Source organism: Agromyces agglutinans (genome assembly GCF_009647605.1).
Classification (GTDB): Bacteria; Actinomycetota; Actinomycetes; order Actinomycetales; family Microbacteriaceae; genus Agromyces; species Agromyces agglutinans.
Window position 1 is genome coordinate 337029 of the sequence record NZ_WJIF01000002.1, and the last position, 56389, is coordinate 393417.

The 56389-nt window shown below is 72.5% G+C and carries 53 protein-coding genes (1 of these 53 running past the window's edge); 32 read left to right on the top strand and 21 right to left on the bottom strand.

Annotated elements, in window-relative coordinates:
- Together GE115_RS04790 and GE115_RS04795 are read right to left on the bottom strand one after the other, a co-directional pair.
- Nucleotides 1-303, bottom strand: the 5' portion of a protein-coding gene (locus tag GE115_RS04790) for a putative F420-0 ABC transporter permease subunit (protein WP_153683637.1). The gene continues 777 nt to the left of window position 1, outside the view; 303 of the gene's 1080 nt are visible here — the first part of the coding sequence; its start codon is at nucleotides 301-303; its stop codon lies off the left edge, out of view.
- 1 nt (nucleotide 304) lies between these two features.
- A complete protein-coding gene (locus GE115_RS04795) occupies nucleotides 305-1312 on the bottom strand; it encodes a putative F420-0 ABC transporter substrate-binding protein (RefSeq protein WP_153683638.1) in 1008 nt (335 codons plus the stop codon).
- Nucleotides 1313-1498: 186 nt separating this feature from the next.
- On the opposite strand from GE115_RS04795, the gene GE115_RS04800 reads away from it, so the two are divergent.
- Nucleotides 1499-1639, top strand: coding sequence for a hypothetical protein (locus GE115_RS04800; RefSeq protein WP_153683639.1), 141 nt, complete (start codon nucleotides 1499-1501; stop codon nucleotides 1637-1639).
- Here the strand turns inward: GE115_RS04800 and cofD are convergent.
- The 3 genes from cofD to GE115_RS04815 form a co-directional block, all read right to left on the bottom strand.
- Nucleotides 1620-2654: a 2-phospho-L-lactate transferase gene (gene cofD / locus GE115_RS04805; protein ID WP_312854901.1), complete on the bottom strand. Its 1035-nt coding sequence runs from the start codon at nucleotides 2652-2654 to the stop codon at nucleotides 1620-1622. The genes GE115_RS04800 and cofD overlap by 20 nt on opposite strands.
- A gap of 62 nt (nucleotides 2655-2716) precedes the next feature.
- Complete coding sequence (locus GE115_RS04810; protein WP_153683640.1) at nucleotides 2717-4804, bottom strand: MprF family protein; 2088 nt, start codon at nucleotides 4802-4804, stop codon at nucleotides 2717-2719.
- Nucleotides 4805-4863: 59 nt separating this feature from the next.
- Entirely contained in the window at nucleotides 4864-6294 is a 1431-nt protein-coding gene (locus GE115_RS04815; protein ID WP_312854902.1) for an aminotransferase-like domain-containing protein, read from the bottom strand.
- 217 nt (nucleotides 6295-6511) lie between these two features.
- On the opposite strand from GE115_RS04815, the gene GE115_RS04820 reads away from it, so the two are divergent.
- The 9 genes from GE115_RS04820 (at nucleotide 6512) to GE115_RS04855 (ending at nucleotide 16525) form a co-directional block, all read left to right on the top strand.
- Complete coding sequence (locus tag GE115_RS04820) at nucleotides 6512-7360, top strand: nitrilase-related carbon-nitrogen hydrolase (RefSeq protein WP_153683642.1); 849 nt, start codon at nucleotides 6512-6514, stop codon at nucleotides 7358-7360.
- Nucleotides 7361-7369: 9 nt separating this feature from the next.
- Nucleotides 7370-8806 (top strand): dihydropyrimidinase, encoded by a 1437-nt coding sequence (gene hydA / locus GE115_RS04825; RefSeq protein WP_153683643.1) that lies wholly within the window; start codon nucleotides 7370-7372, stop codon nucleotides 8804-8806.
- A gap of 61 nt (nucleotides 8807-8867) precedes the next feature.
- Nucleotides 8868-9884 (top strand): TIGR03842 family LLM class F420-dependent oxidoreductase, encoded by a 1017-nt coding sequence (locus GE115_RS04830; RefSeq protein ID WP_153683644.1) that lies wholly within the window; start codon nucleotides 8868-8870, stop codon nucleotides 9882-9884.
- Nucleotides 9881-10753, top strand: a complete 873-nt coding sequence (locus tag GE115_RS18750) for an ABC transporter permease (RefSeq protein ID WP_246190545.1) — start codon at nucleotides 9881-9883, stop codon at nucleotides 10751-10753. Before GE115_RS04830 ends, GE115_RS18750 begins: the two co-directional genes overlap by 4 nt.
- Nucleotides 10750-11631 (top strand): ABC transporter ATP-binding protein, encoded by an 882-nt coding sequence (locus GE115_RS18755; protein WP_312854903.1) that lies wholly within the window; start codon nucleotides 10750-10752, stop codon nucleotides 11629-11631. Before GE115_RS18750 ends, GE115_RS18755 begins: the two co-directional genes overlap by 4 nt.
- Nucleotides 11631-12482 carry an ABC transporter permease gene (locus tag GE115_RS04840; protein ID WP_153683646.1) on the top strand — a complete coding sequence of 284 codons (852 nt, stop codon included), beginning with the start codon at nucleotides 11631-11633 and terminating at the stop codon, nucleotides 12480-12482. The genes GE115_RS18755 and GE115_RS04840 overlap by 1 nt, the downstream gene beginning before the upstream one ends.
- Nucleotides 12479-13630, top strand: coding sequence for an ABC transporter substrate-binding protein (locus GE115_RS04845; protein WP_153683647.1), 1152 nt, complete (start codon nucleotides 12479-12481; stop codon nucleotides 13628-13630). Before GE115_RS04840 ends, GE115_RS04845 begins: the two co-directional genes overlap by 4 nt.
- A 73-nt stretch (nucleotides 13631-13703) precedes the next feature.
- A complete protein-coding gene (locus GE115_RS04850) occupies nucleotides 13704-15029 on the top strand; it encodes an aspartate aminotransferase family protein (protein ID WP_153683648.1) in 1326 nt (441 codons plus the stop codon).
- A gap of 2 nt (nucleotides 15030-15031) precedes the next feature.
- Nucleotides 15032-16525: a CoA-acylating methylmalonate-semialdehyde dehydrogenase gene (locus GE115_RS04855; protein WP_153683649.1), complete on the top strand. Its 1494-nt coding sequence runs from the start codon at nucleotides 15032-15034 to the stop codon at nucleotides 16523-16525.
- 133 nt (nucleotides 16526-16658) lie between these two features.
- Here the strand turns inward: GE115_RS04855 and GE115_RS04860 are convergent, their stop codons facing one another.
- Nucleotides 16659-17444 (bottom strand): enoyl-CoA hydratase/isomerase family protein, encoded by a 786-nt coding sequence (locus tag GE115_RS04860; RefSeq protein ID WP_153683650.1) that lies wholly within the window; start codon nucleotides 17442-17444, stop codon nucleotides 16659-16661.
- A gap of 28 nt (nucleotides 17445-17472) precedes the next feature.
- Complete coding sequence (locus GE115_RS04865) at nucleotides 17473-18393, bottom strand: LysR family transcriptional regulator (protein ID WP_153683651.1); 921 nt, start codon at nucleotides 18391-18393, stop codon at nucleotides 17473-17475.
- A 134-nt stretch (nucleotides 18394-18527) separates the two neighbouring features.
- Here GE115_RS04865 and GE115_RS19070 point away from each other — a divergent pair, with 134 nt between their 5' ends.
- The 13 genes from GE115_RS19070 to GE115_RS04925 all read left to right on the top strand — a co-directional run bounded on the left by GE115_RS19070 (nucleotide 18528) and on the right by GE115_RS04925 (nucleotide 32428).
- On the top strand, nucleotides 18528-18659 hold the full coding sequence (locus GE115_RS19070; protein WP_281350794.1) for a hypothetical protein: 132 nt from the start codon (nucleotides 18528-18530) through the stop codon (nucleotides 18657-18659).
- A gap of 276 nt (nucleotides 18660-18935) precedes the next feature.
- The gene (locus tag GE115_RS04870; protein WP_172979706.1) at nucleotides 18936-20357 is read left to right on the top strand and encodes a threonine/serine exporter family protein; all 1422 of its coding nucleotides are present in this window, start codon (nucleotides 18936-18938) and stop codon (nucleotides 20355-20357) included.
- A gap of 45 nt (nucleotides 20358-20402) precedes the next feature.
- Complete coding sequence (gene pyrE / locus GE115_RS04875) at nucleotides 20403-20978, top strand: orotate phosphoribosyltransferase (protein ID WP_312854904.1); 576 nt, start codon at nucleotides 20403-20405, stop codon at nucleotides 20976-20978.
- Entirely contained in the window at nucleotides 20978-23989 is a 3012-nt protein-coding gene (locus tag GE115_RS04880; protein WP_153683653.1) for a hypothetical protein, read from the top strand. Before pyrE ends, GE115_RS04880 begins: the two co-directional genes overlap by 1 nt.
- Nucleotides 23986-24966 carry a ribokinase gene (locus tag GE115_RS04885; RefSeq protein WP_153683654.1) on the top strand — a complete coding sequence of 327 codons (981 nt, stop codon included), beginning with the start codon at nucleotides 23986-23988 and terminating at the stop codon, nucleotides 24964-24966. Before GE115_RS04880 ends, GE115_RS04885 begins: the two co-directional genes overlap by 4 nt.
- Nucleotides 24963-25895: a nucleoside hydrolase gene (locus tag GE115_RS04890; protein WP_153683655.1), complete on the top strand. Its 933-nt coding sequence runs from the start codon at nucleotides 24963-24965 to the stop codon at nucleotides 25893-25895. Before GE115_RS04885 ends, GE115_RS04890 begins: the two co-directional genes overlap by 4 nt.
- A gap of 64 nt (nucleotides 25896-25959) precedes the next feature.
- Nucleotides 25960-26145 (top strand): hypothetical protein, encoded by a 186-nt coding sequence (locus tag GE115_RS04895; protein ID WP_153683656.1) that lies wholly within the window; start codon nucleotides 25960-25962, stop codon nucleotides 26143-26145.
- Nucleotides 26146-26358: 213 nt separating this feature from the next.
- Nucleotides 26359-27342 (top strand): MetQ/NlpA family ABC transporter substrate-binding protein, encoded by a 984-nt coding sequence (locus GE115_RS04900; protein WP_153683657.1) that lies wholly within the window; start codon nucleotides 26359-26361, stop codon nucleotides 27340-27342.
- A gap of 68 nt (nucleotides 27343-27410) precedes the next feature.
- Nucleotides 27411-28538: a methionine ABC transporter ATP-binding protein gene (locus GE115_RS04905; protein ID WP_153683658.1), complete on the top strand. Its 1128-nt coding sequence runs from the start codon at nucleotides 27411-27413 to the stop codon at nucleotides 28536-28538.
- Complete coding sequence (locus GE115_RS04910) at nucleotides 28531-29202, top strand: methionine ABC transporter permease (protein WP_246190546.1); 672 nt, start codon at nucleotides 28531-28533, stop codon at nucleotides 29200-29202. The genes GE115_RS04905 and GE115_RS04910 overlap by 8 nt, the downstream gene beginning before the upstream one ends.
- Before the next feature lie 5 nt (nucleotides 29203-29207).
- Complete coding sequence (locus GE115_RS04915; RefSeq protein ID WP_312854905.1) at nucleotides 29208-30434, top strand: acyl-CoA dehydrogenase family protein; 1227 nt, start codon at nucleotides 29208-29210, stop codon at nucleotides 30432-30434.
- Nucleotides 30431-31663: an acyl-CoA dehydrogenase family protein gene (locus GE115_RS04920; protein ID WP_153683661.1), complete on the top strand. Its 1233-nt coding sequence runs from the start codon at nucleotides 30431-30433 to the stop codon at nucleotides 31661-31663. Before GE115_RS04915 ends, GE115_RS04920 begins: the two co-directional genes overlap by 4 nt.
- A gap of 57 nt (nucleotides 31664-31720) precedes the next feature.
- On the top strand, nucleotides 31721-32428 hold the full coding sequence (locus tag GE115_RS04925; RefSeq protein ID WP_376765692.1) for an NUDIX hydrolase: 708 nt from the start codon (nucleotides 31721-31723) through the stop codon (nucleotides 32426-32428).
- A gap of 119 nt (nucleotides 32429-32547) precedes the next feature.
- Here GE115_RS04925 and GE115_RS04930 read toward each other — a convergent pair whose 3' ends face one another.
- The gene (locus tag GE115_RS04930; protein WP_153683662.1) at nucleotides 32548-33345 is read right to left on the bottom strand and encodes an HAD-IIA family hydrolase; all 798 of its coding nucleotides are present in this window, start codon (nucleotides 33343-33345) and stop codon (nucleotides 32548-32550) included.
- A 64-nt stretch (nucleotides 33346-33409) separates the two neighbouring features.
- A complete protein-coding gene (locus GE115_RS04935; protein WP_153683663.1) occupies nucleotides 33410-34066 on the bottom strand; it encodes a metal-dependent transcriptional regulator in 657 nt (218 codons plus the stop codon).
- Between the two features lie 107 nt (nucleotides 34067-34173).
- Between GE115_RS04935 and GE115_RS04940 the strand changes: the two genes are divergently transcribed.
- Nucleotides 34174-35565, top strand: a complete 1392-nt coding sequence (locus GE115_RS04940; protein WP_153683664.1) for an MFS transporter — start codon at nucleotides 34174-34176, stop codon at nucleotides 35563-35565.
- A gap of 41 nt (nucleotides 35566-35606) precedes the next feature.
- Here the strand turns inward: GE115_RS04940 and GE115_RS04945 are convergent, their stop codons facing one another.
- Together GE115_RS04945 and GE115_RS04950 are read right to left on the bottom strand one after the other, a co-directional pair.
- A complete protein-coding gene (locus tag GE115_RS04945; protein WP_216648754.1) occupies nucleotides 35607-36194 on the bottom strand; it encodes a TetR/AcrR family transcriptional regulator in 588 nt (195 codons plus the stop codon).
- Between the two features lie 96 nt (nucleotides 36195-36290).
- Nucleotides 36291-37775 (bottom strand): Nramp family divalent metal transporter, encoded by a 1485-nt coding sequence (locus tag GE115_RS04950; RefSeq protein ID WP_153683665.1) that lies wholly within the window; start codon nucleotides 37773-37775, stop codon nucleotides 36291-36293.
- A 148-nt stretch (nucleotides 37776-37923) separates the two neighbouring features.
- Here GE115_RS04950 and GE115_RS04955 point away from each other — a divergent pair, with 148 nt between their 5' ends.
- On the top strand, nucleotides 37924-38616 hold the full coding sequence (locus GE115_RS04955) for a TrmH family RNA methyltransferase (protein WP_312854906.1): 693 nt from the start codon (nucleotides 37924-37926) through the stop codon (nucleotides 38614-38616).
- Nucleotides 38617-38619: 3 nt separating this feature from the next.
- On the opposite strand, the gene GE115_RS04960 is transcribed toward GE115_RS04955, so the two are convergent.
- The 4 genes from GE115_RS04960 to GE115_RS04975 form a co-directional block, all read right to left on the bottom strand.
- Complete coding sequence (locus GE115_RS04960; RefSeq protein WP_153683666.1) at nucleotides 38620-39453, bottom strand: hypothetical protein; 834 nt, start codon at nucleotides 39451-39453, stop codon at nucleotides 38620-38622.
- On the bottom strand, nucleotides 39435-40307 hold the full coding sequence (locus tag GE115_RS04965) for an NAD-dependent epimerase/dehydratase family protein (RefSeq protein WP_153683667.1): 873 nt from the start codon (nucleotides 40305-40307) through the stop codon (nucleotides 39435-39437). The genes GE115_RS04960 and GE115_RS04965 overlap by 19 nt, the downstream gene beginning before the upstream one ends.
- Nucleotides 40304-41380, bottom strand: coding sequence for a substrate-binding domain-containing protein (locus GE115_RS04970; protein WP_172979708.1), 1077 nt, complete (start codon nucleotides 41378-41380; stop codon nucleotides 40304-40306). Before GE115_RS04970 ends, GE115_RS04965 begins: the two co-directional genes overlap by 4 nt.
- Before the next feature lie 134 nt (nucleotides 41381-41514).
- Nucleotides 41515-42570, bottom strand: coding sequence for a hydroxyacid dehydrogenase (locus GE115_RS04975; protein WP_153683669.1), 1056 nt, complete (start codon nucleotides 42568-42570; stop codon nucleotides 41515-41517).
- Nucleotides 42571-42772: 202 nt separating this feature from the next.
- Here GE115_RS04975 and GE115_RS04980 point away from each other — a divergent pair, with 202 nt between their 5' ends.
- From GE115_RS04980 to GE115_RS05010, 7 genes are all read left to right on the top strand, one after another.
- Nucleotides 42773-44143 (top strand): extracellular solute-binding protein, encoded by a 1371-nt coding sequence (locus tag GE115_RS04980; RefSeq protein ID WP_153683670.1) that lies wholly within the window; start codon nucleotides 42773-42775, stop codon nucleotides 44141-44143.
- A complete protein-coding gene (locus GE115_RS04985) occupies nucleotides 44140-45117 on the top strand; it encodes a carbohydrate ABC transporter permease (protein ID WP_153683671.1) in 978 nt (325 codons plus the stop codon). Before GE115_RS04980 ends, GE115_RS04985 begins: the two co-directional genes overlap by 4 nt.
- The gene (locus tag GE115_RS04990; protein ID WP_312854907.1) at nucleotides 45114-46061 is read left to right on the top strand and encodes a carbohydrate ABC transporter permease; all 948 of its coding nucleotides are present in this window, start codon (nucleotides 45114-45116) and stop codon (nucleotides 46059-46061) included. Before GE115_RS04985 ends, GE115_RS04990 begins: the two co-directional genes overlap by 4 nt.
- Nucleotides 46058-47335, top strand: coding sequence for an enolase C-terminal domain-like protein (locus GE115_RS04995; RefSeq protein ID WP_312854908.1), 1278 nt, complete (start codon nucleotides 46058-46060; stop codon nucleotides 47333-47335). The genes GE115_RS04990 and GE115_RS04995 overlap by 4 nt, the downstream gene beginning before the upstream one ends.
- A 92-nt stretch (nucleotides 47336-47427) precedes the next feature.
- Nucleotides 47428-48165 carry a sugar phosphate isomerase/epimerase family protein gene (locus tag GE115_RS05000; RefSeq protein ID WP_216648755.1) on the top strand — a complete coding sequence of 246 codons (738 nt, stop codon included), beginning with the start codon at nucleotides 47428-47430 and terminating at the stop codon, nucleotides 48163-48165.
- Nucleotides 48166-48263: 98 nt separating this feature from the next.
- Entirely contained in the window at nucleotides 48264-49421 is a 1158-nt protein-coding gene (locus GE115_RS05005) for a Gfo/Idh/MocA family protein (protein WP_246190591.1), read from the top strand.
- Between the two features lie 15 nt (nucleotides 49422-49436).
- On the top strand, nucleotides 49437-50453 hold the full coding sequence (locus tag GE115_RS05010; RefSeq protein WP_153683674.1) for a magnesium and cobalt transport protein CorA: 1017 nt from the start codon (nucleotides 49437-49439) through the stop codon (nucleotides 50451-50453).
- 71 nt (nucleotides 50454-50524) lie between these two features.
- Here the strand turns inward: GE115_RS05010 and GE115_RS05015 are convergent, their stop codons facing one another.
- From GE115_RS05015 to cls, 6 genes are read right to left on the bottom strand one after another with little or no spacing between them, the layout of a single operon-like run.
- Nucleotides 50525-50893, bottom strand: a complete 369-nt coding sequence (locus GE115_RS05015) for a nuclear transport factor 2 family protein (RefSeq protein ID WP_153683675.1) — start codon at nucleotides 50891-50893, stop codon at nucleotides 50525-50527.
- Nucleotides 50894-50949: 56 nt separating this feature from the next.
- Nucleotides 50950-52848, bottom strand: a complete 1899-nt coding sequence (locus GE115_RS05020; RefSeq protein ID WP_312854909.1) for a YhgE/Pip family protein — start codon at nucleotides 52846-52848, stop codon at nucleotides 50950-50952.
- Nucleotides 52845-53507, bottom strand: a complete 663-nt coding sequence (locus GE115_RS05025) for a hypothetical protein (RefSeq protein ID WP_216648756.1) — start codon at nucleotides 53505-53507, stop codon at nucleotides 52845-52847. The genes GE115_RS05020 and GE115_RS05025 overlap by 4 nt, the downstream gene beginning before the upstream one ends.
- Nucleotides 53504-54166, bottom strand: a complete 663-nt coding sequence (locus GE115_RS05030) for a TetR/AcrR family transcriptional regulator (protein WP_153683676.1) — start codon at nucleotides 54164-54166, stop codon at nucleotides 53504-53506. Before GE115_RS05030 ends, GE115_RS05025 begins: the two co-directional genes overlap by 4 nt.
- Before the next feature lie 37 nt (nucleotides 54167-54203).
- Nucleotides 54204-54872, bottom strand: coding sequence for a GAP family protein (locus GE115_RS05035; RefSeq protein ID WP_153683677.1), 669 nt, complete (start codon nucleotides 54870-54872; stop codon nucleotides 54204-54206).
- A gap of 23 nt (nucleotides 54873-54895) precedes the next feature.
- The gene (cls, locus tag GE115_RS05040; RefSeq protein ID WP_153683678.1) at nucleotides 54896-56389 is read right to left on the bottom strand and encodes a cardiolipin synthase; all 1494 of its coding nucleotides are present in this window, start codon (nucleotides 56387-56389) and stop codon (nucleotides 54896-54898) included.

The following is a 56389-nucleotide window of genomic DNA, read 5'->3' on the forward strand; positions in this document are numbered from 1 at the left end:
GAGGCCCGCGCCGACGGCCGCGGCCGTGAGCACGCGGGGGACCCGCAGCTCCCACACGATCGCGTCGCGCAGCGGGCTCAGCACGGGGTCGCCGATGCCGAGGTGCGCCCCGACGCTCGCGAGGACCTCGGGGGGCGTGAGCGCGGCCGGCCCGATGGTCACGGCCATGACGACGGATGCCACGAGCACGACGGCCAGGCCGGCGCCCCACCAGGCGGCGCGTGGCCCCGTCGGTCGAGTCGGGCGCGAAGCACCCGTCTCGAGACCCCGACGAGTGTCGGCACCGTTCCGCGTCGCCGTCATGTCAGCCCAGCGCCCCCAGCTGTTCGACGACGGATGCCACGGCGTCGACGTTGCGCACGCCGGCCTCGGTCGCCGGGAAGTCGACGATCACGTACCGCTGCTGCTGCACGGCGGGCAGCTGCGCCGTCACGGGGTTCTGCTCGAGCTGGGCGATCTTCGACTCGGCGGTGTTCCACGCGGCGTCGACGAGCACGATGACGTCGGGCTCGGCGTCGGCGATCGCCTCCCAGCTCATCGACGTCCACGTGTCGTGCACGTCGGCGGCGATGTTCTCGAGGCCCGCGGCCTGCATGATCATCTGCGGCGCGCCGATGCCCGCACCGACGTACGGGGTCTCGTCGCCCGACGAGTACCAGAGCGCGGTCAGGCCCTCGGCGTTCGGCTCGATCGCCTCGAGTGCGGCGCGCTGGTCGGCGACGAGCTCGGTCGCGGCATCCTCGACGCCGAAGATCGCGCCCGCTTGCTCGAAGCCGCCGAAGACGTCGTCGAACGTCAGCGGATCGGGCATGTACCCGGCGGCCTTGCAGGCCGCGGGGGCGACGTACGTGCGCACGCCCAACTGCTCGAGCGCGGCGCGTTCGCCGACGCCCTCGGCGGAGAAGTTCGACTCCCAGCCGGCGAAGACGAGGTCGGGTTCGAGCGCGAACGTCGCCTCCTGCGACGGCACCTTGTCGGAGAGGCTCTCGATGCCGGATGCCGCGTCGGCGAACGCGTCGGGCACCGGCCCGTCGCTGAACGCACTGCCGACGACTCGGTCCTCGAGTCCGAGCGCGAGCAGCAGCTCGAGGGTCGAGCTCTTCACCGTGATGACGCGCTCGGGCGCCTGCTCGAACGTCACCTCGGTGCCGCAGTTGTCGATGGTGAGCGGGTAACCGGTCGACGCGGTGTCGGCACTGCCCGGCTGATCGTCGGGCGACGTGCCTCCGGACGCCGGCGTGGCGCAGCCGGCCAACAGGGCGACGGCGGGAAGGGCGAGCGCGAGCAGGCGGCCGGATCGCGGGATGGGCATGGTTCCTCCGGGACGGCGTGGTGCGGACTTCGACAGCAGTCGAGGACACGCGGCCCAATCCCGGGCCATCACAACCGATCAGAGCCGATCGGCGGTCGGTTTCATCATACGACGGTGTTCGCACGCCGCGACCGCGTAGGGTTGCGCGCACGGGGCCGTTCGAGCTCCCGATCGAAGGTCGTCATCATGTCCGACAAGTCCCCCAAGAAGTCCGGTTCCAAGACCGCCGCCACCCGCACGCTCAAGGAGAAGCGGGCCGACAAGAAGTCGAAGGTCGCCGGCCGAGCCGGCAACGACATCACCGAGGTCACGCACCGGAAGAAGTAACCGCCGCGCCGAGGTCGATCGCCGCGCCCGCGAGCGCGGCGGAGGTGTCGAGGTCGCGCATCCAGAGCGGTACCGCGCGCACCTCGAGGCCCGACCCGGCGAGCGAGCCGGTCGCCGAGGCATCCGCTTCGTCGACCAGCCAGCCGTCGAGGATGCCGTCGGCTGACCGCGCGCCGTAGTGGCGCGCGACCGCCGCCGCGTCGGTCTCCACGCCGATGGCGGTGAGGCACGCGTCGGCCATGCCGCGCACGACCTTGCCGCCGATGATCGGGGAGATGCCCACGACGGGCGCGTGCGTCGCCCGGATCGCCTCGCGGATGCCGGGCACGGCGAGGATCGTGCCGATCGACACGACCGGGTTCGACGGCGCGACGAGCACGAGGTCGGCGCCGAGGATCGACTCGACGACGCCGGGCGCCGGCTCGGCGACGTCGAGGTTCCGCTGCCGGAAGGCGATGGCCGGCAGGCTCGCGCGGTAGCGCGTCCACCACTCCTGGAAGTGCAGCTCGCGGGTGCCGTCGAGCTCATCGGGGTCGGCCACCTCGACGTGCGTGTCGACCTCGGCGTCGGTCGCGGGCCGGAGGTGCACGCCGAGCTCCCATCGGCGCTGCAGCCGCTCGCCGACCTGGGTGGGTGTGAGCCCCTCGCGCAGCCACGCAGTGCGCGCCAGGTGCGTACCGAGGTCGAGGTCGCCGAGCGTGAACCACGGCCAGCCGACGCCCCACTCGCGCAGCTCGGCGGCGACGCGCTCGGACTCGCCCGCGCGACCCCACCCGCGCTCGGCGTCGTTCACGCCCGCGAGCGAGTAGAGCAGCGAGTCGAAGTCGGGCATGAGGCGGACACCCGCGAGCCAGAGGTCGTCGCCCGTGTTCACGATGACGTCGACGGCGATGTCCTGAGCCCGGCGAACGGATGCCTCGTCGCCGGACCCTGCGGCCCGCCGCCCGACTTCCTCGCGGAGCCCGCGCACGAAGCGCGATCCGCCGACACCGCCCGCGAGCACCGTGATCTGCACCGGATCAGCCTAAGACCGCGTCGCCCGGGCGCCGGCCGATCGGGCGAACTCGCGGCCGCGAGCTACCTGCCGATCGTCAGGCCGGCGCGCACGAGCTGGGGCACCGAGGCATCCGGCAGGTACGCGCGAACGAGCGCGATGCCGATGCGCGCGAGATCGGCGCCGTCGCTGTAGAGGAGGTAGAGGGGCTCGGGCCGCGGGTTGAACTTCTGCTTGAAGCGGTGCAGCGAGCGGAAGCCGTACGCCGGCTCGAGGATGCCGCCCAGCCGGTCGAGCACCTGCTCGATCTGCTGCTCGTCCTCGGGAGCCTCCGACCGGGCCAGCGGCGCGCCCGAGAGCGACAGGAACTGCGCGCCCTCGTCGCGGAACGCGAGCGCCGACGACCCGATGAGGAACTCCATGACGGGCGGGAAGCCGCCGTCGCGCCGGCGCATCAGGTCGAGCGTCCATCCGCGCGGCCCACCGCCGGGCGCGTACACGGGCAGCCAGCTCAGGAACCCCTGCACCACGCCGTCGGATGACTCGGCGATCGCCATGCGCACGGCGGGGTCGAGCGCCTCGTCGATCGAGCCGAGCGTGAAGCGCATCTCGGGCAGGCCCTTGTCGCCGACCCACTGCTCGGAGATCGCGGCGATCTGCGCGCGCACCGAGCGGGGCTCGTCGGCGAGCGTGGCGAATCGGAAGCGCACGCCCTCGCGCTCGGCGCGGTTGAGTGCGGTGCGCACGGCGCCCCACCGCTTTCCGGTGAACTCGAGGCCGGGAAGGTCGACGATCGTGTCCTCGGCGACCTGCAGGGCGCGCCAGCCGGGCGGCATCCCGTCGCGCGAGGCGGGCCCGGCGCCGAACACGGCGACCACGTACCCGGCTCGCTCGGCCGTGTCGACGAACTCCCGCAGGGTCGCGCCGACCTGTCCGTCGGGTGCGATCGGGTCGCCGAGCACGAGCGCGACGCCCTGGTGCGTCTGGTACGCCACGACCGAGTCGGGTGATGAGCCGAAGTAGTGCCGGTTGTCGCGCCACGTCGCCATCCACGACAGCACGCCGCCGCCGGTCGCGACGAGGATGCGCCGGACCTCGTCGAGTCGCGCACCCGGTCGGTCGGCGCCGCGGTCGCCGCTCAGCCGCCGTCGCAGGCGCGCCCGGAACGCCCGGACGCAGACGAGCAGCCAGGCCAGCATGATCGCCCACAGGAACCCCGTCGCCGCGGCGAAGGCGAGCCCCTCGCGTTCGTCGTAGTCGGCCACCAGGCCGAACAGCTCGGGATGCGCCACGATGAACACGGCCAGCGCACCGGCCAGCACGTTGAACGCCGCGAGCACCACCGCGACGATCCAGGCGACGCGGTACCCGCGTCGGAGGCCGGTCGCGACGACGACCGCGATCGTCGCGTCGAGCAGTACGTCGAACAGGTCGATGCCGCCGACCTGCGTCGTGCCGAACGGGCCGTAGGTCGGTGCGACCGAGGCGATGAACTGCACGACCACGAGCGAGACGATCATCACGAACGCGACGAACCGCTGCTCGCGCAGGGTCGGCTTGCCGAACGACTCGGCGTTGACGAGCAGCACCAGGCCGACGGCCATCGCATGCTCGACGTCGGCGACCGTGCCGAGGAACAGCACGCTCACGAGCGTGAACGCCGTCAGCACGAGCAGCCCGCGCCCGCGCCAGGGTGCGGCGAGGCTCGCCACCGCGGCGGCGAGGCACGCGAACACGCCGCCCGATGGCCCGACGTCGACCTGCGTGACGAGCGCCTCGGCCCAGTGCGAGCCCATCTCGGCGAACCCGGCGATCACGACCGCGCCGCCGATGACGGCGAACGCCTGGCCGCCGAGGAAGACGGCCGCCGCCCGCCAGGTGCCGCGACGCAGCTCGAGCCAGCCGACCCCGAGCGGCACGATCACCGCGAGGATCAGGTAGCCCCACGGCGCGGTCACGAGGAAGGTGCCCGTCACGGTCGTCCACCACCGCGAGTCGGCGAACGACGGCACGCCGTAGGCGAATGTCTCGTACCAGTCAGCCTCGCTCGCCGGCGAGGCGAGCGTGCCGGTGAGGATGCCGACGAGCAGCAGGGTCGCCATCAACCCCACGGTGAACGGCACGCGCGCGATGAAGCGCAGCGCGGTGCGCGTGCGCGACGGCTCCGTCATCCGGACTCCCCCCAGCCGTACGGTTTCCGGGGGCAGACTATCCCACCGCGTCGCCCTCCTCAGTACCCGCCCGCGACGACCTGCCGGCCCGCGACCGCGAGGGCGTCGGCGACCTCGTCGAAGTCGTCGCGCACGACGCCGACGGTCACCCTGACGAAGTCGCCGCCGCCGCGCGTGCGGGCCGGGCCCGCGGTGTACCGCCCGTTCGAGGCATCCGTGCCGTCGGCGGCGGCGAGGAACGGACTGCCGCCCGCGACCCGGATGCCCGCAGCGGCGAGCTGCACGAGGGTCGACCGCTCGCTGACGACCGGCATCCACAGGTTGATGCCGTCGGCGTGCGCGGCCCGGACGCCCCGCGCGCGCAGGGCATCGCCGAGGGCGCGCTGGCGCGTGTAGTACGCGCGCCGGGCCTCGGCGACGGCGTCGATGGCGGCACCGTCGGTGAGCAGGTCGAGCAGGATGGTCTGCAGCATTCGGCTGGTCCAGCCGGGGCCGAGCATGCGACGCGACATGATCCGCTCGATCAGGTCGCGCGGGCCGCCGACGGCGGCGATGCGCAGGTCGGGCCCGTGCGACTTCGAGAAGCTGCGCACGTGCACGACGCGGTCGGCGAGCCAGGTGCCGAGGGTCGCGTCGCCCTCGGTCGAGATGAGGCCCGAGTGGTCGTCCTCGACGATCACGAGGTCGGCCGCGTCGTCGCCGGCATCGCGGACGACACGGGCGAGCTCCTCGGCGCGCGCCGGCGTCATGGATGCCCCGGTGGGATTCTGCGCGCGCGGCTGCAGCAGCAGGGCGGCGGGCTTGCGTCCCAGCGCCGCCGCGAGCGACTCGGGTCGCACGCCGTGCTCGTCGAGCGCGACCGGGACCGCCTCGGCGCCGAGCACGTCGAGCAGGTCGAGGAAGGGCGGGAAGCCCGGATGCTCCACGATCACGCGGTCGCCGTACCGCACGACCTGCTCGAGGGTGCGCGAGATCGCGTCGAGCGCGCCATCGACGACGACGATCTGCTCGGCGTCGCTGGGCCACGACTCCCGCAGCACGGCCGCGAGCGCGGGGATCACCGGTTCGGCCTGGTAGCTGCCGGTCGCCGCGCGGGCGGAGACGCGCGACAGCGCGGGGCCGAGCGCGGGCAGCAGCAGCGAGTCGGGCGTGCCTCGCGAGAGGTCGAGCCGCACCGGGTCCTCGGGTGCCGCCATGCCGCGCATGCGAGCGGCGGGCCATCCGCTGCCGTTGCCCTGCACGAACGTGCCGGCCCGTCCCCGCGAGACGATGAGCCCGGCCCGGGCGAGCGCCTGCCACGCCTGCGAGACCGTCGCGGGGCTGACGCCCAGGGCCGCGCCGAGCTCGCGCACCGTGGGCAGGCGATCGCCGTGGCGGAGCTCGCCGGCGTTGATCAGCCGGGCGAGCTCGCCCGCGATGCCGCGTGGCGAGACGTCGTCGAAGGCGGCGAGCGCGATCAGCTGCGAGAGGTCCACACGAATACTCGACACGACCATTGCCTCCGAAGACAGGGAGGGACAGGATGAGTAACCACAACGTCACACGGTGTAACAAAAGGGAAATGTTCAAGCCGAACAATAACAGAACGGGCTCGCGGGCTCGGTTCGGCACCACCGCACCACCTCTCGGCGTCCCCCCGACGCCCGGAAGGCACTGAGCACCACGTCGACCGGGCCGGCAACGACGCCGACCGACAAGGGAGGCACCATGACGACCGTCCGAGCGGCCATCACGCAGACGACCTGGACCGGCGACAAGGAGTCGATGCTCGACAAGCACGAGCAGTTCGCCCGCGACGCCGCCGCGCAGGGAGCGCAGGTCACCTGCTTCCAGGAGCTCTTCTACGGCCCGTACTTCGGCATCACGCAGGACAAGAAGTACTACCGCTTCGCCGAGTCCGCCGACGGCCCCATCGTGCAGCGCTTCGCCGACCTCGCGAAGGAGCTCGGCACGGTCATGGTGCTGCCGATCTACGAGGAGGCGCAGACCGGCGTCTACTACAACACGTCGGTGCTCGTCGATGCCGACGGCACGATCCTCGGCAAGTACCGCAAGCACCACCTGCCGCACCTCGACCGCTTCTGGGAGAAGTTCTACTTCCGCCCCGGCAACCTCGGATACCCCGTCTTCGACACGGCCGTCGGCCGGGTCGGCATGTACATCTGCTACGACCGGCACTTCCCCGAGGGCTGGCGCGAGCTCGGCCTGAACGACGCCCACATGGTCTTCAACCCGAACGCCACGAAGCCCGGACTCTCGAACCGCCTGTGGGAGGTCGAAGGTCCGTGCGCCGCCGTCGCGAACGGGTACTTCGTGCTCCAGCCGAACCGCGTGGGGCGCGAAGACAACGAGTACGGCGACCTCGCCGTCGACTTCTACGGCACCAGCCAGGTGATCGATCCGCGCGGCAACTTCGTCGGCGAGCGCGGCTCGAGTGAGCACGAGGAGCTGCTCGTGCGCGACCTCGACCTCGACATGGTGCAGCAGATGCGCGACGACTGGCAGTTCTACCGCGACCGCCGACCCGACTCCTACACCGCCATCCCGAAGCCGTAAGGAGCGAGCATGACCACCACCCTCATCTCCGGCGGAACCGTCGTCAGCGCGACCGGTCGCGCCGCCGCCGACGTCCTCATCGACGGCGAGCAGGTCGTCGCGCTGCTGCAGCCGGGCAGCGAACTGCTCGGCACCAGTGTCGCGGCATCCGTCGACCGCGTCATCGACGCGACCGGCAAGTACGTGATCCCCGGCGGCATCGACGCGCACACGCACATGCAGCTGCCGTTCGGCGGCACCGAGGCATCCGACACGTTCGAGAGCGGCACGCGTGCCGCCGCGCACGGCGGCACGACGAGCATCATCGACTTCGCGGTGCAGACCTACGGGCAGCGCATCGAGGACGGCCTCGCCGCGTGGCACGAGAAGGCCGCGGGCAACTGCGCGATCGACTACGGCTTCCACCAGATCGTCGGCGACGTGAACGAGGCATCCCTCGCCGCCATGGCGAAGCTGCCCGACGAGGGCATCTCGAGCTTCAAGCTGTTCATGGCGTACCCCGGCGTCTTCTATTCGGATGACGCGCAGATCCTGAAGGCGATGCAGGTCTCGCGCGACACCGGCATGCTCACGATGATGCACGCCGAGAACGGCCCGGCCATCGACGTGCTCGCCCAGCAGCTCGTCGACCAGGGCAAGACCGACCCGTACTACCACGGCATCGCCCGCGCCTGGGAGATGGAGGAGGAGGCGACGCACCGCGCGATCATGCTCGCGAAGCTCACCGGCGCACCGCTCTACGTGGTGCACGTGTCGGCGAAGCAGGCGGTCGAGCAGCTCGCGTGGGCCCGCGACAAGGGGCAGAACGTCTACGGCGAGACCTGCCCCCAGTACCTCTACCTCTCGCTGGAAGACCAGCTCGGGGCATCCGGACCGGAATGGGGTTCGTTCGAGGGTGCGAAGTGGGTGTGCTCGACGCCGCTGCGCAGCCGCGAAGAGGGCCACCAGCACTCGATGTGGCAGGCGCTGCGCACGAACGACCTGCAGATGGTCTCGACCGACCACTGCCCGTTCTGCATGAAGGACCAGAAGGAACTGGGCTTGTCCGACTTCCGCAAGATCCCGAACGGCATCGGCTCGATCGAGCACCGCATGGACCTCATGTACCAGGGCGTGGTCACGGGCGAGATCACGCTCGAGCGGTGGGTCGAGCTCACGTCGACGACGCCCGCGCGCATGTTCGGGCTGTACGGGCGCAAGGGCGTCATCCAGCCCGGCGCCGACGCCGACATCGTCGTCTACGACCCGAACGGGCACACCTCGATCGGGCTCGAGAAGACCCACCACATGAACATGGACTACTCCGCGTGGGAGGGCTACGAGATCGACGGCAAGGTCGACACCGTGCTCTCACGGGGCAAGGTCGTCGTCGAGGGGGACGCGTACGTCGGCGCCAAGGGCGACGGGCGATTCCTCAAGCGCGGCCTCTCGCAGTACCTCATCTGACAGCGGGTCTCGATCCGCGTCGACTCTGTCGGCGCTCCTCGACCACCGGAAGGAAGCACCCATGGAATTCGGAGCGGTCCTGCAGACCAACCCCCCGGCGTCGCGCACGATCCAGCTCGCGAAGCTCGCCGAGGTGCACGGCTTCAGCCACGTGTGGACGTTCGACTCGCACCTGCTCTGGCAGGAGCCCTACGTCATCTACAGCCAGATCCTCGCGCAGACCCAGCGCATCAAGGTCGGCCCCTTCGTCACGAACCCGGCGACCCGCGACTGGACCGTGACGGCCTCCGTGTTCGCGACGCTCAACGAGATGTTCGGCAACCGCACGGTGTGCGGCATCGGCCGCGGCGACTCGGCGGTGCGCGTGACGAACGGCAAGCCGACGACGATGGCCGAGCTGCGCGAGTCGATCCACGTGATCCGCGAGCTCGCGAACTCGCGGCCCGTCGAGTACCGCGGGTCGCAGCTGCAGTTCCCGTGGTCGAAGGGCTCGGAGCTCGAGGTGTGGGTCGCGGCCTACGGCCCGATGGCGCTCAAGCTCGCGGGCGAGGTCGGCGACGGCTTCATCCTGCAGCTGGCCGACGTCGACATCGCCGCGTGGATGATCAAGACCGTTCGGGATGCCGCGGAGGCCGCCGGGCGCGACCCGATGTCGGTGAAGTTCTGCGTCGCCGCCCCCATGTACGTCGGCGACGACTGGGCGCACATGCGCGACCAGTGCCGCTGGTTCGGCGGCATGGTCGGCAACCACGTGGCCGACATCGTCGCGAAGTACGGCATGCACGGCACGGTGCCCGACGCGCTCACTGACTACATCCGCGGGCGCGAGGGATACGACTACAACTCGCACGGGCGGGCCGAGAACGACCACGTCGACTTCGTGCCCGACGAGATCGTCGACCGGTTCTGCGTGCTCGGCACGGCCGGCGAGCACATCGCGAAGCTGCAGCAGCTCGCCGAGCTCGGGGTCGACCAGTTCGCGGGCTACCTCCAGCACGACAACAAGGAGGAGACGCTGCGGGTGTACGGCGAGACCGTGATCCCGGCGCTCACCGAGCACGTGGCGGCCAAGCGATGAGTCGCCGGTGGTCGGCGGTCGCGTGGGGCGCGGGCGGCGTGCTCGTGCTCGTCGCGCTGTGGGAGGCGTACAAGTTCCTCGGCCCCGCCGACGGCGTGGTGCTCGGCACGACGCGCGTGCTGCCGCGCACGACCGACCTCGCGATGCCGCACGTCTGGGACATGCTCGGCCGGCTCGCCGAGCCGGTCACGCGCTCGCCGTCGGCGCCGCCGCTCTGGGGCGCGATCCTGCTCGCCGCGCTCACGACGCTCGGCATCGCGGCGGCCGGATGGCTCGTCGGCGTGGTCGTGGGCGTCGGGCTCGCGCTGGTCATGCAGCGGTGGCGGCTCGCCGAATGGGGCCTCCTGCCCTGGATCGTGCTCAGCCAGACGGTGCCCCTGATCGCGTTCGCGCCGGTCGTGAAGAGCTGGGGGTCGCGCGTCGAGATCGGCGCGTTCGAGTGGCAGGACTGGATGTCGGTCGCCCTCATCGCGAGCTACCTGGCGTTCTTCCCGATCGCGGTCGGCGCGCTCAAGGGTCTGCAGTCGCCCGACCGCATCCACGCCGAGCTCATGCAGACCTACGCCGCCGGGTATTGGGCGACGCTGCGCAAGCTCCGGTTCCCGGCCGCCGTGCCCTACCTGCTGCCGGCGCTCCGGCTCGGCGCGGCCAACGCCGTCGTCGGCGCGGTGGTCGCCGAGGTCTCGACCGGCCTGCAGGGCGGCATCGGGCGCCTGCTCATCCAGTTCGCCGGGCAGGCGTCTGGCGACCCGGCGAAGGCTTGGGGCCCGATCTTCGGCGCGGTCGTGCTGGGCCTCGTGGCCGCCGGCTCGGTCGCCCTGCTCGGCGCGATCCTGAAGAACTACCGACGAACCGAGGAGACCGCGTGACCGACCCCACGACCGCACCCGCCGTCGCGGCGCCCGCCGGCGGCGGTGCCCCAGACGCCGTCGCCGCACCCCCCGGCACGCCCGCCGTCGAGATCCGCGGCGTCGACAAGACGTTCGACACGCGCTCGGGCCTCGTGCCGGCGCTCGACGGCATCGACCTCACCGTCGCCGAGGGTGAGTTCGTCTCGCTGATCGGACCGTCGGGCTGTGGCAAGTCGACGCTCATGCGGCTCATCGCCGACCTCGACGAGCCGACCTCGGGCGAGGTGCGCGTGTTCGGCAAGACCGCCCGCCAGGCCCGCCGCGACCAGGACTACGGCATCGCCTTCCAGCAGGCCGGCCTCCTGCCGTGGCGCACCGTCGCCGCGAACGTCGCGCTGCCCCTCGAGCTGCACGGCGTGGCATCCGCTTCGCGTCGCGACCGCGTGGCCGAGCTCCTCGAGATGGTGGGCCTCGCCGACTTCGCCGACCGGTATCCCGACCAGCTGTCGGGCGGCATGCAGCAGCGCGTCGCGATCGCGCGTGCGCTCGCCGAGCGCCCGCGGCTGCTGCTCATGGACGAGCCGTTCGGCGCGCTCGACGAGATGACCCGCGAGAAGATGCAGGCCGAGCTCGTGCGGATCTGCGCCGAGACCGGCGCCGCCGTCGTGTTCGTGACCCACTCGATCCCCGAGGCGGTGTTCCTCTCCGACCGCGTCGTCGTGATGAGCCCGCGACCCGGACGCATCCAGCAGGTGGTCTCGATGCAGCTGGGAGCGGATGCCTCGCGCACCGAGGCCCTGCGCGAGGAGCGCGCGTTCTTCGAGATGGTCACGGTCGTTCGCGAAGCGCTGCACGGTGCGCCGGCCGGCGGGGCGCGCGGAGTGGAGACGCGCTGATGGCGACCGCGACCGGCACCGCCGCCATCACGGCGGCCCGCGTGGGCGGCACGGCGGCGGCGCGCTCGCGCCGCGAGGCGGTGCTGCGCGTGGTCGCGCCCATCGCCGTGGGGCTCATCGTGCTCGGGGCCTGGCAGTTCCTCGTCAGCGTCGTCGGGGTCTCCGACTACCTGTTACCGAGCCCGCAGTCGATCGCCGAGGAGTTCGTGGCGTACTGGCCCTCGATCCTCTCGGCAGCGGTGATCACGGGCACGAACGCATTCGTCGGGCTCGTCGTCGGCACCGTGCTCGGCCTCGCGCTCGCCGCCCTCGCGGCCAGGTGGCGCGCGATCGACCGGATGAGCGCGCCCGTCGTCGCCGCGCTCGCCGTGGTGCCGATCGTGGCGCTCGCCCCCGTGCTCAACTCGATGTTCGGCGCCGACAGCCAGTTCGGCCGGCAGGCGATCGCCGCGCTCGCGTCGTTCGTGCCGGTGTTCCTGAACACGCTCCGCGGATTCCGGCAGACGACGCCGGTGCACCGCGACCTGATGAAGGCGTACGCGGCGACGAGCGGCCAGGTGCTGCGCACGATCACACTGCCGACGGCGCGGCCGTTCATGCTCACCGGCATCCGCATCGCGAGCTCGCTCGCCGTGATCTCGGCCCTCGTCGCCGAGTACTTCGGCGGCCCGCGCGGCGGTCTCGGCAGCCTCATCTCGACCTCGGCCGCCTCGAGCGCCTACGCGCGTGCGTGGGCGTACGTCGTGGCATCCATCGCCCTCGGACTGCTCTTCTACCTCGCGACGCTCGCGCTCGAGCGTCTCGTGCAGCCCCGCACCACCCGCCAACGCACCACGGAAGGATCGACATGAAGCACAGCAGAGGCCGCCTCGCGGCACTCGGCGCGATGGCCGCGACCGCGGCCCTCGCCCTCGCGGCCTGCTCCGGCGGCACCGACTCGGGCGACGGCGGTGACACAGCCGACGGCGACCTCACTCCCGTGAAGCTCCAGCTCCAGTGGCTGCCGCAGGGCCAGTTCGCCGGCTACTTCGCGGCGGCCGAACAGGGCTATTTCGAGGAGGAGGGCCTGGAGGTCGAGATCATCCCCTCGGGCGGCGACATCGTCCCCCAGGACGCACTCGCCAACGGCGACGTCGACTACGCGATCGCGTGGGTGCCCAAGGTGCTCGGCTCGATCGAGCAGGGCGCCAACCTCACCGACATCGCCCAGATCTTCCAGCGCTCGGGCACCCTGCAGGTGTCTTGGGCGGACTCGGGCATCGAGTCGATCGCCGACTTCGAGGGCAAGAAGATCGGCTCGTGGGGCTTCGGCAACGAGTGGGAGATCTTCGCCGCCATGGCCGACGAGGGGCTCGACGCCACGACCGTGCAGATCATCACGCAGGACTTCAACATGAACGCCTTCCTGCAGGGCGACATCGACGCGGCCCAGGCGATGACCTACAACGAGTACGCCCAGCTGCTCGAGACGGTGAACCCCGACACGGGCGAGCTCTACGAGCCCTCGGACTTCAACGTGATCAGCTACGAGGAGACCGCGGGCGCCATGCTCCAGGACGCGATCTGGGCCGACACCGAGCGGCTCGAGAGCGACGAGGAGTACCAGGAGACGACCGTCGCCTTCCTCAAGGCCGTCGTCAAGGGCTGGGTCTACGCCGCCGAGAACCCCGAGGAGGCGTCGGAGATCACGATCGCGGCCGGCTCCGGCTGGGGCCCGAGCCACGAGCTGTGGATGGTCAACGAGACCAACAAGCTCATCTGGCCGTCGGAGGCGGGCATCGGCATCATCGACGAGGCGGCCTGGGACAAGACCGTCGCGGGCGCGCTCGCCGCGGTGAACGAGTCGGGCGCGCACCTCATCACCGAGGAGCCGCCGGCCAGCGCCTGGACCAACGAGTGGATCCAGCAGGCGCTCGACGAGCTCGAGGCCGACGGCCTCGACCTCACGGGCGAGGGCTTCGAGCCCATCGACGTCACCCTCGAGGAGGGCGGCAACTGACAGGATGCCGCGCCGCCGACGGGTCCCATCGGCGGCGCGGCACCCCGGCCGACGAAAGGCAGGCAGCATCACCATGACCGACACCGACGACCTCGCTCGCGAGCTCGATCGCGCCCACGTGTTCCACTCCTGGTCGGCGCAGTCGCAGACCTCGTCGCTCGTCATCGCGAGCGGGCGCGGATGCCGCGTCTGGGACCATGCGGGCAACGAATACCTCGACTTCTCGAGCCAGCTCGTGAACGTCAACATCGGGCACCAGCATCCGGCCGTCGTGTCGGCGATCCGCGAGCAGGCCGAGCTGCTCACGACGATCGCGCCGTCGACCGTGAACCTCGCGCGCGGCGAGGCCGCGAAGCGCATCATCGACCACGCGCCCGAGGGCTTCCGACGCGTGTTCTTCACGAACGGCGGCGCCGACGCGAACGAGAACGCGATCCGGCTGGCGCGGCTCGCCACCGGACGCGACAAGATCCTCTCCACGTACCGCTCGTACCACGGCAACACCGGCGCCGCGATCGTCTCGACCGGCGACTGGCGCCGCGTGCCCAACGAGTTCGCACGCGGACACGTGCACTTCTTCGGACCGTACCTGTACCGCTCCGAGTTCTGGGCGACGACGCCCGAGCAGGAGTCCGAGCGGGCGCTGCACCACCTGCGACGCGTCATCGAGGCCGAGGGTCCGACGTCGATCGCGGCGGTGCTGCTCGAGACCGTGCCCGGCACGGCCGGCATCCTCGTGCCGCCGCCCGGCTACCTCGCCGGGGTGCGCGAGCTGTGCGACCGGCACGGCATCCTGCTCATCCTCGACGAGGTGATGGCCGGCTTCGGCCGCACCGGACGCTGGTTCGCCTTCGACGGCTACGACGTGCGGCCCGACCTGATCACCTTCGCGAAGGGCGTCAACTCGGGTTACGTGCCCGCGGGCGGCGTCGTCATCGACGAGCCGATCGCCGAGCGGTTCGACGACCGCGTGTTCCCGGGCGGCCTCACGTATTCGGGGCATCCGCTCGCGATGGCGTCGATCGTCGCGACGCTCGACGCGATGAGCTCGGAGGGCGTCGTCGAGCACGCGCGCGCGATCGGCGAGACGGCCATCGGGCCGGCCCTCGCCGACCTCGCCGAGCGGTACGCGGTCATCGGCGAAGTGCGCGGCGAAGGCGTGTTCTGGGCCGTCGAGCTCGTCGCCGACCGCGACACCCGCGAGCCGCTGCCCGCCGCGGCGATGGGCCGCATCAAGGCGGCGCTCGTCGCGCGCGGGCTGCTGCCGTTCATCCAGGACAACCGCATCCACGTGGTGCCGCCCTGCGTCGTCACCGAGGAGGAGGTCGCGGAGGCGATGGCGATCTACGACGAGGTGCTCGCGGCGGAGACCACGGGCGGCGGAGAGGGAAGGGAATGACCATGACCGAGTTCATCGAGCACTGGATCGACGGGGCATCCGTCGCAGGGGGCTCCGACCGCAGCGGGCCCGTCTTCAACCCCGCGCGCGGCGTCGAGAGCGCGCGCGTGCGCTTCGCGAGCGCCGACGACGTCGATGTCGCGGTGCGGGCGGCCGAGCGCGCCTTCCCGGCGTGGCGCGACACCTCGATCGCGAAGCGCCAGCAGGTGATGTTCGCGTTCCGCGAGCTGTTGAATGCGCGCACCGACGAGCTCGCCGCGATCCTCACGAGCGAGCACGGCAAGGTGCTCGCCGACGCGCACGGCGAGATCTCGCGCGGGCTCGAGGTCGTCGAGCTCGCGTGCGCGATGCCCGGCTACACGAAGGGCGAGTACTCCGAGAATGTGTCGACCGGCGTCGACGTGTACACCGTGCGCCAGCCGCTCGGCGTCGTGGGCATCATCTCGCCGTTCAACTTCCCGGCGATGGTGCCGCTGTGGTTCTTCCCGATCGCGATCGCCGCGGGCAACACCGTGGTGCTGAAGCCGAGCGAGAAGGACCCGTCGGCGTCGGTCTGGCTCGCCCGGCTGATGCAGGAGGCGGGCCTGCCCGACGGCGTGCTCAACGTCGTGCACGGCGACAAGGTCGCCGTCGACGCGCTGCTCGAGCACCCGACCGTGCGGTCGATCTCGTTCGTCGGCTCGACGCCGATCGCGAAGTACATCTACGAGACCGCCTCGTCGAACGGCAAGCGCGTGCAGGCCCTCGGAGGCGCCAAGAACCACATGCTGGTGCTGCCCGACGCCGACCTCGACCTCGCCGCCGACGCCGCCGTCAACGCGGGCTTCGGCTCGGCGGGCGAACGGTGCATGGCCGTCTCGGTCGTGCTCGCGACCGAAACGATCGCCGACGACCTCGTCGCGAAGGTGCGCGAGCGGATGTCGGGCCTGAAGACCGGCGACGGCACGCGCGGCACCGACATGGGCCCGCTCATCACGCGCGAGCATCGCGACAAGGTCGCCGGGTACGTCGACGTCGCGACGGCCGACGGCGCCGACGTGGTGGTCGACGGTCGTGGCGTCGAGGTCGACGGCGAGCCCGACGGGTTCTGGCTCGGGCCGACGCTCGTCGACAAGGTGCCGACCTCGTCGGCCGTGTACCGCGACGAGATCTTCGGGCCCGTGCTCTCGGTGGTGCGGGTCGAGGGCTACGAAGAGGGGCTCGACATCATCAACGGGTCGCGCTACGGCAACGGCACGGCAATCTTCACGAACGACGGCGGGGCCGCGCGGCGCTTCCAACGCGAGGTGACGGTCGGCATGGTGGGCATCAACGTGCCGATCCCCGTGCCGGTCGCGTACCACTCGTTCGGCGGATGGAAGGATTCGCTGTTCGGCGCCTCGAAGTCGTACGGCCCGCACGGGTTCGAGTTCTTCACGCAGGAGAAGGCGATCACCTCGCGCTGGCTCGACCCGAGCCACGGGGGCATCAACCTCGGCTTCCCGCGGCACGACTGAGGTCGGCCGGCTCTCCTCGTGCAGGAATTCGGGCCCCATGGTGGCCCCACAGCCCGGATGGGGCCTGAATTCCTGCCCGGTGCGTGAACGGGGTGCCCGAGGAAGCGAGCGAGCGGATGCCCCGGCGCCGGCGCTACCGGCTCGTGAACGCCGCGATGCGCGCCTGGGCGTCGGGGGTGTCGAAGGCCTGGCCGATGGTCAGGGCCTCGTCGTCGAGCGAGACCGCGAACGGCCTCCCGGCCGCGGCACGCACGAGCCGCTTCGCCTGCCCGAACGCGCCGGTGGCGCCCGCGAGCCAGCCGCGCGCGACCTCCTCCGCCCGGCTCGGGAGGCGATCGGCGGCGACGACCTCGGTGACGAGTCCCCAGTCGAGCGCCTCGGCGGCCGTCAGCGTGCGCGACGTGAGCACGAGCTCGAGGGCGCGCCGCGCTCCCACCGCCTCGGGAAGCAACCAGCTGACGCCGCAGTCGGGCGTGAGCCCGGCATCGCTGTAGCGGCTCGAGAACGTCGCCGCGTCGGAGGCCACGATGACGTCGGCGACGAGCATGAACCCGAGCCCGCCGCCGGCGACCGGACCCTGCACGGCGGCGACGATCGGCTTCGCGCTCTCGCGCAGGTGCCGGTGGCCCTCGTGGATCACGTCGGCCAGCCGCGTGATCGTGCGGCCCGAGGCATCCGTCTCGCCCGCGAGTTCCGACATGGCACGCAGGTCGCCGCCCGCGCAGAACGCGCGCCCGGCGGCGTCGAGCAGCACCGCGCCGACGTCCTCGCGATTCGCGACCTCCTCGGCCAGGTCGCGCCAGCGCTCGATGGCGACCGGGTCGACGGCGTTCAGCCGATGCGGCCGGCTCAGGGTGATGCGGGCGAGCCCGTCGGTCACGTCGAAGCGGATCGCGTCATCGCCGGCTGCATCGCTCATGTCGGCCGAGTCTAGTTCGGCGCGGTGATCACCCGCGTGCGGCGTACGACTCCGCCAGCCGCCCGGCATGCGAGACCAGCACGTCGAGCACGGTGCGCACCGCGAGCCGCTCGGCGACGTCGGGTCGCACGAGCGCGACGATCTGGCGAGCGGATGCCACGCCGCGCAGCGGCCTGAGCACGACGCCGGGCGGCACCGTGCCCGACGTGTACCTCGGCACGAACGCGACCCCGAACCCCGCCTCGACGAACGCCTCGACGATGCGCATGTCGCTGAAGCGCTGGGCGACCTCGACCCGTCGCCCGCCGACCTGCTCGATCTCGTGCACGATCCGCTCGAAGGGGAACCCGGGCGGTACGCCGATCCAGGTCTCGTCGGCGAGGTCCTCGGGCGTGAGCCAGGTGCGGCCGGCGAGCCGGTGGCCGGTCGGCAGCCCGATGTCGAGCGGCTCGGTGAGCAGGGGCACGACCTTGAGCCCGCGGCCGCCCCAGGGCAGCACGCCGGGCATGGTGTGCGCGAGCACGATGTCGTGCTCGTTCGCGAGGTCGGCGAACTCGGCCAGCTCGGGGTCGAGGTCGGTCGCGTGCACGACGAGGCCCGCGATGTTCGCGAGGTCGGCGAGGACGGCCGGCAGCAGGGTCGCTCCGACCGTGGGGAAGGTGAGCAGCGTGACCTCGCCGCTCGGGTGGTTCCGGAACTCGTCCCACAGCGCCGTGGCGCGCTCGAGCGCGACGGCGACCTCGGTCGCGCTCCGCGCGAGCGCGTGCCCGGCGCTGGTGAGCACGACGCCGCGGCCGCTGCGTTGCGTGAGGGGCATGCCGGCCTCGCGCTCGAGCACCTTGAGCTGCTGCGACACCGCCGAGGGCGTGCGCCCCGCGGCCTCGGCGACGGCCGTCACGCTGCCGCGCTCGGCGAGCTCCCTGAGCAGGTCGAGGCGGCGAACGTCCATGTAGCTACGCTACATGATCGATGTAGGACTGTCAGATTGTGCTGAAGCGTTTCGCGCGCGAGAATAGAGGGGTCGAACACGCGCAATGGGGCCTCCGTCGCTCGACGCTCCCTGATCCTCGAAAGGAATCCGCCGTGTTCTCCTCCATCGTCCTCCTCAGCATCCTCGGCGTGGTCGCTCTCGTCGGCGTCGGCAGCTCGATCGTCGTCGTCGCTCGCGACGGATACCGCCGCATGCCGAAGGAGCAGTTCGCGCGCACCGTCTAGTCGCGCGACCGGGGCTCGGTCGCCCCGTTCCGAAGGGCCGCTGCGCGGGGGAGGGACACCCCCCCATTCCATCGCAGCGCGGCCTTCGTAAGGGCCGCTGCGCGGGGGAGGGACACCCCGCGGGGCGGCCCTTCGCTGTACCCGCCGCGGTGCGCTCGACACTCGCGGCCGCTCGCGTTAGCGTGATTCGACGGGTGCCGGTCGGCGCCCGCGAGTGCGAGCGCGCGACGTCCGATGCTCTCGACGCGTGGCTCGCCGACGGCGGGGAGGGCCGTGATGGTCGACGTGCACGACGACGCGATGCTCCGGCGGTTCCTGCTCGGCCTCGCCGAAGGCATGACCGCCGCACAGGAATCGATCGACCGCATCGTGGACACGATGGTCACCGTGTCCAGGGCGTACGGCCGCGACGATGTGGACCTCGTCGTGCTGCCGACGGTGATCATCGTGCAGACGGGCTCCGGCGACACCGGCCATGTCGCGCTGCGGACCGCGAGCGGCCCGCAACTCCGCTTCGACCAGATCGCGGCGCTCTACGACCTGCTCGAACGGGCGCGCCGGGGCGCCATCGATCCCGCGGCCGGCATCGACCGGCTGAATGAGATCGGTGCGATGCATCCCCGCCACGGCTGGCCCCTGCAGGTGTTCGGCCACGCCGTGCTGACCACCGGCCTCGCCCTGCTGCTCATGCCCACGTGGCAGGGCATCATGGTGGCGTTCGGGCTGGGCGCGCTGCTCGGGCTCGCCAAGCTGATCCGCTCACCGACGCTGCGCCTGGTCTTCCCCGTCGTGGCGGCCTTCGTCTCGGCCGTCACGGTGTTCCTGGTCGCCCTCGTGCTGCCGATCGGCGATCCGCTGCTCCTCCTCATCGCGCCACTGGTGACGTTCCTGCCGGGCGGCCTGCTCACCACCGCCACCATGGAACTGGCCGCGGGCCAGATGATCGCAGGAGCGTCGCGCCTGGTCACCGGCCTCGTGCAACTCGGCCTCCTCTCGTTCGGCATCCTCGCGGCAGGCTCCATCGTCGGCGTCGGTGCGTCGAGCTACGTACCGCTCGACGCCGCGGGGCGGCTCCCCTGGTGGACCGCGCTCGCCGGCGTGCTGCTGCTGGCCATCGGCGACGTGCTGCACTTCTCATCGCCGGGACGCACGTTCGGCTGGGTGCTGCTGGCGCTCGTCGTCGCGTACGCCGGGCAATCCGTCGGCGCACTCGTGGCCGGGCCGACCGTGAGCGGGTTCATCGGCGCGCTCGCCATGACACCGGTCGTGCTCTGGATCGCGACGCTGCGCCGGGGGGTACCGACGCAGTTGACCTTCCTGCCCGCGTTCTGGCTGCTGGTGCCGGGAGCGGCGGGGCTCTCGGGGCTGACCGAGGCGATCGGTACCAGCAGGGGCTTCGACGACTTCACCGAGGCGCTGACGTCGGTCATGGCGATCGCCCTGGGGGTGCTGATCGGCACGGCGCTGTACCGGGTCGTGCATCACGGCGCCGAGGAGCTCGCGAACTTCCACATCGACGTTCCTTCCGCCTTGCACGAGACCGAGCAGCCGCCGTTCTGGGCGCGACTGGTGCCGGGGACACCCCGAAGCATCTGGCAGCGCGCCGATCACCGCGCCCCGCCGCCCCCGCTCGCCACGCACCAGCCGGATGCCCCGGGTCCGCGCGGCGGCCGGACCTCTCGCGCCGGGCGTTCCTGAGCATTCTCCGCGTTCCCTCTCCCGGTCACCACGTAAACTCGTCGCGTGACCCAGCCAGACCCCCGCGGCGAGGCCGCCGACGTGCGCCGCCAGCTGATCGACCACATCTCCGCCGATGCGGTGTTCCACGGCGACTTCACGCTGACCAGCGGCAAGCAGGCCAGCTATTACGTCGACCTGCGCAAGGTGAGCCTCGACCACCGCGTCGCGCCGCTCATCGGCCAGGTCATGATCGACCTCATCGCCGACGTGCCCGACGTCGCGGCCGTGGGTGGCATGACCATGGGCGCCGACCCGATCGCGGCCGCGATCCTGCACCAGGGCGCGGCCCGCGGGCTCGCCTACGACGCGTTCGTGGTGCGCAAGGAGCCGAAGGACCACGGTCGCGGCAAGCAGGTCGAGGGTCCCGACCTCGCGGGCAAGCGCGTGATCGTGCTGGAGGACACGTCGACCACCGGCGGCTCGCCGCTGAAGGCCATCGCCGCACTCCGCGCGATCGGCGCCGAGGTCGCGGCCGTGGCCGTGGTCGTCGATCGCGCGACGGGCGCGCGCGAGGTCATCGAGGCCGAGGGCGTGCCCTACCTGTACGCGATCGGCCTGGAAGACCTGGGCCTGGCCTGATGCGAGCAGGCGACGAGCGCGGCGGCGCATTCGATCAGGACGGAGCCGACTGGCTGCTGGGCGAGCTCGCCCGCGGCGGCGCGCCCGACCCGAGCGCGCCGCGACCCGTCGTCGACCCGTCGCCCTTCGCACCGCCCGCTGCTGCGACGCCTGCCGCCGCGCAGCCGGCGCAGCCGGCGCCGATGCCGCCGCTTCCACCCGTACGACGGCATGAGGAGGTCGCCGACTGGTTCTCGGTCGCCGAGCCCGTCACCCACCAGCCACAGCCGGTCGACGACGCGGATGTCCCGACCCGCGCCCTCCCCGTGATCGGCGGGCCCATCGTGACGCCCGCGCCCGAGCAGCTCGCGCAGTTCACGCCGCCCGCCCGCTTCGTCGAGCCCGCCCAGCCCGACGTGTCGCCGAACGCGTGGGCACCGCCGCCCGTCGCGCCGGTGGCGCCTCCGGCCGTGCCCGCGCCGCCGCCCGGTCCGGTGACGCCGACGGCGCCGTTCGCACTGACGTGGGGGGACTCGTCGCTCGGGTCCGAAGAGGCGCTCCGCGCGGCGTTCGCGCAGCTGTCGCAGACGGATGCCCCGGATGCCTCGCAGCCGGCGTCCCCGTCGACGTCTGCGCACGCCCAGCCGGCGGCACCCGCACCCGCGCAGCCTGCCGCACCCGCGGCGCCGGCTGCACCCGCGCCGGCGCCGATGCCCTGGGAGTCGGCTGCGCCCGCCGCGCCCGCTGCAGCCGCGACGCCGTCGATGCCGGTGCCGCCGTCGGTTCCGACGCCCGAGCCGGAGGCCGACGTTCCGCCCTTCGCGGAGTTCGCGCCCCCCGTGGCCCGGCAGTCCTTCACGCCGTTGCCGCCGACCCCGCGCGCCCCGATCGGCGACTACGGAGCCGAACTCTGGTCGGCCCTCGCCGAGCCCGATCCCGAGCCGATCCGGCCGGCGGCACCTGTCACGCCGCCGCAGCCGTACGTCGAGCCGGCGGCGTACGCCGAGCCCGAGTACGCGCAGCCGCAGCAGTACGCGGAGCAGCCGTACGCGGAGCCGCAGCCGTACGCCGAGGAGCAGTACGCGCGGCCGCAGCCCTACGCGGAGCCGCAGCCGTACGCGGAGCAGCCGTACGCAGAACCGCAGCCGTACGTTAGTGAGCAGTACCCGGAGCCGCAGCCGTACGCCGAGGAGCAGTACGCGGAGCCCGAGCCCGCCCAGCCGGGGTATTCCGACCCGCGATACGCGCCTTCACCGTTCGACCGGTCGCAGTACGCGGAGCCGCAGCAGTACGCCGAGCAGCAGTACGCGGAGCCGCAGCAGTACGCGGAGCCGCAGCAGTACGCGGAGCCGCAGCAGTACGCGGAGCCGCAGTACGCGGAGCCGCAGCAGTACAGCCAGCAGCAGCCGTTCGCTCCCGGGCCGCAGTACGACCAGGCACCCTACGCCGAGCCGCAGTACGCCGCGGACCCCGAATACCCTGCTGACTCCCGCCAGTCGCTCGACGAAGATGCGGCCTCGCCGTTCCTCGAGGTGCGAGGGCCCGCCGGCACTCCCGCACCGGCCATGGCGGCAGGCTGGACCCTCGGGGACGCCGCCCTGCCGGCGGCCGCGGCCGGGGCCGCCGCCGCGCCCGAGGCCGAGGTCGAGGCCCCGCGCGTGCGCGCGCCATTCCCCGCATTCGCCTCGGTGCGCTGGGACGACCCGGCCGACGACGAGCCCGAGCCGGCTCAGACCCCGGTCGACGACCTGCTCGCGGCCCTCGGCGGCGGGCGCCCGGTGCCGCAGGCCGCCGCCGAGCCAGGCTCGCCGGTGCCGCCTCCCGGGCCGCCGGCCGAGGCCGCCGACTTCGCCGCCCTCGGCTTTGTGGAGGGCCTCGGCGACGACGGCCCGGACCGTGACGACTGGGACGACTTCGATGCTCCCGGCGCCGCCGAGGCGTTCGACGGAGCCGATGAGCCCGACGAGCCGGTGTACCTCTGGAACCTCCGGCCGGATCCGCACGCGCCCGACCCCAAGGCCGACCTCGACGACGACGCACCGCAGCCGTCGCAGCAGGCCTTCGGGTCCCAGCCCGCTTGGCAGCCCGAGCCCGAGCCCGAGCCGCAGCCGTACGAGCGCCGCAGTTGGCTCGCCTCGGCTGAAGACCCGTTCGCCCGGCCCGAGCCGACTCCGACCGCCGCGTTCGACCGGGCGGACCCCGAGACCTCGCCCGACGGCTTCGCGGCCCTCTTCGGCCCGGCGGCCGGTGCCGCGGCGGATTCCGGTGTCGCAGCGGGTTCGAGCGCCGGCTTCGGCGGGGGTGCCGCACGGGCATCGTCCGGCGGCTCGGGCGGCTTCGGCGGCCCGACCTCGGGCGGCGCCGGGCGGCCGGGCGGGAACGGTTCGGGCGGATCATCCGGTCGCGGCAATGGCCCGACCTCGGGCGGCGGCTCCGGCAAGCCGGACGGCAACCGAACCGTGAAGACCCTCGTGTGGGTCGCCGGCGGACTCGTCGCGGTGCTCGTGGTCGTCGGCCTCTTCTTCCTCGGCAAGAACCTGCCGGGCGGCAACGCCGACCCGGCGGACTCCGCGTCGGCTTCGGCGAGCGGATCGGGCGCCGCGTCCGAGGCGCCGGTGCCCGTGCCGACCGCCATGCAGCCGCCCGGCGTGCACGCGTGGGACACGCTCTTCGGCGGCGAGTGCATCGAGTCGTGGGGAGAGCTGGCCGCGTGGTCGGACGAGTTCACCGTGGTCGACTGCGCGGCGCCGCACACCGCGCAGCTCGTCTTCCGGGGCTCGCTGAGCGACGACCCGGCGGCGGCGTTTCCCGGCGAGGCAGAGGCGGGCGCGCAGGCCCAGGCGCACTGCGTCTCGGCGGGCGTCATCGATCCGGCCGCCGCGGCCGGGGTCCCCGACCTGCAGGTCCAGTCGACGTATCCGGTGAACGAGGCGCAGTGGACGTCGGGCCAGCGCGCCTACTTCTGCTTCGTGAGCCGCGCCGGCGGCGAGCCGTTGACCGGCTCGCTGCAGGGCACCGGCCCGACCGCATGAGCGCGCGGGTCGTCGTCGTCGGCTCGCTGAACGTCGACGCGACCTGCTACGTCGACGACTTCCCGGCCCCGGGGCAGACGATCGCGGCGACCGGGTTCCAGCTCGCGCTCGGCGGCAAGGGCGCGAACCAGGCCGTCGCCGCGCACGTCGCCGGCGCCGACGTGGCGTTGCTCGCGCGCGTCGGCGACGACGCCAACGGCGCGCTGGCGCTCGCGACGCTCGAGCGGCTCGGCCTCCCGACGGCCGGCATCCGCACGACGACGGATGCCCCGACCGGCGTCGCGCTCATCACGGTCGCCGCATCGGGCGAGAACACCGTGGTCGTGGCCGGTGGGGCCAACCTCGGGTGGACGATCGAGGCCGTCGACGCCCGCCGCGCCCACCTCGCCGACGCCGCGGTCGTGCTCACGCAGGGCGAACTCCCGGTCGTGGCGATCGAGCGCTGCGCCGCCCTGGCGCACGAGGTGGGCGCGAGGTTCGTGCTGAACCTGGCTCCTCCAGTCGGGGTCGGCGCGGCGACGGTCGCGCTCGCCGACCCGCTGGTCGTCAACGAGCACGAGGCGAAGGCGCTCGGCATCGGTCGCGACCTCGCCGCCGACGCCGCGCTCGGCCGATGGCTCGAGGCCGCCGTCGACGCCGTGGCAGCTGGCACCGCACGGTCGGTCGTCGTGACCCTCGGCGCAGCGGGGGCCGTGGCGGCAGGAGGCGCCGGGACGCACGACGCCTCCGCCCGGCCCGGCATCGCCGTGTCGGCCCCGCGGGTCCGGGCCGTCGATACGACCGGCGCCGGCGACGGTTTCACGGGCACGCTCGCGGCCTTCCTCGCCGAGGGTCGAAGTCTCCACGAGTCGGTGCGCCTGGCTGTGGCCGCGGCGTCGCTCGCGGTGCAGCGGCGCGGCACGGTCGACTCCTACGCCTCGCGCGACCGCGTGATCGAGGCATCCGCGGCCCTCACGATCGAATCGAGCGACGCATGAGCATCCCCGTCATCATCGACTGCGACCCCGGCCACGACGACGTCTTCGCCCTGTGGCTCGCGGCGGGGCATCCATCGCTCGACCTGCTCGCCGTGACGACCGTCGGCGGCAACGTGCCGCTCGAGCACACCAGCCGGAACGCGCGCGTCGCGCTCACCGTCGCCGGCGTGACGGATGTCCCCGTCGCGGCCGGCGCCGCCGGTCCGCTCGCTCGCGAGCTCTCGACCGCGGAATGGATCCACGGCGAGAACGGCCTCGGCGGACCCGAACTGCCCGAGCCCGCGTTCGGGCTCGACCCGCGCGGGGCGACCGCGCTCATGGCCGACGTGCTCGCCGAGGCATCCGAACCGGTCGCCGTCGTCGCGACTGGACCGATCACGAACGTCGCCGTGCTGCTGCGCGACCGGCCCGAGGTGGCGCCGCGCATCCGCGAGATCGTGTGGATGGGCGGATCGACCGAACGCGGGAACGTCACGCCCTACGCCGAGTTCAACGCGTGGGTCGACCCCGAGGCGCTCGACCTGGTGCTGCGCAGCGGCATCCCGTTCACGATGGTGGGGCTGAACGTCACGCACCGCGCGCTCGTGACGGCCGAGGTGCGGGCCCGGCTCGCCGCGCTCGGCACGCGGACGTCGGCGTTCGGCGACGAGTTGCTCGACTTCTTCTGCCGAACCAACGACGAGGTCTTCGGGCTGCCCGACGGCCCGCTGCACGACCCGGTCGCCGTGGCCGTCCTGGCCGATCCCGGATGCGTCGACGTCGTGCGCACCCGGCTCGACATCGAGCTCCTGGGCGGCGAGACCGTCGGCGCCACGGTCGTCGACCTCGACGGGATGCTCGCGCGCGAGCCCAACGCGGGGGTCGCGGTCGGCCTCGACGTCAACCGGTTCTGGGGCCTGGTCGAGGAGGCGATCGGCCGGCTCGCCTGACGCCTGCCGAGCGGCAGCCCGACCCGTACACTGAGGGCATCCGCACGGCGACGGGGAGGTTGCGATGGATTGGTCGTTCTGGGTCGGCCTCGGTCTCATCGCGGCCCTGTGGGGCGCGTCGCAGTGGTTCTTCTCCTGGCGCCGTCATTCCGAGCAGGTGCGTGCGCGCAGCCGTGAGCAGGCCGACGGCATCGTCGACGCCGAGCGGGCGCGCGAGCAGGGCCGCTACTGGAGCGGGTTCGGCGGCTGACCGCCCACGGTCGCGTGACGGCGCGTGACGCCGGCGCGGCGACGCGCTCGTGACGGTACGTTGCGCGCTGGTGCGCACCCGGTGACGACGCGTGACCCTGCGTCGCGCTGTCTTTCCGTTCACGACGGACGGTGACGGGCGCATTCGCGGTGCCGGGAATCGGACCGGAGCATGGGGCTCACCCGTCCACGAGACCAGGAAGAGGCAGCAACCATGACCGCACCGAACGACGCGCCGCAGAGCGAACTCCGCAACGCTCTGGAGCAGCGAAACAAGCGCCGGCGCACCGGCTGGATCGTGGGAGCGGGCGTCGCCGTGCTGGCGCTCGCCGCCGTCGGCACCGTCATCGCGGTGAATCTCGCCGGGAACGGCGACGCGGCGGTCGCCGATGCCGCGGAGACCGTCCACCTGAAGGTCGCCGGCTCGGGCGAGAGCGCCCTGCAGGACGCCGTCGCCGAAGTCGCCGCCGAGCACGACATCGAGCTCGAGTGGGTCAACTTCACCGACGACTGGACACTGCCGAACAGCTCGCTCGTCGCGGGAGAGGTCGACGCCAACGCGTTCCAGCACGGCGCGTTCCTGAGCGCCTTCAACGTCGAGAACGACGCCGAGCTCGTGCCGGTCGTCTCGACGGTCATCGTCGAGTGGGGCATCTTCTCGTCGAAGCTCGAGGAGCTCGACGAGCTGGCCGACGGCGCCCGCGTCGTCATCCCCGATGACGCCGCGAACGGCGGCCGGGCGCTCGGGATCCTCGCCGCCGCGGACCTGATCGAGGTCGACCCCACCGCCGGCATCTACCCGACGCCCGACGACGTCACCTCGAACCCGAAGCAGCTCGAGTTCGTGCCGATCAAGGCGCTGACCATCCCGCAGCAGCTCGACGACCCGACCGTCGACGCGGTGGTGGTCGGCACGTCGTACTTCGACCCCAGCCAGGGCGTCACGGCGGATGACGCGCTCTACCTCGACGACGCGCTCGCCGACCACTCGCTCCCGTACGTGAACTTCATCGCGACCACCGCCGAACGCGCCGATGACGCAGTCTGGGAGACGCTCCGGGAGGTCTACGCAGACCCGCGCGTGCAGGCGGCGAATGACGAGGACACCCACGGTGCCGCGGTGATCGTCGACATCCCTGCCGAGAAGCTGCAGGACAAGATCGTCGAACTCGAGGAATTCGCCCGCGCGAACGGCTGAGCGCCGGGGCGGCCGGGGAACCGCCTCCCGGCCGCCGCCACGGCATCCGCACCACCGATGGGAGCATCATGACGACCGCCACCGCCACCGCCACCGCGGTGCCCGTCCGGGGCGCCGGGGTCGACGCGGCGCCCGCCCGCGCCACCGCCCAGACGACCGCCATCGCCTTCGAGGACGTGTCGAAGACCTTCGCCGTCGACGGTCGCGAGTTCGACGCGCTGAAGCGAGTGAACCTGTCCGTCGAACGGGGCGAGATCTTCGGCATCGTCGGGTACTCCGGCGCCGGCAAGTCGACGCTGCTGCGCACGGTCAACGGACTGGACCGCCCCACGAGCGGACGCGTCGTCGTCGACGGCCACGACGTCGGCTCGTTGAATCCGCGCGACCTCAGCCGGCTGCGGCAGCGCATCGGCATGATCTTCCAGCAGTTCAACCTGCTGCAGTCGCGGACCGTGTACCAGAACGTCGCCTACCCGCTGAAGCACGCGGGAGTCCCCAAGGGCGAACTGCTCGACCGGGTGGAGGAACTGCTCGACTTCGTCGGCCTGGCCGACAAGGCGCTGCAGTACCCCAACCGGCTCTCAGGCGGTCAGAAGCAGCGGGTCGGCATCGCCCGGGCGCTCGCGAACCGCCCGGACATCCTGATCTCGGACGAGGCGACGAGTGCGCTCGACCCGCAGACGACGGGTGAGGTGCTCGACCTGCTCCAGCGGGTGAATCGCGAGTACGGGGTGACGATCCTCCTCGTCACGCACGAGATGGACGTCGTGCGACGCATCGCGGACCGCGTCGCCGTGATGCAGCGCGGCGAGATCGTCGAGCACGGCACCGTCTACGACGTGTTCGCCGATCCGGTGCACCCGACCACCCGCCGGTTCGTCTCGTCGGTGATCTCGCACGAGGCCGCTGAGTCCACGCTCGAGCGCATCCGCCGCGTGCACGACGGCCGGCTCGTGCGCATCCACGTCGGCGATCGGGGGTCGAACGACCCATTCCTCTCCCGCATCGCCCGCACCCACCGCGTCGACTTCAACGTCGTCTACGGCGGCGTGAGCGAGCTCCAGTCGCGGCTCTTCGGCACCCTCACCGTCGAACTGCTCGGCGCGGATGCCGATGTCGACGCTGCCGTGCGCGAACTGGCGGGCATCGTCGAGGTCACGGACGTCGCCATCCGCGAAGGAGCATCCATTGCCTGAGACCGATTTCTCGACCCTGTTGCCGAAGATCTGGAATGCGCTCCTCGAGACGCTCGTCATGGTCACCGGCGCCTTCATCGCCGCCGCCGTGCTCGGTGTGCTGCTCGGGCACGTGGTCTATGCGACCCGAGCCGGCAATCTCCTGCAGAACGCGACGGTGTTCACCGTCATCAACGCGGTCGTGAACATCGTGCGTCCGGTGCCCTTCATCATCGTCGCGGTCGCCCTCATCCCCGTGACCCGGATCGTGATGGGCAGCAGCATCGGACCGGTTGCCGCGATCTTCCCGCTCGCCCTGGTCGCCAGTGTGGCGATCGCGCGCATCGCGGAGTCGAACCTCGTCGCCGTCGACCCGGGCGTCGTCGAGGCCGGTGCGGCGATGGGCGTCCGACCGTGGCGCGTGCTCTTCACCATCGTGATCCCGGAGGCGCTCGGCCCGCTCGCCCTCGGGCTGACCTACATCTTCGTCGCCCTCGTCGACGCGACCGCGGTCGCCGGCGTGATCGGCGGCGGCGGCCTCGGCAACCTCGCGATGACCTACGGCTACCAGCGCTTCGACTGGGTGACGATGTTCATCGTCATCGCCGTGCTCATCGCGATCGTCCAGCTCGCCCAGTTCGCGGGCAACCGCATCGCCCGCCTCGTGATGCACGAGGGCAGGTGATGCGGGTGCCGACCTTCGATGAGGCCGCCTTCCGTGCGGCGGTCGACGCATTCGCACCCGGCGCGGCCGAGCGCGAGCGCGACCGGACCCTGCTCTTCGCCGAGGTGTCCCGCCTGCAGGAGCTCGGCTTCGGCGCGCAGCGGCTGCCTGCCGAGCTCGGCGGTCCCGACGAGGCCTTCGAGGCGGTCATCGCCCGACTCATCGACCTCGCCGCCGCCGACTCGAACCTCGCGCACGTGCAACGAGGCCACCTCGCGTTCGTGGAGGCCCTGCGCCTCGACTCGGTGCCCGAGGCCGACCTGCGCGAGCAGGCTCCGCGTCTGCGCACCTGGGCCGGACGCATCCTCGCCGGGGAGTTCGTCGGCAATGCCCAGTCGGAGCGGCAACTGCTCGGTGAACTCGGGACGCGGCTCCAACGCGATGACCACGGGCTTCGGCTCACCGGGCGCAAGTACTACACGACGGGCTCGATCTACGCGGACTGGATCCACCTCTCGGCGCTCGAGGGCGACGAGCGCGTCGCGGTCACCGTCTCGGCACGGCAGCCGGGTGTTCGGACCATCGACGACTGGGACGGCTTCGGCCAACCGCTGACGGGGAGCGGCACGACCGTGTTCGACGGGGCGGTGGTCGACGCCGCCGAGGTGAGCTCGGCCGGCGATCCGTCCCGCTGGACGCTCATCGGCGCGGTCTTCCAGCTGGTGCTGCTCGCGGTGGTCGCGGGCATCGCGCGGCGCGCCCTCGACGACACCGTCGAGTACGTACGGCCCCGCGAACGCACCTTCGGCTATCCGGGCGCCCGCCCGCCACGAAACGACCCGCTGGTGCAGGCGCAGCTCGGACGGCTCTCGGCCGCGTCCGCCGCCGCTCGCGCCGTCGTGCTCGACGCGGGCCGTACCCTCGGGGCGGTCCTCGAGCGCACCCGCGCCGGGACCGCGGGGCCGACCGAGGCGCGCGACGCGCAGCTGCAGGTCTTCCGCGCCCAGCACACCGTGCCGGCCCTGGTGCTCGACGTCCTGACGGAGCTGTTCGAGGTCGGCGGAGCCTCCGCCGTCGGCACCGGCCGCGCGCTCGATCGGCACTGGCGCAACGTCCGGACGATCGCCTCGCACAATCCCACGGCGCAGCGCCTCGCCGCGCTCGGCCAGTTCGAGCTCGATGGCACGCTCCCCGACTGGCAGGCCCCTGGGGCGCCCCAAGCCGCGGAGGTTCGAGAGGCGGCGCTCCGATGACGCTCACCGAGAGGCTGCCGCCCGTTTCCGGCGAGGGCCGTTCCGGCACGCTCGTGGAACGGTTCGCCGCGCTGTTCGACGAGCTCGGCGAAGGCGCCGTCGCGCGCGAGCGCGACCGTCGGCTGCCCCATGCCGAGGTGGCGCGGCTCCGCGACGCCGGCTTCACGAAGGTGACGCTGCCCGTCGAGTTCGGCGGCGACGGTGCCTCGCACGCCGAGTTCTTCGACCTGCTCGCCGAGCTGGCACGCCGCGATCCCAACCTCGCCCAGCTCTTCCGCTCGCACTTCGCCTTCGTCGACCGGACGGCGCTCGCAGCCGCCTCGCGGGAGCGGGACGCCCGCTTGCGGCTCGTCGCCGAGGGACTCGTCATCGGGAACGCCTCCCACGAGCGCTCCGCGGCGAAGGTCGGCTCGTTGTCGACGAAGCTGACCCTCGCGGCCGACGGCGGTCTCCGGCTGAGTGGAACGAAGCACTACAGCACGGGCACCCTGTTCGCCGACCTCGTCTCAGTGACCGCCGAAGACGACGACGGCGAGCAGGTCGCGGTGCTCGTCCGCGCGGATGCGCCCGGCGTCGACCGGGTCGACGACTGGAACGGATTCGGGCAGCGGCTCACCGGCAGCGGAACCACCGTCTTCGACGGCGTGCGGGTCGATCCGGGCGAGGTGTCGCGCGTCGGCGACCGTCGGCCCTCGCACGGATCGGCCTACGTGCAGCTCGTGCTGCTCGCCGTGGTCTCCGGGATCGGCCGTGCGGTCGTGGACGATGCCGTGCGCTTCGTGCGCGCCCGCACCCGCGTCTACAGCCACGGCAGCGGTTCGACCTCCTCGGCGGACCCCATCGTGCAGGAGACCATCGGCGAGCTCGACGCACTCGCCTTCGCGGCCGACGCCGCCGTGGGCGCGCTCGCCGCCGGGCTCGACCGCTCGACCGCGGCGCAACTCGCCGGCGTCGACGATGCCGCACTGCGACCCATTATCGAGCGGCTCGACGCCGACACCGCACGAGCACAGCTCGTGGTGCTGCCGAGCGTCCTCGACGCGGCGACGAAGCTCTTCGAGGTCGGCGGCGCGAGCGCCACCGACTCCGACCTCGCCCTCGATCGGCACTGGCGCAACGCCCGCACGATCGCCTCGCACAATCCGGCGCGGTACAAGGCGCGCGCCCTCGGCGAACTCCGGCTCGCCGGAACGCCGGTGACCGGATGGTGGAGCACGGGCGAATCCTGACGTCCGACCGCCCGTCGTTCGACCCGGGCGTGGTCACGCACGGCGTAGCCTCGTCACGTGGTCGCACACGAGAACGAACCCCCGACGACGGCGCGCGAGCAGCTGGCGGCGCTCGCCTCGACCGACGGCGGCCTCGGCCCGTGGATCGCGGAGGCACCGGCGAACCCCGACTCGCGCCCGGCCGCGGTGCTCCTCCTCTTCGGGGTGCTCGACGGCCGGCCCAGCGACCACGACGCGCAGGTCCGCGCGGTCTCGAGCGACCTCGACGTGCTGCTGCTCTCGCGCGCAGCGACCCTGCGTTCGCACGCCGGGCAGGTCGCGTTCCCGGGCGGCCGCATCGACCCGGGCGACGACGGTCCGATCGGCGCCGCCCTGCGCGAGGCGCGCGAGGAGACCGGGCTCGACACCGCGGGCGTCGAGGTGCTCGGCACGCTCGACGAGCTGCCGCTGCCGTACTCGCAGCACCTCGTGACGCCCGTGATCGGCTGGTGGCGGCAGCAGTCGCCAGTGCGCGTGGTCGACGTCGCCGAGTCCGCCGATGTGTTCCGAGCGCCGGTCGCCGACCTGCTCGCCGCGGCGAACCGCCGCACGACGGTGTTCCGCCGCGACGGTGAGGAGTGGCGCGGGCCGGGCTTCCTGGTCGCCGGCTCGGCCGGGACGCACGTCGTGTGGGGGTTCACCGCGCTCGTGCTCGACACCCTGTTCGACCGGCTCGGCTGGACCGAGCCCTGGGATCGCGAGCGCGAGATCGAGCTCGAGCCGTAGGTCGGGATTCCCGCGCGCCCGTCGGTCGAGGAGCGACGAAGGAGCGTATCGAGACCACGTCACCGGGTCTCGATACGGCGCTGGCGCGCCTCCTCGACCGACGCGGTGGAGGCGCCGGCCTACAGCTCGGTCTCGGCGGGCTCGGCCACGACGAGTTCGTGCACGCCCGTGAGCACCTCGTCGGGGCGGAACGGGTAGCGCTCGATCTCGCGCCGGTCGCTGATGCCGGTCAGCACGAGCACGGTGTGCAGGCCCGCCTCGATGCCCGCGACGATGTCGGTGTCCATGCGGTCGCCGATCATCGCGGTGTTCTCGGAGTGCGCGCCGATCTTGTTGAGCGCCGACCGGAACATCATCGGGTTGGGCTTGCCCACCACGTACGGCTCCTTGCCCGTCGCCTTCGTGATGAGCGCGGCGATCGCCCCGGTCGCCGGCAGCGGTCCGTCGGCGCTCGGGCCCGTGGCATCCGGATTGGTGACGATGAATCGCGCGCCCGCGCCGATCAGCCGGATCGCCTTGGTGATCGCGTCGAACGAGTAGTTGCGCGTCTCGCCGACGACGACGAAGTCGGGGTTCGTCTCCGTCATGATGTAGCCGGCCTCGTGCAGCGCCGTGAGGATGCCGGCCTCGCCGATCACGAACGCCGAGCCGCCGGGCAGCTGCTGCTTGAGGAAGTCGGCCGTCGCGAGCGCCGAGGTCCACAGCCGGTCCTCGGGGACGTTCAGGCCCGATGCGCGAAGCCTCGCCGAGAGGTCGCGCGCGGTGAAGATCGAATTGTTGGTGAGTACGAGGTAGGGCGTGCCCGCGTCCTCCCACTGCTGCAGCAGGTCGGCGGCGCCCGGCAGCGCGTGGTTCTCGTGCACGAGAACGCCGTCCATGTCGGTCAGCCAGCACTCGACCTCGTCGCGTCGTCCCATGCGTCCAGCGTAGAGGGCGGGCATGTCGGGCCGGTGACGGCCGCGTGACGGGCGGCTCGCGGGCCTACGCGCTCAGCCAGATGCCGCGGGCCGCCTCGGCGGCGACCTCGACGGGGCGGGCGTCGACGGAGATCCGCACGGCGTCGGCCGAGGCATCCGTCACCGCGATCTCGACGCCGGGGCCGACGCCCGCCGCCTCGAGGTCGCGCAGTACGTCGGGATCGCGATCGGAGATGCGGATGACGCGGCCCGTGTGCCCCGCGGGCGCATCGGCCAGCAGCACGAACGCCTCGACGGCGATCGACCCGTCGGCGGCGGGGATGGCGTCGCCGTGCGGATCGCGGGCCGGGCGCCCGAGTCGCGCGTCGATCGCCTCGAGCAGCCGGTCGCTGACCGCGTGCTCGAGCACCTCGGCCTCGTCGTGGACCTCGTGCCAGCCGTATCCCATCTCGCGCACGAGCCAGGTCTCGATCAGCCGGTGCCGGCGCACGACCGCGAGTGCGCGCGCGCGCCCGGCGTCGGTGAGCCGCAGCGGGCCGTAGGGCACGTGCGCGATCAGCCCGGCGGCGGCCATCTTCTTGACCATCTCGGTGACCGACGAGGGCGCGACGCCGAGTCGGTCGGCGAGCACCTTGGGCGTGATGGGGTCGGGTTGCCACTCGGTGTGCGCGTACACCGTCTTGAGGTAGTCCTCGATCGCGGGATTCTTGCTGGCCGGCATCGGGCTCAGGATATCGGGGATCGGGGACGGGGCTCTTGTCGAACACGCGTGTTCATGTTAGCTTTCGCGAACACGACTGTTCGAGTTACTCGGGAGGGAGTACTCAGATGTCCACTTCGACCGGCGATACGCCCGTGGCGACCATCAGGAACCCGCGGCGGTGGCGGATGCTGGCATTCCTCGGCATCGCCCAGCTCATGCTCGTGATCGACGTCACCGTCGTCGCGCTGGCGCTTCCGCAGATCGGCACCGACCTCGATCTCTCTCGCGCATCGCTCACCTGGGTGGTGAGCATCTACGCCCTCGTCTTCGGCGGGCTCATGCTGCTCGGCGGCAAGGCCGCCGACGTCGTCGGAAGCCGGCGCGTCGTGTTGGCCGGGCTCGCCGTCTTCACCATCGCGTCCCTCGTCACGGGCTTCGCGACCGATGCGGTCACGCTGCTCGCCGGCCGCGCGCTGCAGGGCCTCGGCGCGGCGGCGATGTCACCGGCGGCGCTGGCCGTGATCGCCCGCACGTTCGACGGCGCCGAACTGGCCAAGGCGCTGGGCGTCTGGTCGGCGCTCGGCGGCGCCGGCGCAGCGCTCGGGGTGCTGCTCGGCGGGCTCCTGACCTCGGGTCCGGGCTGGTCGTGGGTGTTCTGGATCAACGTGCCGATCGGCGTCCTCCTGTTCATCGCCCTCTGGCGGACCATCCCGTCGATGCCGGGCTCCGGCGGCCGACTCGACTGGCTCGGCGCCGCGCTCGTGACCGGCTCGACCGCATCGGTGATCACCGGGCTCGTGAGCGCCGGGGATGCCGGCTGGCTCAGCTTCGCCGCCCTGCTGCCCATCCTCGCCGGAGCGGTCGGCTACTCGCTCTTCGCGTGGCGGCAACGCGTCGCCCGAAACCCGCTGCTCGAGATCGGGATGCTCACGCGGCCACCCGTCGTGGCGGGCCTCGGCCTGATCTTCGTCGCCACCGCGCTGATGATCGGCATCTTCTTCCTCGGCTCGTTCATCTTCCAGCGAGTCCATGGGTTCTCGGCGCTGGACACCGGGCTGGTGTTCATCCCGGTCGCGCTCGGAACGATCGCGGGCGCTCAGATCGGGGGCCGCGCCGGGCCCCGCATCGGGGTGCGCACGGTCGCCGTGATCGGCCTGCTCGTCAGCGCGCTCGGGATGGCCGCGGCAGCGGGCATCCCCAGCATGACGGTGCTCGTGATCGCGATGAGCGTCGCGGCGCTCGGCATCGGGATGGTGTTCGTGTCCGCGTCGACCAGCATGTTCACCGCGATCGCGCCGCACGAGGCGGGCGTCGGCTCTGGGGCGCTGAGCACGATGCACGAGTTCGGCGCGGCGACGGGTGTCTCGGCCGTCTCCAGCGTGGCCGCAGCCGCGCTCGTCGACGACGCGTTCGCCGCCTACGACCTCGGATTCTGGTTCGCCGCCGTGGTCGCCGCCGCTTCCGGCCTCGTGGCCCTCGTGCTCGTGCCCGGCCGCAAACGGGCTGCGACGGCGTAGCGGCGCCGCGGGGCTTCGCGCGATGGCCGCGTCGCCGGCCTCTATCGAGAGGTCGGCGATGCGAGCAGGGCGAGTGCGGTGTCGCGGACGAGCCTCGGGGCCTCGTCCGCGTCGAGCTCGCCGCGATGCACCGAGCCCGACGCGGCGTGCAGCACCGCTTGGATCGCCGTGATCTGCCACTCGACCGGCATGTCGGCACGGAATCGGCCTGCACGGCGGCCGCGTTCCACGAGAGCGCGCGCCCGCTCGTGCAGCCCCACGTGCGCACGACGCATCGCCTCGGGTGGAAGCACCTGACCGGCGGCGACGACGATCCCGCCGAATCGATGCGTCAGGTGCCAGGTCGTCTCGAGCAGTCGTGCCATCGCCTCGCCCGCGTCGCCGCTCAGGTCGATGTCGCTCAGCGCCGCCTCGGTCTGGGCGACGGCGCGGGTGGCGACTTCGGTGACGAGGGCGGTACGCGAGTCGAAGTGGCCGTACAACGTCACTCGACCGACCCCGGCGGCCTTCGCGATCTCCTGGACGCTGGCGTCGGGGTCGACGGCCAGGAGAGCCGTGGCCGCCTCGATGATGGCCTCGATGTTCCGTCGCGCATCCGCGCGCTTCGGCGGTGCAGTGGTCGTGGACACGGAAGCCCCTTCCTGTACAGCTGTGTTCAGCTTAGTCCGCGCCGGCCCGAGCGGGCCGCGGCGGAGGGTGCGCCGCGGCACGTGTGGCCCCTCGCCTCAGGCGCCCGTGAGCACGAGCCAGAGCAGCATCCCGTTCAGCGTGATCAGGAACACGGATGCCGCGACGCCCGCGGCCGTCGTCGCCCAGTGGTTGCGCCAGCGGCCGAGGAGGCCCTGCTTCGCCGTCAGCCAGACGAGCGGCACGAGCGCGAACGGGATGCCGAAGCTCAGCACGACCTGGCTGAGCACCAGCGAGAGCGTCGGGTCGAAGCCGAGGGCGAGAATCGCGAGCGCGGGCACGAGCGTCACCAGACGGCGCAGCAGCAGCGGGATGCGCACCCGCAGCAGCCCGTGCATGATCTCGGCGCCCGCGTAGGCGCCGACCGACGTCGACGCGAGGCCCGAGGCCAGCAGCCCCACCGCGAAGAGGGTGGCGATGACGGGGCCGAGTGCCGCGTCGAGTGCCGCGTAGGCGCCCTCGAGGCTGTCGGTGCCCGGAACGCCCGCCAGGTTCACGGCCGCGAGCAGCAGGATGCAGAGGTTCACGGTGCCGGCGATCGCCATCGCGATCGTGACATCCCACCGCGTCGCGCGCAGCAGCGCGTCGGTCGGGAGGCGCGTCGCCGTGCCCGGCAGCAGTTCGGGAGCGTCGGTTCCGCGGGTGATGCGGAGCCACGAGGGGCCCCGGACGGCGCCGGTCGAGGGGATGCCTCGGGCCGAGGCATCCGCACCGCCGGCCTGCCCGCCCGGCGTCGCGAACCGGTCGCGCGAGAGCGCCGAGTGCGCGTAGATCGCGTGCGGCATGATCGTGGCGCCCAGGATGGATGCCGCGAGCAGGACCGAGTTGGTGTCGGCGAACCGCGGCACGAGACCGGCGAAGAGTCCCGCGGGATCGGGCGGGGCCACGAAGACGCCGACCGTGAACCCGACCGCGATGATCGCGAGCAGGCCGACGATGACGAACTCGAACGTGCGCGGACCGCGTCGCGACTGCACGACGAGCAGCACCATCGACACCGTGCCCGTGATGAGCCCGCCCCAGATGAGCGGCACGCCGAACAGGAGGTTGAGCGCCACGGCGCCGCCGATGACCTCGGCGAGGTCGGTCGCCATCGCGACGAGTTCGGCCTGCAGCCAGTACGCGCGCCGGCTCCACGCGTTGCGCAGGCGGCCGCCGAGCACCTCGGGCAGGCTGCGGCCGGTGACGATGCCGAGCTTGGCCGACAGGTACTGGATGAGCCAGGCCATCACGTTCCCCAGCACCACGACCCACACGAGCAGGTAGCCGTACTGCGCGCCCGCCGTCATGTTGCTCGCGACGTTGCCGGGGTCGAGATACGCGACGCCTGCGACGAGCGCCGGCCCGATCAGCCAGGCGATGCGAGGTACGGATGCCTCGCGCCGAGGCCGTGGGCCCGGTCGGCGCCCGGACCGCGGCTCGGTGCCGGGGTGCGTCTCGGTGCCGGGGTGCGTCTCGGGTTGCGCCGGCCCCGGCCGGGCGGGCTCCGGCTGCGTCGTCTCGTCGTCGAGCGTTTTCGGCATGCCGAAATCGTACACATCTTTCGGCGCACCGAAAGTGCAAACCGAAGGAGAATCTGCGCGGCGCGCCGCCGCGGCAGGGCGTGTCGGCCTGGATCTCCTCCGGTCGGTCCCACCCGGCGGGGCACCTGGGGCCGGATACGTTGGTGAGGTGACCGATCGTGATTCGGATGCCACCGACCCCGAGCCCGAGCCCGCACCCGAGCCCGAGCCCGAGCCCGAGCTTCCGGCGCACGGCGTCGGGCCGTGGCCGGGCGGGCCCGAGGCGTGGCCCGACGACCCGCACTACGACCCCGAACTGCTCGAGCACGGCGACGCCCGCAACGTCGTCGACCGCTACCGGTACTGGCGGCTCGAGGCGATCGTGGCCGACCTCGACCGGACGAGGCATCCGTTCCACGTCGCGATCGAGAACTGGCAGCACGACATGAACATCGGCTCGATCGTGCGCACCGCCAACGCGTTCGCCGCCGACACCGTGCACATCATCGGCCGGCGGCGCTGGAACAAGCGCGGCGCCATGGTGACCGACCGCTACCAGCACCTCGACCACCACGCCGATGTCGCGGCATTCGCGGCGTGGGCGCACGAGGCATCCGTGCCGATCATCGCCGTCGACAACGTGCCCGGGGCCGTGCCGATCGAGGCGTTCGCGTGGCCCGAGCGGTGCGTGCTGCTCTTCGGACAGGAGGGGCCGGGACTGTCGCCCGAGGCGCAGGCCGCCGCCGACGTCGTCGTCGAGATCACCCAGTACGGCTCGACCCGGTCGCTGAACGCGAGCGCCGCGGCGGCGATCGCCATGCACTCGTGGATCCTGAGCCACGCAGCGCCCGCGAGCGGCTGACCGTCAGGGGGCGGGTACCACCGTCCAGTCGATCCGTTGCGCGGTGCTCGCTCCGGGCGCCAGGGTCGTGAGGGCGCCCATGACCTCGAGTTCGCCGTACGCGCTGCCCGGTGCGCCCGGAGCGAACGACGCCCCCCTGCGGGCGTAGACCGCGACCCGGCTGTCGGCGTCGGGATGCGGCAGGCCGGGCTCGGGGTCGAATGCCCAATCGAACCCGGCTCCGGAGGCGAGCCGGTACCCGGCCCGTCCGGTCGCGTGGGGGAACCCGACCTTGCCGTCGGCGCCGTGCAGCCGGACCCGCCACGACCCCTCGGAGTGCGTCGCGCGAACTTCCCCGCCCAGTTCGACGGGCGGTCGAGCGTCGGCCGCGACCAGCACCGTGCAACCCGGTTCCGCCGGCACCTGGCAGACCTCCCAGATCGCCCAGGTCACCGGCCGCGGTCCGGCATTGCGGAACTCGGTGCGCTGGCGGAACCCGCGGCCGTCATCCGGCACGTCGAACCGGCGCTCGACCTGCAGGCCCGTGGCGTCATCCGGTGCCGCGATGAGGGTCACGCGCTGCACGTCGCCGATCCGCGCGACGCTCGCCCGGAACGGCGAGCCGTCGATGGGCCCGGGCGGTCCGCCCCACGAATCCTGCGGCGCCGGCCAGGCCTTCGAGCCGCCCGCGTTGGTCCACGCCCCCTCCGGCGCCTGCCATGCGCGTTCGTCGCGCCAGAGCAGGTCGATGCCGTCGACGCGCACCGCCCACAGTCGACCGCCGGGCGAAGGCAGGAACGAGAGCTCGAGCGCCCCGGCGCGCACCGCGAGCGCGCCGGTCATGAGGTCGGAATCCATGAATGCTCCGCACGGAACCCGAGCAGTCGCTCGGCGGGTTCGAGGTCGATCGGCACCTCGCGTCCCGCGAAGCGTCGCCGGCGCGGCACGCCGGGATGGTAGGCGTCGAGCAGGTGCTCGGTGTCGAGGGGGCTCAGGACATCGGGTGCGGCGACGTAGACGACGTGCGCGCCCGGTGCGCTCGGCGAGAGTCCGGCGAGCATCGCGCGCGCCGCGTCGCGCGTGTCGAGGTAGCTCCAAAGGTCGGGTGCTCCCGCGGCCGGGTCGGCGCGGAACCGGGCGGCCTGCCCGGCGAGCTCGGTCGCCGACCCGATGAACGGCAGCCGCAGCGACACGACGCGCAGGTCGTCGCGACGGGCGAACAGGTCGGCGGTCGCCTCGTCGACGCGCTTGCCCAGGGCGTACGGGTCGGTCGGCTGCAGGGGGATGCCGGCGTCGAACGGCAGGTACGGGGCGGCGAGCGGGCGCGTGGCGAACGGCAGACCGCAGATCGCGTAGCTGCTCGCGATGGCCGCCCGGCCGACGCCGTGCCGGCTCGCGGCGTCGAGCACGACGAACGTCGCGCGCGTGTTCTCGCCGAACACCTCGACGGCCGTGCCCTCGTGCGGCGACGGCCGCGCGGCGAGGTGGACGACGGCGTCGGCGCCCGCGATGGCCTCGTCGACGGCGGCGGGGTCGCCGGCATCGCCGACCACGAGGTGGTCGGCACCGTGCCGGGCCGCAGTCCCGCGGTCTGCCGGCGTGCGCACCAGGGCCGAGCCCGCGATGCCGCGCGCGGCGAGCAGGTCGAGCACGGCTCGCCCCACGCGCCCGCCGGCGCCGGTCACGAGGACGCGGCGCGGATCGGCGGTCATCCCCGTGGCGCCGCGGTGGAGGCCCGAACGTTCAGGCGGGGCTCGACCTGCGCATGCACGACCGGAGCGTCCGGCCCCTCGGCGATGCGCTCGAGGAGCATGCGGGTGGCGAGCACGCCGACCTGCGCGCGGTCGGGGGCGACGGCCGACAGCGGCGGGTCGGCCAGCGCCGAGATCTCGTCGTCGTAGGCGATGATCGACAGGTCGTCGGGAACGGTGAGCCCGAGGCCCCGGGCGCGCTGCATGAGCGCCAGCAGCGAGTTCTCGTCGCCGTGGCAGAAGAGGGCCGTCGCGCCGTGCTCGCGAATCCGGTCGAGCACGGACTCGACGCCGCCGGAGGCCCAGCTCGGGCCGACGCCGAGTTCAGCGGCGCCGAGCGCGAGCGACTCGGACTCGAGGCCCGCACGGCCGATCGCCTCATGCCAGCCGCGGCGCACGAAGTCGGCGCTCTGGGTGCGGCCCCGGCTCACGATCGCGATACGGCGATGTCCGAGCGCGATCAGGTGCTCGGCCGCGCCCGCAGCGCCGAGCTCGTGCGCCGACCGCACGGACGACCCACCGCCGAGGCCGCCGCCCGGGAGCTGACGCTCGACCAGCACGACGGGCACGGGCAGCTGCGCCAGCCGACGGCCCAACTCGGCACCGTCCTCGTCGAGTTGGATCGATGGCGCGAAGAGGATGCCGGCGACCTCGTCGCGGACGAGCTCGTCGAGGAGGCGCCCCTCTTCGTCGGGGTCGTACTCGGAGACGACGAGCTTCATCTCGGCACCGCGCTCGCGAAGCACCTCGGCGATGCCGACGGCGACGTGCCGGTAGTAGTACGAGGTCGGGATGACGACGCCGATCGATCCGTCGAAGGCGGGGGATGTCGCGGTCGTCGAGGCCGTGTCGCCCGAGCGGAGCATCGCGCCGCCCCGGACCTTGTCGAGGATGCGCTCGTCGACGAGGGTGTCGAGGTCGCGGCGGATGGTCACGTGGGAGACGCCGAGCTCTTCCACGAGGCGAGCGATCTGCACGGCGCCGTCCTCCTGGGCGCGCGCGATGATGCGGGCTCGACGTTCGGCCGCGAGCATGGCGAGTCCTTCCGGAGTGGGAGACGGCTGCGTTCCGGCCATCATGGCCGGCGGGGCGCTCAACTGTTTCACATTATCGATCACGCGGGCTTCCGATCTCGTGCGGTTCGTGAGGTTGTGACGCGGCGATCTGTTCAGGCGAGCAGATCCAGGGCGACGGAATCGACCGCCCATCGCAGCGGCAGGCCCTGTGTGAACCGCTCCAGGTCATCGAGCGTCGAGTCGGCGAGCCGGTGCGTCTCGCCGTGCATGGCGCCCGCGATGTGCGGCGTGAGCTGGACGGACGGCAGGTCGTAGAGCGGGGAGGAGGCGGGGAGAGGCTCGGGGTCGGTGACGTCGAGGACCGCGCGGATGCGGCCGGAGCGGCACGCGTCGACCAGCGCGTCGTGGTCGATCAAGGCGCCCCGGGCGGTGTTGATGAGGACGCTGCCGTCGCGCAGGAGGCCGAGGCGGCGCCGGTCGAGCAGGCCCCGCGTTTCGGGGAGCTCGGGTGCGTGGAGGCTGACGATGTCGGCCTCGCGGAGGAGGTCGTCGAGCGGCACGAGTCGCGCGTCGAGGGCCGCCGCCTCGACGTCGGCCACGGTCGGATCGGCGACGAGCACCGTCAGGTCGAACGGGCGCAGGAGTTCGGCCACTCGCCGTCCCACGCGCGACAGGCCCACGAGCCCGACGGTGCCGCCGAGGTTGATCGCGGGCGGGATGCCGCGGCGCCAGCCGTCGTCGCCGTCGCGATGCGCTCGGTAGCCCTGGATGTAGCGCCAGGTGCGCTTGCCCTCGAGCAGGATCGTGGCGAGCGCGAACTCGGCCACCGGTGTGGCGTTCGCCGTCGCGGCGGAGGTGACGACCAGCCCGCGCGCCCAGCCCGCGGCGTCGATGTGCCGCTTGACCGAGCCCCCTGCGTGGAAGACGGCGCGAAGCCTCGGGGCCGCGCCGAGGACGTCGGCGGTGACGGGCGGGCTGCCCCAGCCGGTGATCAGCACCTCGGCCTGCGCGAGTTCGTCGCGGACCGCGACCTCGTCGAAGCCGCGAGCGGGAAGCGGACCGCGGAGGTCGGCGAGCGCGCGGAGACGGTCCAGCCTCGGCCCGTCGAACAGGTCGCCGAAGTGGGTGGGGCCCATCACCACGAGGCCGCGCGGGCGGAGGCCGCCGGAGTTCGCTCGGGCCTGCGCGGTCGCCGGACTGATCGTCATGTGGCGATTGGATCACACGAAGCGCACAAAGTTCAACTGTCAGAAACTGAAACAAAGAAATTCACGAGGGGTATTGCGAAAATGAAACATTGATTGAATGATGATCGGGTCACGACGTGGTGCCCTGCTCCCTCATCGACATTCCGCGACGTGACGCGAATCCGACCAAGCTGCGACCAGCAGCACGCCAAGAGGAGTGGACATGAGCACACACAAGCGCCGCGTCGTCGGCATCGCGGCGGCCGTCGCCGTCGTCGCCGGCCTCGCCGGGTGCGCGGCGCCCGCCGACGAGGAGGACGACGGCGTCGTCGTCATCAGCGTCATGGGGATGCCCGCAGCGACCAACACCGCGGCACTGGAGCTGTTCCAGCAGCAGGTCGCGGAGTTCGAGGAGGCCAACCCCGACATCCGCGTCGTGGGCTCCGACATGCCCTGGGACGCCAAGACCTTCGCCGCACGACTGGCCGGCGGCAGCGCGCCGACCCTCCTTCGCGTGCCGCTGACCGAGCCGCCCTCGCTGATCGAGCGCGGCCAGGTGGCCGACATCGCGGCCGAGGCATCCGAACTGGAGAGCTTCGACGAGCTGAACCCGCGCATCATGGAGTTCCTCGAGCGCGATGATGCGGTGTACGGGCTGCCTGAGAAGAGCTACGCGTTCGGGCTCGTCTACAACCGCGCGCTGTTCGAAGAGGCCGGCCTCGACCCCGACGCGCCGCCCACCACCTGGGAGGAGGTGCGCGAGGCCGCGAAGCAGATCAGCGACGCGACGGGCAAGACCGGGTTCGGCGAGATCTCGACGAACAACTCGGGCGGATGGCACCTCACGGGCTATACCTACACCAACGGCGGCACCATGATCGAGCAGGGATCCGACGGCACGTGGACCGCCTCGTTCAACGACGAGCCGACGCGCGACGTGCTCGAGTGGTGGAAGCAGACGCGCTTCGAGGACGACTCGATGGGCGACAACGTCCTCGGCAAGCAGGAGGACCTGCTGGCCGAGTTCACCGCGGGCAACGTCGGCATGTGGGTCTCGGCGCCGCCCGACCTCTACCCGCTGTACGTCGCGGCCGGGGGCGACCCCGAGATCTACGGAGCCGCCGCGATGCCGCAGGGCGGAGGGGAGGCGACGCTGGCCGGTGCCACCGTGCTGATGGTGAACGCCAAGGCCAGCGCCGCGGAACGTGATGCCGCGGTCAAGTGGATGGAGTTCCGCGCACTGCGGCCCAACTACGACCCCGAGGTCGCGGCCGCGTACGCCGAGGTCTCGGCTGAGGACGGCCTCCCCGTCGGCGTGCCGGCGCTGCCGCTCTTCGATGAAGCGCGGTACGCCGAGATCCAGGAGGCCATCGCCGAGTTCGTGAACGTGCCGGTCGAGAACTTCGACCCGTACGTCGCCTCACTCGACACGCTCGCCTACGTGGCCGAGCCGGTCGTCGCCTCGCAGGAGATCTACGCCGCACTCGACCCGCTCGTGCAGGCCGTGCTCACCGACCCGAACGCGGACATCGACCGACTGCTCGACGACGCCGAGGCGCGGGTGAACACCATCCTGGAGCAGGCGCAGGGATGACCTCCGCCCCGACCCGCCTCCCCGTGCCGACGACCTCGCCGGCCGGGGAGGCGCCCCGGCACCCGGCACCCGCCGCCGCGCCTCCCCGCCGGCGGGTGCCGGGCATGCGGCGGCGCGCGTCATTGGCCGGCCTCGTCTTCCTCGTGCCCGCGCTCGTGCTGTTCGGGTACTTCGCGTGGTGGCCGATCGCTCGGAGCGTGGTGCTCGCGTTCCAGCAGACCAACCTCGTCGATCCGGCCGAGTGGGTGGGCTGGGCCAACTTCGAGCAGCTGTTCGCCGACCCGCTCCTGCCGACGGCCGCGCTCAACACGCTCTGGTTCGCAGCCCTCTCGCTGCTCATCGGCCTGCCGATCCCGCTGTTCGTCGCCGTGGCGATGTCCGAACTCCGCCGCGGCGGCGCGCTCGCGCGGGTCCTCGCCTACCTGCCGGTCGTGATCCCGCCGGTGGTGTCCGTCCTGCTGTGGAAGGTCTTCTTCGCGCCGGGCGAGAACGGCGTCGTCAACTCGGCGCTCGGCCTCGTCGGGCTCGGGCCCTTCCCGTGGCTGCAGTCGCCCGAGCTCGCGATGCCGAGCCTCGTCATCGTCGCGACCTGGTCGGGCGCCGGCACCGCGATCCTGATCTACCTCGCCGCGCTCGCCGGGGTGAGCACCGAGCTCTACGAGGCCGCCGAGCTCGACGGGGCATCCATCTGGCAGCGCGTCTGGCACGTCACGCTGCCGCAGATGCGCGGCGTCATCCTCGTGCTCCTGCTGCTCCAGATCATCGGCGCGCTGCAGGTCTTCACCGAGCCCTACGTGATGACCGACGGCGGCCCGGCGAACGCGACCGTGACGGTGCTGCTGATGATCTACCGGTACGCGTTCCTGTTCGGGAACTACGGCGTCGCGACGGCGCTGAGCGTGCTGCTCGCGGTCGTGCTCGTCATCGTCTCGGCCGTCTACCTCCGCCTGACCCGATCCTGGAGCTCCTCGTGACCGCGCCCGTCCTCCGCCCGGCTGCCCTCCGAGCCGCCGCGCTCCGAGCCGCACCCGGCCGCCGGCCGCCGTCGCCCGGGCGCCGCATCCTCTCGCCGCACGACTGGGGTCGCCGCGGCACCCGGTACGGATGGCGCGGGATCCACACGGCGTTGTTCGCCGGCCTCGTGCTGCTCGGCGCGCTTCCGTTGATCTGGATGGCCCGGGCCGCGGTCTCCACGACGACCGACCTCGTGCAGCGTCCGCTCGCGCTCTGGCCCGACCCGCCGATGTGGTCGAACCTCGCCGACGCGTGGAACCTGCTGGGCATCGGCCAGTACCTCTGGAACACCGTGTGGCTCGTGGCCGGTTCGTGGGTCGTGCAGCTGATCGTCGCGGCCACCGCGGGCTTCGCGCTCGCCGTGATCCGGCCCTGGTACGGCAGGTACGTCTACGCCGCGCTGCTCGTCACGCTGTTCGTGCCGGGCACGGTGACCCTCATCGCGCTCTACCTGACCGTGCTCGACCTGCCGGGGATCGGCATCTCCATCGCCGACACCCCGTGGGCGGTCTGGCTCCCGGCCGGCGCGCACGCGTTCAACATCCTGCTCGCCAAGCAGTTCTTCGACGCGATCCCGCGCGAGCTGTTCGAGGCGGCGCAGGTCGACGGCGCGGGCTGGTTCACGATCTTCCGGCGCATCGTGCTGCCCATGTCGAAGCCGATCCTCGCCGTGATCTCGCTGCTGGCGATCATGACGGCGTGGAAGGACTTCCTCTGGCCGCTCATCGTGCTGACCGACCCGGCGCTGCAACCGCTGTCCGTCGCGCTCCCGAGGCTGGCCCAGAACACCGATCCGGCGTACCTGATCGCGGGCCTCGTCATCGCGAGCGTGCCGCCCATCATCGTGTTCCTGGCGTTCCAACGGCAGATCGTCAGCGGCATCGGCTTCACGGGGCTGAAGTGACGACGATCGCCGCGCTCGACGAGCCCATGGCCGAGACGCGCGCGCCGTGGGAGGACCGCGACGGGGTGCGCATCACGCGCGTCCGCCCGATCGTCACCGCGCCCGAGGGCGTCGCACTCGTCATCGTCCGCATCGAGACCAGCGAGGACGGGCTTGTCGGGTACGGCTGCGCGACCTTCGCCCAGCAGTTTGCCGCGGTCGCGCGCCTGGTCGTGCACCTCGCGCCCCTGGTCGTCGGCCGCAATCCCGCCGATCGCGGCGACCTCGTGCGGATGCTCCACCACTCGGGCTACTGGCGCGACGGACCCGTCGGCAACTCGGCCATCTCCGGCATCGACCAGGCGCTGTGGGATCTCGCAGGGAAGCGGGCCGGCATGCCGGTGTACGAGCTGCTCGGCGGTCGCGTGCGCGCCGCGGCGCCGATCTACCTGCACGCGGGCGGCGACACGGTCGAGCAGACGCTCGACGAGGCGCGTGCGATCCTCGCGAGCGGCGTCGGCCATGTGCGCATCCAGTCGCGCCAGCCGGGACTGGGCAGCTACGGAACGCCCCGCTGGGGCGGCGGATACCCCGACTCGCCGTACCCCGACGGCTGGGATCCGCGGCAGTACCTGCGGGCGACGCCCGAGCTGTTCCGGCGGGCCAGGGAGGAGCTCGGCGCCGACGTCGAACTGCTGCACGACGCGCATTCGAGGCTCTCCGTGCGCGAGGCGCGCACGCTCGCCGACGACCTGGCGCCGTACCGGCCGTTCTTCCTGGAGGACCCGATCCCGCCCGAGGCGTACGACCGGTTGCCCGAGCTCGGCGCCGCCTCGCGCGTGCCGATCGCGGTGGGCGAGCTGTTCACCTCGGCGAGCGCGGCGGCGGGCGCCGTGCGCCGGGGCGGCATCGACTTCCTCCGCGTGCACGTCTCGGCCGTCGGCGGGCTGACGCCGGCGACGCGCCTCACCGCGCTCTGCGAACTCGAGGGCGTGCGCACGGCGTGGCACGCTCCGGCCGACGTGTCGCCGTTCGGCGCCGCCGCGAACGTCGCGCTCGACGTCGCGAGCCCGGCGTTCGGCATCCAGGAGGGGCACGTCTACTCGGATGCCGCGGTCGAGGTGTTCCCCGGCACGTTGCAGCCCGAGCAGGGCCACCTGGCGCCGTCGCCGGCGCCGGGCTGGGGCATCGGGCTCGACGAGCGCGCCGCGGCCCGCTTCGAGCCGCAGCCGTACGCGCACGAGCGCTGGGCGGCGCAGGTGCGCCGGCCTGACGGCTTCCTCGAGTCGCCCTGAGCCGAGGCCGGCGCCTCCGGCCCACCCGGGCGCGGCCGGCCGAACCCGGCGCGACTCCTCCGACCCATCCCCGCACCAGTGAAAGGCCGCACGTGGCATCCCTCTCCGTCCAGCTCTACTCCGTCCGCGAAGCGCTCGCCGACGACCCCCGCGCGGCGTTCGAACGACTCGTCGGGCTCGGCTTCGAGGAGGTCGAGCTGTTCGACCTCGTGCGTTGGGGGCCCATCCTCGCCGGACCCCTCGGCGACCTCCCGCTCCGGGCGCCCGTCGCGCATGCCAGGATCGTCGGCAACGCCGACGTCGCCGACGTCTTCGCCGCGGCGCGCGAACTGGGCGTCACGACGGTGATCGAGCCGGCCGTCCGCGAAGGATGGGACGATGCGGCATCCGTCGATCGCATCGCCGGCCGACTGAACGCGCTCGCCGTCGACGCGGCCGCGTCCGGACTCGTCGTCGGCTACCACAACCACTGGTGGGAGTTCGGCGATGTCGGGGGCCGAACCGCGTTCGAGCACTTCGCCGATCACCTCGCGCCAGAGGTCGTGCTCGAGCTCGACGCCTACTGGGCCGCCACGGCGGGCGTCGACCTCGTCGCCCTGGGCACGCGCCTTGCCGGGCGCATCCGCCACCTGCACGTCAAGGACGGCCCGCTCGAGCTCGACCCCGCCACGCAGGTGCCGGCGGGCGCGGGCCGCGCCGACCTGCGCGGCGTGCTGCGCGCGGTCCCGGATGCCACGCGCGTGCTCGAGTTCGACGCCGCTCCCGGCGACGTGTTCGAGGCACTCGCGGCGAGCGCCGCGTGGGTGCGCGAGCCGGAGGGCGCCCGATGAGCGGGACCGAGGCGGCAGGGCGCGGGCACGCCGGCCGCGACGACGTCGGCCGCGCGCACCCCTCCGGTGGGCACGTCGGCCGCGCGCCCACCGGACGCATGGGCGTCGGCGTGATCGGCGCCGGCAACATCAGCGAGCAGTACCTCGGCAACCTCACCCGCTTCCCCGACCTCGACGTGCGCTTCGTGGCCGACCTCGACCCGCTGCGGGCCGAGGCGCAGGCCGCGCGATTCGGCGTGCCGCGGGCCGGTACCGTCGACGCGCTGCTCGACGACGACGGCGTCGAACTGGTGGTGAACCTCACCGTGCCGGCCGCGCACGTCGACGTCGGCCTCCGGGTGCTCGAGAGTGGCCGGCACGTCTTCGCCGAGAAGCCGCTGGCGCTGGACCTCGCCGACGGACGACGTCTGCTGCGACGCGCCGGAGCACTCGGCCTGCGGGTCGGCAGCGCGCCCGACAGCTTCCTGGGCGGCGGCCTGCAGGCCGCGCAGCGGCTCGTCGACGACGGGGCGATCGGCACCCCGCTCACCGCGATCGTGCTGTTCCAGGGCACTGGGCCCGAGTCGTGGCATCCGAACCCCGAGTTCCTCTTCGCGCCGGGAGCCGGCCCGCTGTTCGACATGGGCCCCTACTCACTGACCGCACTGGTGCAACTGCTCGGCCCCGTCGCGCGGGTGAGCGCCGCATCGAGCCGTTCGAGGCCGACGCGCACGATCGGCTCGGGGCCGAGGGCCGGCACCGAATTCCCCGTGCTGGTGCCGACCTACCACGCGGCGCTCCTCGAGTTCCGCGACGGCGGCATCGCGCAGGCGGTCTTCAGCTTCCAGTCACCGCGCCGGGTGCCGACCGTGCTCGAGGTCGCCGGCACGTCCGGCGCGATCGCGCTGCCCGACCCGAACTCGTTCCATGGCACCACGATGCTCTGGCGCGTCGACGCCGACGATCCGAACGCGCCGGTCGAGGTGCGCGTGGAGGCGTCGGGCGACACTCGCGGCATCGGCGTGGTGGAGCTCGCCCGCGCCATCCGCGCCGGGGTGCCGGCTCGCGCGAGCGGCGAACTCGCGCTGCACGTGCTCGAGGTGATGAGCGCGGTCCGCGATGCGGCCTCCGGCGGGGCGCCGGTGCGGCTCTCGAGCGAGGTCGAGCGGGCGAGCGCGCTACCCGCCGGCTGGGACCCCCGCGCCGCGACCCTCGCCGACCCGAACGCCGGCCCGCCCACCGACCCGCATGGCGCGGAAACCCGGGTCCCCGCATAGGGAAGACTGTCGCCCATGACCGTCGTCGACAACGCGATCTACCGCGACGGGGTGCGCGTGGCCACGCCCGACTCCCTCGAGGAGACGTTCGAGACCCTTGCCGCGCACGGCGGGTTCGCGTGGATCGGGCTCTACCGGCCGACCGATGCCGAGCTCGACGCGGTGGCCGCCGAGTTCGGCCTGCACGCACTCGCCGTCGAGGACGCGCGCAAGGGCCACCAGCGGGCGAAGCTCGAGCGGTACGGCGACACGCTCTTCGCGGTGCTGCGTCCCGGGCGCTACCTCGACGCGAGCGAGCAGGTCGAGTTCGGCGAGGTGCACCTGTTCGTCGGCGCCGCCTTCGCGGTCTCGATCCGGCACGCCGAGTCGCCCGACCTCGGCCGGGTGCGCCGTCGCCTCGAGGGCAACCCCGAGCTGCTGCGCCGGGGTACGGAGGCGGTGCTGTACGCCGTGCTCGATGAGGTCGTCGACGAATACGCGCCGGTCGTCGCCGGCCTCGAGAACGACATCGACGAGATCGAGGACCAGCTCTTCTCGGGCGATCCCGAGGTCACCCGCCGCATCTACGACCTCTCGAGCGAGGTGATGGAGTTCCAGCGCGCTACCCGGCCCATCGTCGACATGATCGCGACCCTCGAGCGCGGGTTCGAGAAGTACGGCGTCGACGTGGAGCTGCAGCGCTACCTGCGCGACGTGAAGGACCACTCCATCCGCATCGTCGAGCGCGGCGAGGGGTTCCGCCAGCTGCTGCAGAACGCGCTGACGGTTCACGCGACGCTCGTCGGCCAGCGGCAGAACGAGGAGATGAAGCGGCTGACCGAGACGAGCCTCGCGCAGAGCGAGCAGACGAAGAAGATCTCCAGCTGGGCGGCGATCATCTTCGCACCGAGCCTCGTGGCGGGCATCTACGGCATGAACTTCGACTTCATGCCCGAGCTCGACGAGCCGTGGGGCTATCCGTTCGCGATCGCGCTGATGATCGGGTTCGCGTTCACGCTGTACGCGATCTTCAAGCAGCGCAAGTGGCTGTGACGAGGGCGGCGACGCCGCTGGAGTGACGAAGCGCCGGATGCCCCGTCCGCGGCATCCGCCCCGTGTCGGCGTCAGGCGGGCGTCTGCTGGTGCGCGGCGACGCGCCACGCGCCGTCGTCATAGAGGTAGGTCGTCGACATCCGCAGGTTGGCGGTGTCGTCACCCCGCCGCGCGACCGCTCGGTAGACGAGCACGCCCGCACGCGGGCCGAGGCGGATGACCGCGGGCTCGTGCAGCTCGTAGCTGTCCCACGGCGGGGCAGTGCGGAACGCGGCGAGGATGTCGTCGCGACCGAGCACGGCGCCCTCGACCACCATGAGGGCGTCGCGGGTCATCGCACGGGCGTAGTGCTCGCCGCCGTGTCCGCCGACGATGGCGCGCCATCCGGCGTGCTCCTCGTGCAGGAGGCGGGCTGGCAGATCGTCGGTGATCTCCGTCATGCCCTCACGCTAGCCGCGTCCGGTCGCCGCGTCACGCGTGGCGGGGTATCCCGTGGCTATCCGATGAGGCTCGGCTGCAGGTCGCGGAGGGTGCGGGCGTGCGTCATGCGCGTGACGCCGATCGCCGACGCGACGAGCGCCGCGCCGAGCCAGATCGCGAGCACCCCGGCGTCGGCCGCCGCGCGCGACAGGTCGCCGCCGTACATGGCCTGCCGCAGGGCGTCGACGACGTAGCCCATCGGCAGCACCTGGTGCAGCGCGGCGAGCGGCGCGGGCAGTGTCTGCCAGGGGAACGTGCCGCCCGCGGTCACGAGTTGCAGCACCATGAGCACGAGCCCGAGGAACTGGCCGACCGACCCCAGCCAGACGTTCAACGCCAGGATGATCGCCGCGTACGTCGCCGAGGCGAGCAGCATGACGCCGATGACGGCGAGCGGATGACTCATCGAGAAGCCGAGGGTCACCGCGAGCGTCGCGTAGAGGCCGAGCATCTGCACGCCGCCGAGGAGGGCCGGTGTGAGCCAGCCGGCGAGGGTGATGCGGATCGGCGAGTGCAGCGCCGTGATCGCGCGCCGGGAGATCGGCTTCACGATCAGGAACAGGGCATAGATGCCGATCCATCCGGCGAGCGCGGCGAAGAACGGGGCGAGGCCTGCGCCGTAGCTGTCGGCGCGCGCCGCCGAGTCGGACTCGACCGTGATCGGGTCGGCGATCGTCGTGGCCTGCGCGTCGCGGGTCTCCTGCGTCGTGTCGGGCAGCTGCGCGGCGCCGTCGGCGAGGCCGTCGCGCAGGGTCGCGGTGCCGTCGGCGAGTTCGCCGAGCCCCGACGCGAGGGTGCCGGCGCCATCGCGCAGCTGCGCGGCGCCGTCGGCCGCCTGCGCGGCGCCGTCGGCGGCAGCGCTCGCTCCGCCGGCGAGGGCGGATGCCCCGTCGGCGACCTGCCGGCTGCCGGCGGCGAGCCGGTCGATCTCGCCGACGGCCTCCTGGACGCGCGCGTCACCCGTCGCGACGCGGTCGCCGACCGTGTCGAGCCGGGCCAGCACGGCGTCGATGGTCGCCGGGTCGACGCCCTGCTCGACGAGGGCGGCCTCGATGTCGGCCCGGGCCTGCGGCACGGCGGCGGCCGCCTCGCCGACGGCCGCTCCGACCCGGTCGGCGGTCGCCGCGAGCTGTTCGTTGCCGTCGGCGACCTGCGCCGCGCCCGCCGCGAGTTCGGTCGAGCCGTCTCGCAGCTGCGCGGTGCCGTCGCGCAGCGCGGCCGTGCCGTCGGCGAGCTGTGCGGCGCCGTCGTCGAGCTGCGCCGCGCCGTCGACCGCGGCGACCGCGCCGTCGGCCAGTCGCGCCGCGCCGTCGGCCGCGTCGACCAGGCTGCCGCGCACGGTGTGGACGGCTCCGAGCAGGGTCGACGCGGCCTCCTCGCCGACCTGCTGCGCGACCGCCGCACGAATGCGCTCGACCGCCTGCTCGCCGATCGTGCCGGCGAGGTAGCTGTTGGCGTCGTTCGTCGCGAGCACGATCTCGGCCCGGCGCGGGGCATCCGTCGAGACGGAGGCGAGCGCCTCCGAGAAGTCGGCCGGGAAGGTCACGGCGAAGTCGTAGCGCGACGCGTCGAGCCCGGCCTCCGCCTCCTCGGCGGACACGCGGTGCCACGCGAACGCGCCGTCGGCGACGAGCTCGTCGGCGACCTCCTCGCCCACGTTGCGGGCGACGAGCTCGTCGGCGACCTCCTCGCCCACGTTGCGGGCGGCGGTGTCGTCGGTCGCGGGGCTGCCCGCGTCGGCGACGACCAGTGCGACCGGCACCTCGGGGAACTTCGCGTACGGGTCCTGGTTCGCCCAGAGGTAGAGCCCGCCGTAGAGCACGGGCACCGCGACGAGGGCCAGCAGCGCGAGCACCGACATCCGCGTGGAGGTGAGCCGGCGCAGTTCGGCCGCGATCATCTGCGGGATCTTCACGCGAACCCTCCCTCGGCCAGCGGCATCGGGTCGTCGGTGTCGTCGTCGGCCTGCATGCGCGCGAGCATGGCGCCCGCGCCGATGGCGGCGGCCGAGGCATCCCCGGCGATCACGAGCACCGCGAACCCGCGGTCGGCGAGGCGCTTCGCGAGCTCCCACCAGGCGATCGGGTCGCCGCCGTGGCGGTCGGGCGAGACGATGACGAGCGCCTCGACCCCGTCGCGGAGGATCGCGAGCTCGGTGAGCAGCCGCAGCCGGTCGAGCGGGTCGACCGTCGCGATCGGCCGTCGGGCGAGGTGGTGGAGGCCGAGGTCGCCGAGCCAGCGCGAGACGGAGACCGGGTTCGACGGGATGCCCGCGAACATGAGCTCCTCGGCGGCGACGCCCGCGACGGTGACGTTCGGCGCGGGATCGGAGACCTCGGGCGCGTCGACGAGCGCGACGCGGCGACGGATGCCCCGGGCGTCGGCTCGCCCGTCGAGCGTGACGGTGCCCGCGTCGGGTCGCATGCGCCCCGAGGCGATCAGCCCGAGCACGGTGGGGCGCTGCTCGGTCTCGGCGCGGGCGAGCGTGGCCCGCCCCGACTCGAAGCCGAGGGTCGTGGCCGGCAGCACCTGGCCGCCGCGGCCCTTGCGGACCGCACGGACGTCGATTCTCACGGGGCGGTCGCCTCCGCGGGCTCGGGCGCGAGCTCGGTGGTCGTCTGGATGAGCTCGCCCGCCTCGGTCCACGACAGGCCCGCCGTGCCGAGCACCGCGAGCATCACGAGACGGCGGGCGTCGCCGGCGGCGAGCTCGGCTGCCGGACGCCCCGCCTCGGCGAGGACCGCGAGCGCGGACTGCTCGATCAGGCGCGCGAGCACCGCAGGCGGCACGTCGCCGCGCAGCGAGCCGTCGCGGCCGCCGCGTTCGACGATGGCGAGCAGCTCGGCGCGCACGGGCGCGAGCGCCGCCGCGACGCGGTCGACGTAGGGGTCGCGCACGGCCATGGCGGCGAGCAGGCGCACGTGCTCGACCGCGTCCCACAGGCGTGCGCCGAGCAGGGCGAGGGCGACCGGGGCGTCGGGATGGTGCACGCCCGTCGCGATGCGGTTGAGCCGGCGCGTGCCGCGGTCGACGAGGGCGATCACGAGCTCGTCGCGGTTGGCGAAATGGCCGTACACCGCTCGCCGGGTGAGCCCGGCCGAGCGGGCGATGGCCTCGAGTGAGGCGTCGGATGCCTCGGCGAGCGCACCGGCGGCGGCGGCGAGCAGGGATTCACGGTTCTCCGCCGCGTCTCGTCGTGGGGCTCGGCGGCCCGCATCGACGGAGGTCGGCATGCATCCAGTGTACGAACTTGCACACTGATGTGCAAATTCAAAGCTCCGACAGTCCCGCCCCGATGACCACCACGCCGATCAACATGACCATGAGCGCCGTGACGATCGTGCTGTTGCGCACGAGCCAGGCCTTCGTCGCCTCGAGGCGCGGCTGCATGCCCTGCGGATGGATGAGCGCCATGAGCACGGGCACGGCGACGGTCGACGCGCCGACGACGGTGTAGATCGCGATCACGACCGCTGATTCGCCGACGGTGAGGCCGGGCGCGCGGATCGCGAGACCGGCGGCGATCGCCAGCAACAGCGCCTTCGGCCGCACGTTCAACGCCAGCGAGATGCCGAGCGCACTCCACGGACCGACCCGGTCGATCGTGCGCAGCCATTTCGGCAGCGCCCTCGTGGGGTTCGCGCGGGCACGCCGCCACTGGATGACGGCGAGCACCACGAGGGCGATGCCGACGACGATCTCCGCGATCCCGATCGCCGTCTCCGGGCGGCGGTCGGACCGCGGCGACGGGATCGCCTGGGCGCTGATCGTGGTCACGCTGACCAGCGCCGCCATGCCCAGCACCCAGCCGAGCAGGAACGGCAACGAGGTGCGCGCCGCCTTGGGCGAGAGCAGGATCATGATCGTCGCCATGATCGGCACCGAGCTGATCGCGACGGCGAGCGCGATCGGGAGGATGTGGCCGATCGCCTGCAGCATCCGCGCCTCCTATCCCGGCGCCCTCACTGCAGCGCCGACGTGAGCCGCGCGACGCCGTCGAGGAACGTCGCCTTCGCGGGCTCTCGCTCCCACTCCTCGAGCGTCAGCTCGCGGCTGATCGCCCGGTACCCCTGCTCGACCTCGCGCATGTCGTCGACGAACGAGCGTCCGCGCACGAGCAGCGAGATCTCGAAGTTGAGGTTGAACGAGCGGATGTCCATGTTGCTCGACCCGATCACCGCGACGTCGTCATCGATCGAGAGGTGCTTCGCGTGCAGGATGTACGGGCCGGGGTAGAGCCAGATGCGCACGCCCGCGCGCAGCAGCGGCTCGTAGTAGGAGCGCTGCGCGTGCCAGACCGAGCCCTGGTCGCCGATCTCCGAGACGAACAGCTGCACGTCGAGCCCGCGCAGGCGCGCCGACGTGATGGCGTACATCATCGCCTCGTCGGGCACGAAGTAGGGGCTCGTGATGATCACGCGCTCCTGCGCCGACGCGACGAGCGAGAGGAACAGCCGCAGGTTGTTCTCCTGCTCGTACGACGGGCCGCTCGGCACCACCTGGCAGACGAGGGCGTCGGATGCCTCGTGCCCGGTGTCCATCGAACGGCTCGCCACCTCGGCCGCCGGCACGTGCTCGGTGTCGACGAGCTGCTCGCCGGTCTCGGCGTACCAGTCGGAGAGGAAGACCGCGTTGACGGATGCCACGACGGGGCCGGTGACGCGGGTCACGAGCTCCTGCCACATGAGCCCGCGCTTCCGGTTCTTCGGCGAGTCGTAGTCGCGGGCGATGAGGTTCTGCGATCCCGTGAACGCGACGCGCCCGTCGACGACGACGAGCTTGCGGTGGTTGCGCAGGTCGGGCCGTTGGTAGCGGCCCTTCAGCGGCTGCACCGGCAGCAGGAACGCCCACTGCACGCCGATGCGGTCGAGTTCGGCGAACGTCTGCTCGTGCACCGAGACGCGGCGGGATGCCACGTGGTCGATGAGCACCCGCACCGCGACGCCGCGCGCCACGGCCCGTTCCATCGCGGCGAAGAAGCCGCGGGTCGTGTCGTCGATGGCGCCGATGTAGAACTCGACGTGCACGAAGCGTTCGGCCGTGTCGATGTCGGCGGCCATCCGGTCGATCGAGGCCTGGTAGTCGCCGATCAGCTCGGCCCGGTTGCCGCCCGACGCGGGCAACGCCGTGAGGGCACGGTTCTGCGCCACCGTCGTCGCGAACCACGCCGGCCAGTCGGCCCGGTCGGTGACGAGCGCGTCGCTCGCGGTCGTGCGCTCGGCGATCGCGGCGTCGATCTCGCGTTGGCGCGCGCGCCGCTTCGCCGGCAGCTTCACGTTGCCGATCAAGAGGAACAGCACGATGCCGACGAACGGGATCAGGAAGACCGCGAGCAGCCACGACATCGCCGCGGTGGGCTTGCGCCCGCGGGGGATGACGATGAGCGCGATGATGCGGATCACCCAGTCGAGCAGGATGAGCAGGCCCCCGATGAGTGCCGCGAGCTCGGCGCTCAT

Excerpts from the sequence above, each read along its gene's own strand:
- GE115_RS04855 (WP_153683649.1), top strand. The coding sequence starts at position 15,032 with ATGACCGAGTTCATCGAGCACTGGATCGACGGGGCATCCGTCGCAGGG.
- GE115_RS05035 (WP_153683677.1), bottom strand. The coding sequence starts at position 54,872 with ATGCTGCAGGCGATCGGCCACATCCTCCCGATCGCGCTCGCCGTCGCG.
- GE115_RS04830 (WP_153683644.1), top strand. The coding sequence starts at position 8,868 with ATGGAATTCGGAGCGGTCCTGCAGACCAACCCCCCGGCGTCGCGCACG.
- GE115_RS04935 (WP_153683663.1), bottom strand. The coding sequence starts at position 34,066 with ATGCCGGCCAGCAAGAATCCCGCGATCGAGGACTACCTCAAGACGGTG.
- GE115_RS04895 (WP_153683656.1), top strand. The coding sequence starts at position 25,960 with ATGGATTGGTCGTTCTGGGTCGGCCTCGGTCTCATCGCGGCCCTGTGG.
- GE115_RS04820 (WP_153683642.1), top strand. The coding sequence starts at position 6,512 with ATGACGACCGTCCGAGCGGCCATCACGCAGACGACCTGGACCGGCGAC.
- GE115_RS04980 (WP_153683670.1), top strand. The coding sequence starts at position 42,773 with ATGAGCACACACAAGCGCCGCGTCGTCGGCATCGCGGCGGCCGTCGCC.
- GE115_RS04860 (WP_153683650.1), bottom strand. The coding sequence starts at position 17,444 with ATGAGCGATGCAGCCGGCGATGACGCGATCCGCTTCGACGTGACCGAC.
- GE115_RS04880 (WP_153683653.1), top strand. The coding sequence starts at position 20,978 with ATGCGAGCAGGCGACGAGCGCGGCGGCGCATTCGATCAGGACGGAGCC.
- GE115_RS04800 (WP_153683639.1), top strand. The coding sequence starts at position 1,499 with ATGTCCGACAAGTCCCCCAAGAAGTCCGGTTCCAAGACCGCCGCCACC.
- GE115_RS04960 (WP_153683666.1), bottom strand. The coding sequence starts at position 39,453 with ATGGATTCCGACCTCATGACCGGCGCGCTCGCGGTGCGCGCCGGGGCG.
- GE115_RS05010 (WP_153683674.1), top strand. The coding sequence starts at position 49,437 with ATGACCGTCGTCGACAACGCGATCTACCGCGACGGGGTGCGCGTGGCC.
- GE115_RS04890 (WP_153683655.1), top strand. The coding sequence starts at position 24,963 with ATGAGCATCCCCGTCATCATCGACTGCGACCCCGGCCACGACGACGTC.
- GE115_RS04865 (WP_153683651.1), bottom strand. The coding sequence starts at position 18,393 with ATGGACGTTCGCCGCCTCGACCTGCTCAGGGAGCTCGCCGAGCGCGGC.
- hydA (WP_153683643.1), top strand. The coding sequence starts at position 7,370 with ATGACCACCACCCTCATCTCCGGCGGAACCGTCGTCAGCGCGACCGGT.
- GE115_RS05030 (WP_153683676.1), bottom strand. The coding sequence starts at position 54,166 with ATGCCGACCTCCGTCGATGCGGGCCGCCGAGCCCCACGACGAGACGCG.
- GE115_RS04965 (WP_153683667.1), bottom strand. The coding sequence starts at position 40,307 with ATGACCGCCGATCCGCGCCGCGTCCTCGTGACCGGCGCCGGCGGGCGC.
- GE115_RS18750 (WP_246190545.1), top strand. The coding sequence starts at position 9,881 with ATGAGTCGCCGGTGGTCGGCGGTCGCGTGGGGCGCGGGCGGCGTGCTC.
- GE115_RS04985 (WP_153683671.1), top strand. The coding sequence starts at position 44,140 with ATGACCTCCGCCCCGACCCGCCTCCCCGTGCCGACGACCTCGCCGGCC.
- GE115_RS04975 (WP_153683669.1), bottom strand. The coding sequence starts at position 42,570 with ATGACGATCAGTCCGGCGACCGCGCAGGCCCGAGCGAACTCCGGCGGC.
- GE115_RS04905 (WP_153683658.1), top strand. The coding sequence starts at position 27,411 with ATGACGACCGCCACCGCCACCGCCACCGCGGTGCCCGTCCGGGGCGCC.
- GE115_RS04940 (WP_153683664.1), top strand. The coding sequence starts at position 34,174 with ATGTCCACTTCGACCGGCGATACGCCCGTGGCGACCATCAGGAACCCG.
- GE115_RS04850 (WP_153683648.1), top strand. The coding sequence starts at position 13,704 with ATGACCGACACCGACGACCTCGCTCGCGAGCTCGATCGCGCCCACGTG.
- GE115_RS04950 (WP_153683665.1), bottom strand. The coding sequence starts at position 37,775 with ATGCCGAAAACGCTCGACGACGAGACGACGCAGCCGGAGCCCGCCCGG.
- GE115_RS04920 (WP_153683661.1), top strand. The coding sequence starts at position 30,431 with ATGACGCTCACCGAGAGGCTGCCGCCCGTTTCCGGCGAGGGCCGTTCC.
- cls (WP_153683678.1), bottom strand. The coding sequence starts at position 56,389 with ATGAGCGCCGAGCTCGCGGCACTCATCGGGGGCCTGCTCATCCTGCTC.
- GE115_RS04845 (WP_153683647.1), top strand. The coding sequence starts at position 12,479 with ATGAAGCACAGCAGAGGCCGCCTCGCGGCACTCGGCGCGATGGCCGCG.
- GE115_RS04900 (WP_153683657.1), top strand. The coding sequence starts at position 26,359 with ATGACCGCACCGAACGACGCGCCGCAGAGCGAACTCCGCAACGCTCTG.
- GE115_RS04840 (WP_153683646.1), top strand. The coding sequence starts at position 11,631 with ATGGCGACCGCGACCGGCACCGCCGCCATCACGGCGGCCCGCGTGGGC.
- GE115_RS04970 (WP_172979708.1), bottom strand. The coding sequence starts at position 41,380 with ATGCTCGCGGCCGAACGTCGAGCCCGCATCATCGCGCGCGCCCAGGAG.
- GE115_RS04885 (WP_153683654.1), top strand. The coding sequence starts at position 23,986 with ATGAGCGCGCGGGTCGTCGTCGTCGGCTCGCTGAACGTCGACGCGACC.
- GE115_RS04795 (WP_153683638.1), bottom strand. The coding sequence starts at position 1,312 with ATGCCCATCCCGCGATCCGGCCGCCTGCTCGCGCTCGCCCTTCCCGCC.
- GE115_RS04930 (WP_153683662.1), bottom strand. The coding sequence starts at position 33,345 with ATGGGACGACGCGACGAGGTCGAGTGCTGGCTGACCGACATGGACGGC.
- GE115_RS04870 (WP_172979706.1), top strand. The coding sequence starts at position 18,936 with ATGGTCGACGTGCACGACGACGCGATGCTCCGGCGGTTCCTGCTCGGC.
- GE115_RS05005 (WP_246190591.1), top strand. The coding sequence starts at position 48,264 with ATGGGCGTCGGCGTGATCGGCGCCGGCAACATCAGCGAGCAGTACCTC.
- GE115_RS05015 (WP_153683675.1), bottom strand. The coding sequence starts at position 50,893 with ATGACGGAGATCACCGACGATCTGCCAGCCCGCCTCCTGCACGAGGAG.
- GE115_RS04810 (WP_153683640.1), bottom strand. The coding sequence starts at position 4,804 with ATGACGGAGCCGTCGCGCACGCGCACCGCGCTGCGCTTCATCGCGCGC.